39 protein-coding genes and 1 tRNA gene are annotated in these 45,904 nt (G+C 46.2%); 17 read left to right on the plus strand and 23 right to left on the minus strand.

All coding sequences use genetic code 11. The features are described from left to right. Positions 1–44 precede the first annotated feature (44 nt). Both QUB64_RS13430 and QUB64_RS13435 read right to left on the minus strand, forming a co-directional pair. Positions 45–680 (minus strand): DUF2834 domain-containing protein, encoded by a 636-nt coding sequence (locus QUB64_RS13430; protein ID WP_333272727.1) that lies wholly within the window; start codon positions 678–680, stop codon positions 45–47. Positions 681–813: 133 nt separating this feature from the next. Beyond that, positions 814–2,076 (minus strand): FAD-dependent oxidoreductase, encoded by a 1,263-nt coding sequence (locus QUB64_RS13435; protein ID WP_333272536.1) that lies wholly within the window; start codon positions 2,074–2,076, stop codon positions 814–816. Between the two features lie 276 nt (positions 2,077–2,352). Here QUB64_RS13435 and QUB64_RS13440 point away from each other — a divergent pair, with 276 nt between their 5' ends. From QUB64_RS13440 to QUB64_RS13455, 4 genes are all read left to right on the plus strand, one after another. After that, on the plus strand, positions 2,353–3,669 hold the full coding sequence (locus tag QUB64_RS13440; RefSeq protein ID WP_333272539.1) for a glycoside hydrolase family 10 protein: 1,317 nt from the start codon (positions 2,353–2,355) through the stop codon (positions 3,667–3,669). 267 nt (positions 3,670–3,936) lie between these two features. Next, positions 3,937–4,917, plus strand: coding sequence for an aldo/keto reductase (locus tag QUB64_RS13445; RefSeq protein WP_333272542.1), 981 nt, complete (start codon positions 3,937–3,939; stop codon positions 4,915–4,917). 420 nt (positions 4,918–5,337) lie between these two features. Beyond that, a complete protein-coding gene (locus tag QUB64_RS13450) occupies positions 5,338–6,237 on the plus strand; it encodes a leucine-rich repeat domain-containing protein (protein WP_333272545.1) in 900 nt (299 codons plus the stop codon). A 443-nt stretch (positions 6,238–6,680) separates the two neighbouring features. Then, the gene (locus QUB64_RS13455; RefSeq protein WP_333272547.1) at positions 6,681–8,225 is read left to right on the plus strand and encodes a leucine-rich repeat domain-containing protein; all 1,545 of its coding nucleotides are present in this window, start codon (positions 6,681–6,683) and stop codon (positions 8,223–8,225) included. 386 nt (positions 8,226–8,611) lie between these two features. Here QUB64_RS13455 and QUB64_RS13460 read toward each other — a convergent pair whose 3' ends face one another. From QUB64_RS13460 to QUB64_RS13480, 5 genes are all read right to left on the minus strand, one after another. Further along, on the minus strand, positions 8,612–9,826 hold the full coding sequence (locus tag QUB64_RS13460) for a M20 family metallopeptidase (RefSeq protein WP_333272551.1): 1,215 nt from the start codon (positions 9,824–9,826) through the stop codon (positions 8,612–8,614). A 62-nt stretch (positions 9,827–9,888) separates the two neighbouring features. Further along, positions 9,889–10,059 carry a hypothetical protein gene (locus QUB64_RS13465; RefSeq protein WP_333272554.1) on the minus strand — a complete coding sequence of 57 codons (171 nt, stop codon included), beginning with the start codon at positions 10,057–10,059 and terminating at the stop codon, positions 9,889–9,891. 68 nt (positions 10,060–10,127) lie between these two features. Beyond that, on the minus strand, positions 10,128–10,835 hold the full coding sequence (bioD, locus tag QUB64_RS13470; protein ID WP_333272730.1) for a dethiobiotin synthase: 708 nt from the start codon (positions 10,833–10,835) through the stop codon (positions 10,128–10,130). Between the two features lie 151 nt (positions 10,836–10,986). Next, a complete protein-coding gene (locus QUB64_RS13475; protein WP_333394084.1) occupies positions 10,987–12,744 on the minus strand; it encodes a serine/threonine-protein kinase in 1,758 nt (585 codons plus the stop codon). A 389-nt stretch (positions 12,745–13,133) separates the two neighbouring features. Further along, the gene (locus QUB64_RS13480; RefSeq protein WP_333272561.1) at positions 13,134–13,592 is read right to left on the minus strand and encodes a GatB/YqeY domain-containing protein; all 459 of its coding nucleotides are present in this window, start codon (positions 13,590–13,592) and stop codon (positions 13,134–13,136) included. Positions 13,593–13,922: 330 nt separating this feature from the next. Between QUB64_RS13480 and QUB64_RS13485 the strand changes: the two genes are divergently transcribed. The 3 genes from QUB64_RS13485 (at position 13,923) to QUB64_RS13495 (ending at position 16,529) form a co-directional block, all read left to right on the plus strand. After that, positions 13,923–14,915: a ribose-phosphate pyrophosphokinase gene (locus QUB64_RS13485; RefSeq protein WP_333272563.1), complete on the plus strand. Its 993-nt coding sequence runs from the start codon at positions 13,923–13,925 to the stop codon at positions 14,913–14,915. A gap of 405 nt (positions 14,916–15,320) precedes the next feature. After that, positions 15,321–16,061 carry a DUF3747 domain-containing protein gene (locus QUB64_RS13490; RefSeq protein WP_333272565.1) on the plus strand — a complete coding sequence of 247 codons (741 nt, stop codon included), beginning with the start codon at positions 15,321–15,323 and terminating at the stop codon, positions 16,059–16,061. 21 nt (positions 16,062–16,082) lie between these two features. After that, entirely contained in the window at positions 16,083–16,529 is a 447-nt protein-coding gene (locus QUB64_RS13495) for an S-layer homology domain-containing protein (protein WP_333272568.1), read from the plus strand. A gap of 104 nt (positions 16,530–16,633) precedes the next feature. On the opposite strand, the gene QUB64_RS13500 is transcribed toward QUB64_RS13495, so the two are convergent. From QUB64_RS13500 to QUB64_RS13510, 3 genes are all read right to left on the minus strand, one after another. Continuing rightward, on the minus strand, positions 16,634–17,518 hold the full coding sequence (locus tag QUB64_RS13500; protein ID WP_333272571.1) for a hypothetical protein: 885 nt from the start codon (positions 17,516–17,518) through the stop codon (positions 16,634–16,636). After that, complete coding sequence (locus tag QUB64_RS13505; RefSeq protein ID WP_333272573.1) at positions 17,496–21,800, minus strand: AAA domain-containing protein; 4,305 nt, start codon at positions 21,798–21,800, stop codon at positions 17,496–17,498. Before QUB64_RS13505 ends, QUB64_RS13500 begins: the two co-directional genes overlap by 23 nt. A 268-nt stretch (positions 21,801–22,068) precedes the next feature. Then, positions 22,069–22,141 (minus strand) — tRNA-His (locus QUB64_RS13510). 591 nt (positions 22,142–22,732) lie between these two features. Here QUB64_RS13510 and QUB64_RS13515 point away from each other — a divergent pair. From QUB64_RS13515 to cobA, 4 genes are all read left to right on the plus strand, one after another. Then, positions 22,733–24,259 (plus strand): serine/threonine-protein kinase, encoded by a 1,527-nt coding sequence (locus QUB64_RS13515; protein WP_333272577.1) that lies wholly within the window; start codon positions 22,733–22,735, stop codon positions 24,257–24,259. Between the two features lie 196 nt (positions 24,260–24,455). After that, positions 24,456–25,139 carry a manganese catalase family protein gene (locus tag QUB64_RS13520; RefSeq protein ID WP_333272579.1) on the plus strand — a complete coding sequence of 228 codons (684 nt, stop codon included), beginning with the start codon at positions 24,456–24,458 and terminating at the stop codon, positions 25,137–25,139. A gap of 134 nt (positions 25,140–25,273) precedes the next feature. After that, positions 25,274–26,014 (plus strand): sirohydrochlorin chelatase, encoded by a 741-nt coding sequence (locus QUB64_RS13525; protein WP_442921661.1) that lies wholly within the window; start codon positions 25,274–25,276, stop codon positions 26,012–26,014. Continuing rightward, the gene (cobA, locus tag QUB64_RS13530; RefSeq protein ID WP_333272582.1) at positions 26,011–26,814 is read left to right on the plus strand and encodes a uroporphyrinogen-III C-methyltransferase; all 804 of its coding nucleotides are present in this window, start codon (positions 26,011–26,013) and stop codon (positions 26,812–26,814) included. The genes QUB64_RS13525 and cobA overlap by 4 nt, the downstream gene beginning before the upstream one ends. A gap of 493 nt (positions 26,815–27,307) precedes the next feature. On the opposite strand, the gene QUB64_RS13535 is transcribed toward cobA, so the two are convergent. The 7 genes from QUB64_RS13535 to QUB64_RS13565 all read right to left on the minus strand — a co-directional run bounded on the left by QUB64_RS13535 (position 27,308) and on the right by QUB64_RS13565 (position 32,123). After that, positions 27,308–29,560, minus strand: a complete 2,253-nt coding sequence (locus tag QUB64_RS13535; RefSeq protein ID WP_333272584.1) for a transglycosylase domain-containing protein — start codon at positions 29,558–29,560, stop codon at positions 27,308–27,310. Positions 29,561–30,000: 440 nt separating this feature from the next. Beyond that, the gene (locus QUB64_RS13540; protein WP_293175784.1) at positions 30,001–30,123 is read right to left on the minus strand and encodes a photosystem II reaction center protein J; all 123 of its coding nucleotides are present in this window, start codon (positions 30,121–30,123) and stop codon (positions 30,001–30,003) included. A gap of 69 nt (positions 30,124–30,192) precedes the next feature. Beyond that, the gene (locus tag QUB64_RS13545; RefSeq protein WP_172190234.1) at positions 30,193–30,315 is read right to left on the minus strand and encodes a photosystem II reaction center protein L; all 123 of its coding nucleotides are present in this window, start codon (positions 30,313–30,315) and stop codon (positions 30,193–30,195) included. 9 nt (positions 30,316–30,324) lie between these two features. Further along, a complete protein-coding gene (psbF, locus tag QUB64_RS13550; protein WP_006635504.1) occupies positions 30,325–30,462 on the minus strand; it encodes a cytochrome b559 subunit beta in 138 nt (45 codons plus the stop codon). Positions 30,463–30,482: 20 nt separating this feature from the next. After that, positions 30,483–30,731 (minus strand): cytochrome b559 subunit alpha, encoded by a 249-nt coding sequence (gene psbE / locus QUB64_RS13555; RefSeq protein WP_293144446.1) that lies wholly within the window; start codon positions 30,729–30,731, stop codon positions 30,483–30,485. 56 nt (positions 30,732–30,787) lie between these two features. Continuing rightward, positions 30,788–31,801: a photosynthesis system II assembly factor Ycf48 gene (locus QUB64_RS13560; RefSeq protein ID WP_333272587.1), complete on the minus strand. Its 1,014-nt coding sequence runs from the start codon at positions 31,799–31,801 to the stop codon at positions 30,788–30,790. Further along, positions 31,788–32,123, minus strand: coding sequence for a rubredoxin (locus QUB64_RS13565; RefSeq protein WP_333272589.1), 336 nt, complete (start codon positions 32,121–32,123; stop codon positions 31,788–31,790). Before QUB64_RS13565 ends, QUB64_RS13560 begins: the two co-directional genes overlap by 14 nt. Positions 32,124–32,515: 392 nt before the next feature. On the opposite strand from QUB64_RS13565, the gene ndhC reads away from it, so the two are divergent. Genes ndhC through QUB64_RS13580 form a run of 3 tightly spaced genes read left to right on the plus strand, consistent with a single transcriptional unit; the run spans position 32,516 to position 34,090 of the window. Then, the gene (gene ndhC, locus QUB64_RS13570; protein ID WP_006635500.1) at positions 32,516–32,878 is read left to right on the plus strand and encodes a photosynthetic/respiratory NAD(P)H-quinone oxidoreductase subunit C; all 363 of its coding nucleotides are present in this window, start codon (positions 32,516–32,518) and stop codon (positions 32,876–32,878) included. Beyond that, entirely contained in the window at positions 32,869–33,594 is a 726-nt protein-coding gene (ndhK, locus tag QUB64_RS13575; RefSeq protein WP_333272592.1) for a photosynthetic/respiratory NAD(P)H-quinone oxidoreductase subunit K, read from the plus strand. The genes ndhC and ndhK overlap by 10 nt, the downstream gene beginning before the upstream one ends. Beyond that, on the plus strand, positions 33,587–34,090 hold the full coding sequence (locus tag QUB64_RS13580) for an NAD(P)H-quinone oxidoreductase subunit J (protein WP_333272594.1): 504 nt from the start codon (positions 33,587–33,589) through the stop codon (positions 34,088–34,090). The genes ndhK and QUB64_RS13580 overlap by 8 nt, the downstream gene beginning before the upstream one ends. Positions 34,091–34,470: 380 nt before the next feature. On the opposite strand, the gene QUB64_RS13585 is transcribed toward QUB64_RS13580, so the two are convergent. Together QUB64_RS13585 and QUB64_RS13590 are read right to left on the minus strand one after the other, a co-directional pair. Further along, positions 34,471–35,628 carry a hypothetical protein gene (locus QUB64_RS13585; RefSeq protein ID WP_333272597.1) on the minus strand — a complete coding sequence of 386 codons (1,158 nt, stop codon included), beginning with the start codon at positions 35,626–35,628 and terminating at the stop codon, positions 34,471–34,473. A gap of 50 nt (positions 35,629–35,678) precedes the next feature. Beyond that, positions 35,679–36,476 (minus strand): TauD/TfdA family dioxygenase, encoded by a 798-nt coding sequence (locus QUB64_RS13590; RefSeq protein ID WP_333272600.1) that lies wholly within the window; start codon positions 36,474–36,476, stop codon positions 35,679–35,681. A 169-nt stretch (positions 36,477–36,645) separates the two neighbouring features. Between QUB64_RS13590 and QUB64_RS13595 the strand changes: the two genes are divergently transcribed. After that, positions 36,646–37,167, plus strand: a complete 522-nt coding sequence (locus QUB64_RS13595; protein ID WP_333272603.1) for a hypothetical protein — start codon at positions 36,646–36,648, stop codon at positions 37,165–37,167. Positions 37,168–37,323: 156 nt separating this feature from the next. Then, the gene (locus QUB64_RS13600; protein WP_333272606.1) at positions 37,324–38,790 is read left to right on the plus strand and encodes a class I SAM-dependent methyltransferase; all 1,467 of its coding nucleotides are present in this window, start codon (positions 37,324–37,326) and stop codon (positions 38,788–38,790) included. A 54-nt stretch (positions 38,791–38,844) separates the two neighbouring features. Here QUB64_RS13600 and QUB64_RS13605 read toward each other — a convergent pair whose 3' ends face one another. The 4 genes from QUB64_RS13605 to QUB64_RS13620 form a co-directional block, all read right to left on the minus strand. After that, complete coding sequence (locus QUB64_RS13605; protein WP_333272609.1) at positions 38,845–39,672, minus strand: class I SAM-dependent methyltransferase; 828 nt, start codon at positions 39,670–39,672, stop codon at positions 38,845–38,847. A 289-nt stretch (positions 39,673–39,961) separates the two neighbouring features. Further along, the gene (locus QUB64_RS13610) at positions 39,962–40,807 is read right to left on the minus strand and encodes a GNAT family N-acetyltransferase (protein WP_333272612.1); all 846 of its coding nucleotides are present in this window, start codon (positions 40,805–40,807) and stop codon (positions 39,962–39,964) included. An 870-nt stretch (positions 40,808–41,677) separates the two neighbouring features. Further along, on the minus strand, positions 41,678–42,949 hold the full coding sequence (locus tag QUB64_RS13615; RefSeq protein WP_333272735.1) for a M16 family metallopeptidase: 1,272 nt from the start codon (positions 42,947–42,949) through the stop codon (positions 41,678–41,680). A gap of 109 nt (positions 42,950–43,058) precedes the next feature. Then, positions 43,059–44,324: a M16 family metallopeptidase gene (locus QUB64_RS13620; RefSeq protein ID WP_333272614.1), complete on the minus strand. Its 1,266-nt coding sequence runs from the start codon at positions 44,322–44,324 to the stop codon at positions 43,059–43,061. 305 nt (positions 44,325–44,629) lie between these two features. On the opposite strand from QUB64_RS13620, the gene QUB64_RS13625 reads away from it, so the two are divergent. Then, on the plus strand, positions 44,630–45,658 hold the full coding sequence (locus QUB64_RS13625) for a hemerythrin domain-containing protein (RefSeq protein WP_333272617.1): 1,029 nt from the start codon (positions 44,630–44,632) through the stop codon (positions 45,656–45,658). Positions 45,659–45,904 lie beyond the last annotated feature (246 nt).

Here is a 45,904-nt window from a genome sequence, read left to right on the forward strand (position 1 = left end):
TATTTTAATTCCTAGATTAAACCCAATATTCTCTGCACTGCTGTCTAATTGGTAACAATTTTAGGATTAGTTTCCGGCAGGGGTGGGCGCGCGCACAGATAAGCCAATGGCCCGAACAGCGGTACTAATGTTACCGCCCAAAATGCTGTAGAATTCTGCATTCCTCGGCGCGCCATATCGTCTGCTAACAACGCAGGAAATACGAGACAAAGCATACAAAAATCTAAACTCATGACGTGAATAAAGCGGCTGGTTTGCCACTGCTGAGCAAAATCCGACCAATCGCCTTTTGTCAAGCCAAAGGCAACTAAAGCAGCAGCGCCCAAAGTTAAGACAATGCCCGTAAAACGGGAATCTAATATTTTTAAGAATACATTCTTACTGCCAGAAAATTCTGGATTCGGTTCGCGCAGGGCTAAATAAGGTAGCAAGGCAAATGCGCCGACGCCAAAGGATAAAGTTGCAAAAATCCATGCTCGTATTTTCTGTCCTCTGCCGTCAGCAAATAAGACACAACTGTAGATCGACGGCCACACTCCCATGATGTTGAACAACGCTACAATTAAAGGGTTGATGCCTGCTATTTTGCCTGTGGAAAGGTTGGTAATTAGTTCGATAGTTTCTGGGCTGTCTGGCGGTGCAAATACAAAGGCGTAGGTGCTGAATGCAATCCAAAGCAGCCAAAATCAAATTTTTCTGAACATACTTATTTTTTTTTACTTCTGATATTACTATACCAATGTTAAGGGATTATTGATGTTTTTTAACCGCAGAGGGCGCAGAGTACACGGAGGAAGAGAAGGGGAGAGAGGATTAGATGTTAATTTGCTTTTTGGTATTGTTGGTTTTGGGCAGATTGGTAAAGTTTTTCATGAATTGGCGATCGATCCAATCTTTCCAGTACCACAATAGCGCTGATTCCCACATCCACGATCCGCGAGATGCGATCGCCCTTTTATTCCCAGTACCGATTAAGGCTAAATATTTTTCCTGCGGTGCAAAGGGTTTGAGGGGTTTGTCCAGTAAAAACTGCTGCAAATTTTCCCACAGCGGTTTGCCCTGACGCACCGCAAATACGCCTGCTTTAGGACGGGGATAATTAACCATCGTGGCGATGTCTCCAGCCCCAAATACGTTGGGGTGAGAGACTGATTGCAGGCAGTCGTTGACTTGCATAAAGCCGTTTGAGTCGATCGCTAAACCGGATTCCCCGATCCAATGGGCGGCGGATGCTTGTGTTACCCAAAAAATGCGATCGCACTCAACGCTCAAACCAGATTCACAGTATATTTGGTAATCGGTAATTGCTAATTGGGAATTGAGATCTCTCTCAATCTTTTTGACAGCACAGACTTTTTCATTTAAATGCAATTTAACGCCGCGATTCATGATAATTTCTTGTAGCCGTCGCCGCACCCGCTGATTGTGTCCAGACATCAATTGTGCCCCGCTATGAAACAAGTTAATTTCTAATCCCTCTTCCCCCTTAAACTTTCCAGTTTCCTTTAATATCCATCCGTTAAATCCGCTAAATCCCGTACATTGCTCGCTGCCGAACTTCGTCAAACGAGATTGCATATTCAATGCTAATTCTACGCCGCCCGCACCGCCGCCGACAATGGCAATCCGCAGCGGTTTTTCGGGATGATTTTGCCGAGCGGAAATTAACTGATTCCAGCTAGCTAAAAACTCCGGTACCGGTTTAGCTGGAATTGCATATTCTACCGCACCCGGCACAGAGAGAGTCGCGGGAGTGCTGCCGATATCCACAGAAAGCACGTCAAAGTTAACTGGAGCGAGAGTTTGACAAATAACTAAATTTTTGTTAAAGTCGATCGCGATCGCCCGATCGACCAATATTTGACACCCGGCAAATTCCGCGAGCGATCGCAAATCGATGTGACATTCATCATAATCGTAAAACCCAGCAACGTGCCCCGGCAACATCCCCGAATAAGGCGCGTACAGGACATCGCTAATTAGAGTCAAACGCACGGACGGCAGAGGTTTCATGCCGAACATTTTTAATACAATAGCATGACTGTGACCGCCGCCAATTAAGACTAAATCTTTCACAATTACAGATGTTAGATCGAAATGTTCTTTCCCCGATATTGTACAGCACTCGCATGGATTGGGCAGCACTGTTCGGTCAGGAGAGTTGGCAGCGCGTAATTAATGATTGCTCAGCACTTTGATAGAATGCTCTCACTTACGCCTGGTATCGCAGATTATATTTGGCTCAGTTGCGATCGCACATTCAGTACAAATGGCTGTAGACTGTAGAGCAACCAAATTTTATCACCAAATTATGCCGGGGTGTGTTTGATAGCTAACTCACCATTCAAAATTATGACATTACGCATCATTCCTCGCAGTTGGCAGCGATCGATTAAACGCCTGTTACCACTGCTGTTTGCGCTCTCATTCATTGTAGTATTGCTGGTCAATAACACGATCGGGGCGATCGCCCAGCAACCCCGCCAGGAAATTCGCGGAGTTTGGATGACGACAAACGACAAAGACATCCTCAGAGATCGCCGCAAACTCGGAGATGCGATCGGTCAATTAAAGCGATTAAATTTTAACACAATTTATCCCGTAGTCTGGAACTCTGGCTATGCAATGTATCCCAGCCCCGTCGCCCAACAAAGAGACATTCAACCCTTTGTTTACAGAGGGTTAGACGGACAAGATATGATTGCAGATTTAGTCAGTCAAGCTCACCGCCAAGGCTTGCTAGTAATTCCTTGGTTCGAGTTTGGTTTCATGACTCCTCCCACCTCAGAATTAGCCTTAAACAATCCCGATTGGCTAACCCAAAAACAAGACGGCAGCCAAACATCAAACGGCGCGGGCGGCGAAGTAGTTTGGCTCAATCCATTTCATCCAGAAGTGCAGAAATTCATTACCGAACTCGTACTAGAAATCACCACACAATACAACGCCGACGGCATTCAATTTGACGATCACATGAGTTTGCCATCGGAATTTGGCTATGACAAATATACAGTTGATTTGTATACCAAAGAAACAAAAAAAGCACCTCCAACAGATTCTCAAGATGCAGCATGGGTGAAGTGGCGAGCCAATAAAATCACGGCATTTATGTCGCAACTAAATCAAGCAGTCAAAGCAGAAAAACCCAATGCAATTTTCTCGATTTCTCCCAATTACTACGAGTTTGCTTACAAACATCACCTGCAAGATTGGCTGGCTTGGGTGCGTTTGGATATTGCAGACGAACTCATCGTGCAAGTGTACCGTCCCAATTTAGAATCATTTGTGGACAAAATTAGCCGTCCAGAAATGCGAGAAGCACAGCAAAAAATTCCCACCGGAGTAGGGATTATGACAGGTTTGAGAAATAGCCCAGTAGCGATGCAGCAAATTAAATCTCAGGTGCAAGCAGTCCAAGAATACGGCTTAGGCGCTGCTTTCTTTTACTATGAAAGCTTGTGGGAAAATGCACCAGAACCAATTGGCGATCGACTTTCTCAATTTAGTGCCTTCTTCCCATCTTCTGCATTCCGAACAGCCCTACAACTACCCAGACGCGCGGCAACTTTTCCTCCGCCGCCTCCACCCAAACCAGACCCCAAAGCCAAGCCCGATCGACCTACAAAAAACAGCCCGCCTTCGCCTTCACCAACCACATCGAAAAAGTAAAAATTGATGAGTCATCAGTTATTAGTGATTAGTCAAAAACCAATTGTCTCTCTGATTTGTATTCTAAGTCTAGAGCCCCCTAAATCCCCCGATCGAAGGGGGACTTTGAACAAAGTTACCCCCTTAACAATGGGGACTTTGAACAGAGTTACCCCTTAACAAGGAGGAATTTAACGGTCTAGTTCCCCCCTTCTTAAGGGGGGTTAGGGGGGATCGAGTTTTGTCCCTACAGAATATCTGTGTTACTAACAACTATCGCCACCAAAAATGCAAACCTACCAAAAAATTGTACTGCCAAAAATGGGCTGCGGCACATGGGCCTGGGGCAACCGACTGCTTTGGGGTTACGATGAAAGCATGGACGACGAATTGCAAGCCGCGTTCAATCTTTGCGTTAACAATGGTGTCACTTTATTTGATACAGGTGATTCCTACGGAACCGGGAAATTAAACGGACGCAGCGAGCAACTTTTAGGGCTGTTTTCCCAACAATATCAAGGTGCAAATCAAGACAATATTTGTATTGCGACAAAACTAGCTGCTTATCCTTGGCGACTGACTAGACAATCGATGATATCGGCTGGTAAATCCTCTGCGGCGCGCCTCGGAAAGAATGTGGATTTGGTGCAAATGCACTGGTCTACAGCTAATTACGCTCCTTGGCAAGAGGGGGCTCTTTTAGACGGTTTGACCGACCTTTACGAGCAAGGATTGGTCAAGGGAGTGGGTTTGTCTAATTACGGGCCGAAACGGCTGAAATGGGTGCATCAAAGATTTAGCTCGCGCCAAGTTCCAATTGTTACTTTACAAGTGCAATATTCGCTACTTTCCACCTATCCGGTGACAGAACTCGGGTTGAAAGATGTTTGCGATGAATTGGGGATAAAATTGATTGCTTACAGTCCTCTAGCCTTGGGTTTGCTGACGGGTAAATACTCGGAAAATGGCTATCTTCCTAAAGGTATCCGAGGTTTGGCGTGCAAGCAGATACTTCCGGGAATGCGATCGCTTTTGGAATGTTTGCGAGAAATAGCTGCATTCAGAAACAAGACTGTTTCGCAGGTAGCAATTAACTGGTGCATTTGCAAAGAAACTATTCCTATTCCGGGGGCGAAATCTGCGGCACAGGCGAGGGATAATATCGGTGCTTTGGGCTGGGAGTTAGACTCGGGCGAGATTGCAGAATTGGATAAGGCGGCGGCGAGTGTAGATAAGAAAATGGTGCAGAATATCTTTCAAACTCGGTAATATCTGAGATGTTGTACCATTCTTATGAACAGGCAAGATGCCTGTTCCACAAGACATGAATTTCTTGTGGGGTGGGCATCCTGCCTGCCCGTGAAAGGTTTATTGACAATGGTGCAAGATGTGAAGTTAAACTGATATATCCCACATTCCGCACCCCCAACTGGCACACTACGAATTTTGGTTATTCGATCGCTTGAGACTGCCGATCGTTGCCAGGAGATATCGGTACCTTTGTATAAAAAGAAACTTAATTTTCGCTCTAACTTCCGAAAAAACCGATTGTGACAGTCTCGGGTGCGGAATGTGGGTTCATCGACTCAAACGGCCAGCGCTGGTGGAAGTATCGCAATGAATGACCGCTCTCTTCTCCTGAGTGGTCGGGGCAACACAAGCAAAAGATGGCTTTATAACTCAAATCCAATGCCAGAAGAAGAACCTCAACCTCAACCTCAACCTACTGATGCTGTACTCGGTGGCATGGACGCACAACCGCGACCTTATGATGCGGTGCTGGGCGGAAAGATAAAGGACATGACGCCACAGGAAGCGGTGCGAAAAATTGAGCGAGTTATCAGCGAAAAATTGATGGGGCTGAATTTGTCGCGGCTGAATCTGAAAGAATTGCCACCGGAAATTGTCAAGTGTACGCATCTGACACGGCTTGACCTCAGCAGGAATCAGATTACCTCCATCCCAGATGCGCTCGGGCAACTGTCGAGTCTGACAGAACTTAACCTCAGTAGCAACCAGATTACCTCTATCCCAGATGCGCTCGGGCAACTGTCGAGTCTGAAAAAGCTTTACCTTGGTAACAATAAGATTACCTCCATCCCAGAAGCGCTTGGGCAACTGTCGAGTCTGACAGTGCTTTCCCTCAGTAACAATAAGATTACCTCCATCCCAGAGCCGCTTGGCCAACTGTCGAGTCTGACAAAGCTTTACCTCAATTACAATGAAATTATTTCCATACCAGAGACGTTCGGGCAACTGTCGAACCTGAAAGCCATTAACCTTAGCTGTAATCAGATTACCTCTATCCCAGAGACGCTCGGGCAACTGTCGAATCTGACACTGCTTAACCTCAGTAGCAACCAGATTACCTCCATCCCAGAAGCGCTTGGGCAAATGTCGAGTCTGAAAATGCTTAACCTCAACGGGAATCAGATTACCTCCATCCCAGAGACGTTCGCGCAACTGTTAAATCTGAAATGGCTTTCTCTCTATAAAAATCAAATTACCGAAATCCCAGAGGTAATTAGTGATATGGAAAACCTGGAAGAACTCAACTTATGGGGAAATCCGATCCCGACTCCTCCCTAAATCCTCCAAAACGAAAAATCCTACGAGCCAGGGGATTTGCGTACCATTCTTGACTTCTACTTCAAAACCCGCGCTCCCAACGATACCGAAGAACTTAACTAAGCTAAACTTTTGATTGTCAGCGAAGGCGAATCGGGAAATTTCAGTATCCTGATGAAGTTGTAGTGGTTTCCAGCCGTAGGCTGGGAAATAGAATTATCCCCGTCTAGCCGTAACACTTTTAAGCCCTGGGTCAAGATAGGGAGATATCATGATGAATCTGTGGCGCTTTTAAACCTTGGGCCGGGATATGCTCCTTCCTAGAACATATTTATTGCCAGATTAATTTTCGGGAAATGGCATTAGTGTGTTCTCTTTCTGCCGCATCCTGATTCCTATCGTTTTTTCAAATAGACTAAATTTAATTGTCACACTAAAATAAGTGCTACGGAGAGACAAAGGACATGACGCCAAAGGAAGCAAGGCGGCGAATTGACCAAGCAGCCGAGGAAAATTTGACGGAACTGGATTTGGCAGGGTTGGGATTAAAAAGAGTGCCGGAGCAGATTGGCAAGTGTACACAGCTTAAGACCCTGGTATTGGGGAAGTGGAATGAGGAAAAAATAAAATGCGTGGGAAATAAGCTAACTAAGTTTCCTGATGGTGTTCTTCAATTACCCAACTTGCAAAAGCTTGACCTTGCTTGCAATCAGATTACCTTCATCCCAAAAGCGATCGGGCAACTGTCGAATCTGACAGAGCTTGACATCAGGAGAAATAAGATTACGTCTATTTCAAAATATTTCGGGCAATTGTCCAATCTGAGAATACTTCACCTCAGTGACAATGAGCTTACCTCCATCCCAGAGTCGCTCGGCCAACTGTCTAATCTGACATGGCTTGCCCTCGATAACAATAAAATTGCCTCGATTCCAGAGGTGATCGGGCAATTGTCGAATCTGGAAATCCTTTCAATCAATAACAATGAGATTGACTCCATTCCAGAAGCGATCGGGCAACTGTCGAATCTGACATGGCTTTTTCTCAAGAACAATGAGATTGACTCCATTCCAGAAGCGATCGGGCAACTGTCCAATCTGAGATGGCTTGACCTCGATAACAATGAGATTGACTCCATTCCAGAGGATCTCGGGCAACTGTCCAATCTGAGATGGCTTTTACTCGATAACAATGAGATTGACTCCATTCCAGAGGATCTCGGGCAACTGTCCAGTCTGACATGGCTTTACCTCAATAACAATGAGATTACCTCCATTCCAGAGACGATCGGGCAACTTTCCAATCTGACAAATCTTGACCTCAGTGACAATCAAATTACCTCCATTCCAGAGTCTCTCGGGCAACTGTCGAATCTGACATGGCTTTTACTCGATAACAATAAGATTACCTCCATCCCAGAGGTGATCGGGCAACTGTCCAATTTGACAAGGCTTGACCTCAATGACAATCAAATTACCTCCATTCCAGAGGTGATCGGGCAACTGTCTAATCTGGGACAGCTTGGCCTCAGTGACAATCAAATTACCTCCATCCCAGAGGATCTCGGGCAACTGTCCAATCTGATAGAGCTTTACCTCAATGACAATCAAATTACCGAAATTCCCGAAGCGATTGGTGGCATAAGGAATCTGGAAGAACTAGAGTTGTGGGGTAATCCGATACCAATTCTGCTAGAAATACTAGACGACATCCAAGCCTTTGGATATCCTGACGATTTGCGTACCATTCTCAACGTCTACTTTCAAACCCGCAATCCCAACTATATCCAACCACGTAAAATTATAGAGATACCTTTTAACCTGGCTAACCTTCTCGCTACCCGTCCTTTAACGGCTGATAAATCTCAGTGGACTGAGGATGAGGATAGTGTGGTTTCATCCCTGCATATTTGCTGGATGCACGTAAAACACTGGGACTGGGGAACGGATGAGGACTGGGCGCTGTTAGAGCCACTATTTGACAATAACGGCGAATATCTCGGTGTCTAACCAAGCGTAACCATTACGACGCAAAATAAGACCCCTCACATTGTGTTTCGGTTTTTTACTTTTAGGTATCCAGAACGCGCTCATGAACCTCTTAAACCCACATTTCGCACCCGAGACTGTAACAATCGGTTTTTTCGGAAGTTAGAGCGAAAATTAAGTTTCTTTTTATACAAAGGTACCGATATCTCGTGGCAACGATCGGCAGTCTCAAGCGATCGAATAACCAAAATTCGTAGTGTGCCAGTTGGGGGTGCGGAATGTGGGATATATTGCACCATTTTCATGAACAGGCAAGATGCCTGTTCCACAAGACATGAATTTGCTTGTTCTAGATAAACTAAATTTTCTTGTGGGGTGGGCTTCTAGCCCGCCCCTGAAAGCCTGATTTACACCGCACAAAAATTTTCGACACACCGCACAAACATTTCTACACCCATCCCCAGCGCTGTTTCATCAAAATCAAAACGCGGGTGGTGGTGCGGGTAAGCCAAGTTTTTCTCAGGATTTGCCGCACCTAAAAAGAAATAGCAACCGGGGACTTCTTGCAAAAAGAACGACATATCCTCGCCGCCCATTGTTTGACATTCCGGCACTATTCCCGCAGGAGTTTCTACAACCGATTCTGCTACGCTGCGTACTAAGTCAGCCATGCTGGAATCGTTGATGACTGGTGGATAAATCGAAGAATAATCTAGTTGGTAATTGGCGCCGTGACTCTGACAAATTCCGGCAATTACTTGCTCGATTCGCTTAGAGAAATAACCTTGATATGTGGGATTGAAATAGCGCACTGTACCGCCGATTTGGGCGGTGTTGGCGATGACGTTGTGGGTGTGCCCTGCATGGAATTTGCCGACTGTGACTACCGCTGAGTCGATCGGGTCAATGTTCCGCGCGACAATTGCTTGTAGGGCGCTGACAATTTGGGCTGTAACGACGATCGCATCCACAGTCTGGTGCGGCATTCCACCGTGCCCGCCTTTGCCAAAAATCGTGCAGTCAAAAACTTCTACAGCCGCCATCAGCGCACCGCTGCGGACGCCTACAGTGCCTAAAGGTAGATTGTTCCACAAATGCAAGCCGACGATCGCCTCAACATCCGGATTCTGCAAAACTCCCGCTTCAATCATCGGTTTTGCGCCGCCCGGGCCTTCTTCGGCGGGCTGAAAGATGAATTTTACCTTACCCGAAAAGCTGTGTTTGTGCTTCGCCAGATAGCAGACAGTACCGAGGGCGATCGCAGTATGACCGTCGTGACCGCAAGCGTGCATAATACCATCATGCTGCGATCGATAATCCACCTCATTTTCCTCTTGAATCGGCAAAGCATCCATATCAGCCCGAATTGCCAAAACCCGCCCGGGTTTCCCGCTGTCGATAGTTGCGACAACACCCGTTTTAGCAATATTAGTTTGATGCTCAATTCCCCATTCCTGCAACTTTTGTGAGATAAACTGGGCTGTTAAATTCTCATCAAAACTCAACTCTGGCTTTTGGTGCAAGCGGCGCCGCCATTCCACTAGCTGAGGCTGCAAATTTCTAATTTCCAGCCGCAATTGAGATAAATCGACATCGGTTAAATTCGGTACAGTAGAAACCATGTTTTTTTTCCTTTTTAAAATTAGGTTTTACATCTAATCGGTTAATAAATGGTAATTATTAATTATAGCAATCCTTGCATGATTTGACGGGCGAGACGCCCATCCCACATTTTGATTGACGACGGGCGAGATGCCCATCCCACATTTTGATTGACGGGCGAGACGCCCATCCCACAACAAGAACCAAGCCAAAATTTAACGTTATTAATCAATGGCAATGCCCCATGCCCCATGCCCACCCTTCGACTTCGCGAGCGGGCAAGATGCCCCATGCCCCATGCCCAATTCCCAATTTAGATGATTATTTAGCAGTTTGGGCAACTAAGTTAACTCCCGGTAATAAGCGTTCTAAATCTAATTCTGAAGCTGATGCCGCTAACTTAGCAAGGTCATTTGGGTCGTCTAAATATGGCAAAGTACCCAACACAGGCATTTGAGTCAGAGACTGGATTAAATCGATCGGCGCCAAATCGGCAATTTCTTGTTCCGAACAAGCTTGAACGCAATTGAGGACAATGCCTCTAAGCTGAAAACCCGTGTGTCTGGCGAGGGCAACATTAGCTACAGCTTGCCCGATCGCACCCAACCTCACAGGTACCACCAAAACTCCCCTCAGCCGCCAATCCCGGGCAATATCCGCCACCGTCAGTTCCCGCGTTACAGGAGATCCCAGCCCTCCCAAAGCCTCGACCAGCACAAAATTCTTGCGCTCAGTAAGGCTTTGCAGCGCCGTCCAGACCTTTTCGAGTTCGATCTGTCTCCCTTCCCGTTCCGCTGCAACCGGCGGTGCTAAAGGCGCGCTAAAGTGCAGCGGATTGAGCTCTTCGGGGGATTGGTCGAGGCTAAATAAACGGGTGTAGAGTTCGCGATCGCCCGTTCCGGTTTGCAACAGCTTCATAATTCCTAAACTGCGATCGGGAAAATACATTTGCCAATAAGCAGCCAGAGCGCTGGTCAAAACAGTTTTGCCAGCGTCGGTATCAGTTCCAGCAATCAGCAGCGAGTTCATTGGGAAATAGCTAGTAAGTAATTGGCCAGTCGATTTGAGATTTGAGATTTGAGATTTACTCTCGCATTCAATGTGGGAGCTTGAACTTTTGTCTAAAATTTTGGGCTGGCTCATTGGCCTCCTACTTTAGTCTAGGGGAATTTGACTAGAACTAGGGTTCCGGCGAGGGTGCGGGAGTTGGTGCAGGTTCCGGCGAGGGTGCGGGAGTTGGTGCAGGTTCCGGCGAGGGTGCGGGAGTTGGTGCAGGTTCCGGCGAGGGTGCGGGAGTTGGTGCAGGTTCCGGCGAGGGCGAGGGTGCGGGCGTCGGTGACGGCGAGGGCGAGGGTGCGGGCGTCGGTTTGGGCGTCGGTTTGGGTGCGGGAGTCGGTGCGGGAGTCGGTTTGGGAGTCGGTTTGGGTGCGGGAGTCGGTTTGGGCGCGGGAGTCGGTTTGGGAGTCGGTTTGGGTGCGGGAGTCGGCGCGGGAGTCGGTTCTGGCGCTGGCGTCGGTTCTGGCGCTGGCGTTGGTTCCGGTGGTAGCGCTGGTTCCGGTGGTAGCGCTGGAGTTATTTCCGGCAAAGGTTCTGGGGATGGGCTTGGTGAAGGTTCTGGGGATGGGCTTGGTGAAGGTTCTGGGGATGGGCTTGGTGAAGGTTCTGGGGATGGGGTTGGTGAAGGTTCTGGGGATGGGGTTGGTGAAGGTTCTGGGGATGGGCTTGGTGAAGGTTCTGGGCTTGGTATCGGAGTCAGTCTCGGCGTCGGATTTATGACTGGTGGTGGCGCTGTCGGAGTGGGTTTGGGCGTCGGTTTGTTGAGAAATGAGCCTACTAAGGCCCAGGAACCGAAGCCTGTCAAGATTACTAAGCCTGTTAGCAGTCCGATCGCAGCAACGGGATTGTCCCAAAAAGAGCCGCCAGCAGGCTCAATTAGCGGGTCTGGCTGGTTTTGGTTTGGCGGCCCGGCACTTTGGGCGATCGGCTCGGGATCGGGCGGCAAAACCACGGCGACTGTTGCTACTAGCGAATTGTTTGACTGCACTACTGCTGGCGCGGGCGGTGCAGTTTGCCCCTTAGGGCTAGGGTTAGATGGAGGATTGGTTTTGCCGTCGAGTGCTTGGGCGACTTCGCTGACAGATTGATATCGATCGCCCGGAGAGCGATTTAACATCCGGTTGAGCACCAAAGCCAAACCCGCGCTTACCTCCACTTGCTGCTGCCAATTCCACAGCAGCGTTCTTTGATCGAGCAATTCCTGCGGTTCTTTGCCCGTCAGCAGCACGATCGCCGTTACAGCTAAAGCATACAGGTCGCTGCTGGCCGTGGCGCGCCCGCTTTGCAACTGTTCCATCGGCGCGTAGCCAATTTTACCTACAGTTGTCGCGTGGGCTGTGCCTTCGGGAGACTGGACTTTGGTGGCGAGTTCTTTCACCACTCCAAAGTCAATCAGTACCGGCAGTTGGTCGTTTTCCCTGCGGATGATATTTTCAGGCGAGATGTCGCGGTGGATGATGCTGCGGGCGTGGATGTGAGCCAGTACCGGCAGCATTTGCCGGATAAATACTAAGACTTCGGCTTCGCTGAAGGTGCCGCCTGTAGAAGTTCGATCGAGCAACAGTTCGCGGTAAGTCATCCCTTCCACGTAATCTTGCACTAAAAACAAACGTTGATTCTCTTCAAATATTGCTCGAAACTGAGGAATTTGCGGGTGGGCAATTTGGTAAAGTATAGCCGCCTCTCTTTGAAACAATTCCTTCGATTTTTCCAAAACGTAAGGCCCGCTTTGCATCGGAATCAATTCCTTCAAGGCGCAACGTTCTTTAAACCGCCCCAAATCTTCTACTAAATAAGTCCGGCCAAATCCCCCTTGACCTAAAATATTCACCAAGCGGTAGCGGTTTTGTAGGAGAGTTCCAATAGCAATAGGTGGCTGCATAAGTTTAAGTAGAAACTGTTAAATAATAGGCGAGCGCTCACTGACATAGACTGCTACGTCTTTAAGGCTTCAGAGCATACTTCACTGTCTCTCGTTCCCAGTCCCGACCAAAGTTAGCATTTTACATTTTTTTGAGCAACTTTCAGAAATCGGGTTTTTTTGCAGGTCAAGCAGGGACAACCTGGAACTCAATGTAGGGGCAAACCCCCCGTGGTTGCTCTGCGGACGGTGTTTTGGGGTCGATCGCAAAGGGGAAACCCCAGGAGATTTGCTGCTAGATTCTTCCTGATGACTGCTGTCACAGGCCAACTGTCACAGGTCACAGGTCAACTACCAACTCCCAACTCCCAACTGTCACAGGTCACAGGTCACAGGTCACAGGTCACAGGTCAACTGTTAAGCTTTGCTTTCACCATGTCTTGAATTCTGTTACCATCTGCTTTGCCCTTAAGCTGCTGCATTGCCTTGCCCATCACCTTGCCCATATCTTTGGCAGAAGTAGCGCCTACCGAGGCAATCACTTCGTCAACGACTTGACTCACCTCTTCGTCTGACATCTGCGGCGGCAAATATTCTTCAACAATTGCCAACTCCGCCTCCTCTTGTGCCACTAAGTCCTCGCGGCCACCTTTGCGGTATTGGTCGATCGAATCCCGGCGCTGTTTGGCTATTTGCATCAAAATTTCCAATTCTTGAGCTTCTGTCAGCGTCTCTTGCCCCGAAGGACGGAGGCTGACCTCTTTTTCGAGAATAAATTTCTTGATGCCGCGAACTGTTTCCAAGCGAACTTTGTCCTTGGACTTCATGGCTGCTTTGATTTCTGCGTCAATGCGTTCTCTTAAGCTCATCGATTTGTACCTTGGTTTGCTATATCAAAAATCAGGAGTATGCTTCAGATTCTTAACTTTTTTTTCATTTTTTTGCAAGTTTATTGCCTCTTGGTGGCATTTTTCTTGCCTTGAACCCGGACTCCGGCCTGCGATCGAATTTTGGGCGGCTGCACTTCCAGTCCCTGCTCCAACCAGTTTCTCCGACATACTTCTGCCAGTCCTATTCAGTTCGCCTAACGTCACACTTGCAACCGCCCCGAAAGTTAAATCTATCAGAAAATTGGCTGAATATTTCTAGTTTCCGATGGTAAGATGGCGGTAAAATAAACGTCTTGCAAGAGGCCTGCTGTGATCCGTTCTGCTACTTTACCGCTTCCGCTTCCCGAGCCGCCGATTTCTGCTCACGACCGTCTGCGGCTGTTCTCCGGTTCTGCTAATGTTCCCCTCGCCCAAGAGGTGGCTCGCTATCTGGGGATCGATTTGGGGCCGATGGTTCGCAAGCGGTTCGCTGATGGGGAACTCTACGTTCAAATTCAAGAATCGATTCGGGGTTGCGATGTTTACTTAATTCAGCCAACTTGCTGTCCGGTGAACGATCGCCTCATGGAATTGTTAATTATGATCGATGCTTGTCGCCGCGCTTCTGCCAGACAAGTTACTGCCGTGATTCCCTACTACGGATATGCTAGAGCAGACCGCAAAACGGCCGGCAGAGAGTCGATTACTGCAAAGTTGGTGGCCAATTTGATTACTGAAGCTGGCGCCGGTCGCATTTTGGGGATGGATTTGCACTCTGCTCAGATTCAAGGTTATTTTGACATTCCTTTCGACCATGTTTACGGTTCGCCGGTGCTTTTGGATTATCTGGCGAGCAAGCAGTTGACGGATATTGTTGTGGTTTCGCCAGATGTTGGCGGAGTCGCTAGGGCCAGAGCTTTTGCTAAAAAGCTTGGCGATGCTCCCCTGGCGATTATTGACAAGCGCCGCCAAGCTCACAACGTCGCTGAAGTGATGAACGTCATCGGGGATGTCAGAGGCAAAACTGCCGTGTTGGTGGACGACATGATCGATACTGCGGGGACGATTACCGAAGGCGCGAGATTGTTGCGCCGCGAAGGTGCGAGACAGGTTTATGCTTGTGCTACTCATGCGGTTTTTTCGCCGCCGGCGATCGAGCGTTTGTCTAGCGGAGTCTTGGAAGAGGTAATTGTTACGAATACAATTCCTGTCCCTGAAGAGAACCGTTTTGAGCAGTTAACGGTGCTTTCGGTAGCTAATTTGCTGGGCGAAACTATTTGGCGGATTCACGAAGATAGTTCCGTTAGCAGTATGTTCCGCTAAACAGGAAAGACTCTTTTTGAATGTTTGTTTTAGGGTGCGTTAACAAGCGTGTAACGCACTTTTTTTTAGATCGGATCTCCCCTAAATCTCCCTTAAAAAGGGGAGTAGGGGTTGACTTTGATAGCATTTTTATATTTGAGTTCCCCCTAAATTCCCGCTCGCGCAGGGGAGTAGGGGTTGACACAAGAAAATACTCTTGTCCCCCCCTCCCACCAGGGGGAGTAGGGGGCAAGTTAGGGGGGGATCAGACTTAACTGCACCCTATGGAATTTTATAATATTTGTCCGATCGCACTTGGCATCACCGGAACAAGAGATGGTAAAATTCTATCTTGTTGTCTGGACATCGCGACCTTTTTATATTATAGATAGGTCTCGTTAACACAAGGGTAAAGAGGGAAAAACTATGAAACATTCACTGGTACGAGCAGCAGCCGCACTCGCAGGTTCAGCAATCTTAACACTCGGGGCGATCGCTCCGGCGAAAGCATATACTTTTGACGAAACCGAAATTAACCAAGACCGAGTAATTGCGATCGCCCAACCCCGCGCTTTTGGCGGCTACCAATTGCTCATTGTAGAACAGGTAACAGACAGACGGAAGTGCTGGAGCGAAAGCGGCTCTAATCCCGTCACAGTAGATCCGTTATTAGTTAGTTTTGATTTCACCGGCATTTGCGGCCGCGCCACAGACAGCAACGGCTTTTCTATTCGCATGGCCGGCGCCGATTTAGCATTAAAATACAGCCTAATTTTGCAAATTGTGGACGGCAATGTGGTATTAATGGGAATCCCCACCGATGCTAACGCTCAAGCGATAATTATCGGTCGCACAAACGGCGATGTTAACGGCTTCATGAAAATCAGTCTCGACCCCGCTTGGCGCTTCACGAAAAGAACTTATCAAGGCAAAGTATTAGGTCACTTTTATTTAACTAGCAGTCAACCCGCACCGGGCGCAACTAGCAATAACGGCCGCAATACTGGGGGTAATACTGGCGGTAATACTGGCCCTTCTACATTCGGAGCTATTGCTACGGATATCTACGCTTCCGAAATTAAAAAAGCTGTGGGCCTTGGGTTTGTAGCCGGCTTTGCTCAAGATAATACCTTTCGGTCACAACTTCCTGTTACCAGAGAGCAATAGGTATCTTTAGTATTGGAATCATTGAAAGGAATACAAGGTGCTAACATCACATTTCCTGGTCAGGTTTCTACCCGTCCCTATAGTGACGTTGATAGCACCAGATGGAGTGCCGGAAAAGTTCAATTTGCGCGGGACAATAAAATAGTTAGTGGCTATACAGATGGGACATTTAAACCGATGCAATCAGTGACTCGCGCTGAATTAATGGCAGTCTTGCGAAGAGCGTCGGAATTTGGTTTGTCGGCGCGGGGAAAGCAGCCGAATTTAGTGGCTAAAGAACCTGCTAAAACTTTTTCTGATACTCAGAATCATTGGGCTGCTGCTATTATTAATCAAATGTCTGCTTATTGTGGTGTAGCTTCGTCTCTCAACGAAGTTGGAACTCGTTTTGCTCCCGATGATTCTGCTAAGCGGAATTACGCGGCGGCTGCTACTTTGCGGATGCTGAAATGCGTTAAAGCTCAGTAATTTTGTAGTGAGGAGTTTATTCCTATGATTGGTGCGGACTAAAGTCCTCACTACAAGCCTGGTTCGTAGTGAGGACTTTAGTCCGCATATTACTTGTTTCCCAACTAGATTTCTTTGCGTTTCTTTTTTGATGTCTGTTTGCGAGTTTTTGGAACCGGGATTGTTTCTGACTCAGGTTGTGGGATTTCTGCGGTGGATTTGCACAATTCATTCAACACTTTCTGCTGAGATTCTAGCTCATTCAGCCGATTTGATGCGGTTTCTAATATTTGTTTTCCCTGTCTGGCTTGGATGGTAGTTTTATTTTCGATCGCATCCTGCAACACAAAAACTGATACAATTTGCCAAATATCCACATCATCGCCGACGACATCGCACTTAGAGACGATTTTGCCGTTTTCGGGGACGTGAATCCCTAAGCCGGAAGCTTGGATCAGCGGCTGGATTTCTGCTATGCTTAAGTCGGCAAGGTCGGTAATTTTATGTTCGAGGGATACGAAGTCTGTTAAATCTGGTAAGTTGATTGATTCTGCTGCTACAGCCTCGAATTTGAAGGTGAGAGTTTGGTTTAATGGATCGGAGATGGCGTAAATTGATTGGATTTGCGATCGACTAACTGCACCTTTTTCCACAAAATCTTTACCTTGCGGGGCGATCGCAATTTTACCACGATCCGCGACCTCCAAAATATCCAAATTAACCAAAGTCGTCGCCGCAGTCTTCACAAAAATCTCATCCAACCCCAGCAAATCCGCCAATTCCTGCAAAGTCGGCGCGGGATCGAACTCAACACTCGCCCGCAAAATGAACTCTTCCAACACATTAAACTCGCGAGGTTCGCTAACCGCCACTTCCAGCGGAGTTTGGCGGATAGCAAAGCGGAATTGACGCGCCGCCAACACCGACAAACCAGGGTTTTGTTCCTCAATTTGTGCGGCTAGCGAAGTTAAATTCGCGTCAATTAATTTAGCCGATGACGTTAGAGACATCTACAAAACCTCCGCAGTGACGCACCGTTTTTGAAACTTCCTGATACATTTTTCCCACAGTACCTGTTTGTTGGGTAAATAAATCGTGACAGCCGACAACTATTAACAATTCTTGGGCGCGGGAAAAAGCCACATTCACCCGTTCCGGTTCCTTAGCAAATCCAATATCCCCTCTAACATTATTGCATACTGTGCTGACGATAATCACAGGTCTTTCCATGCCTTGAAATATGTCAACCGTACCAGTACGAATGCTCAAAGATGGGAATCTTTCGGCTTCAATCCTGTCTTTAATTGCGTTCAATTGAGCACCGTAAAAAGTTATAATTCCGATTTCCTTCGGTGGTTCACCCTCTACCATTTTAGGCCGCCAAGCGATTTCCATCTGTTCGCACAAAAGCTCGATCGCATCTATCTCTTTCACATTCAACCTGGAAGTACCCTGTTTCTCCTCCTCAAACCCTTGTCCCACGGGCGTTTTCACCCACAGGATGTGATTGTGTTCCTGAATTATGTCACCTGCGAGATGGTGCGCGCGCCTCGTGTCTGCTTCCAGAATCCCGCAATTGAGCTTTTGTTGGTAAAACTGATTGATTGCGCCCATGATTTGCGGGTGCATTCGGTATTGAGTTGTCAGCATTTTTTTGATACCGTCGCCTGCACTTTCAAACAAGATTTTGAACAGCGATTCTTTGATAAAGCTAAGTTCATCTCCGGTACAGCCGATGTCTTCGGCGATATCGTCTATCGTACTGCGATCGAACATCGGCGGTAATTGCCTGTGATCGCCGACTAATACTAATTTTCTGCCCTTCAAAGCCGGAATTAATAACTCTGGTGGAGTGCATTTGCTAACTTCGTCAATGATGACTGCATCAAAGCTGGGAAAGTTTTTGCTAAAATCAAAGCTGGCGGCTTGCACGCAGGTAATCCCGATGACGTTGGCATTGTCAATATAAATTTGCTTTAGATCGTTGCGGTCTTTTTCAGATGGATTGCGGAGTTTTTGAATCCAATCTGTCATAAAGTCTTGAGAGCGATTTAAGGCTATTTCTTCTCGTTCTAATTCCCGCTGCCAATGTTTGAACAATCGCTTGATTTTGCTTAAAAAATCTACGCTGAACAATCCCGTACTGGGAACTTCTGGCTGGTATTTACTCGGGATATTTTGCCATGCTGATTCCCACCAACTTCTCTCTATGATTAATTCTGCCGCTGGTTGTTGCTGTTGCAGTTGAGCTGTAATTTCGCTCAATTCCGTTTGAAGTTGTGCGAGTTGCTGCTGCGCAGTTGTCGCGGCAATTTCCAGCGGGGATAATTGCTCGTCAAGAGTAGTTTTGATGACTTCCAAAATGGCGAACGGATCTAAGTCAGCAATGGATTTCTCAAGTTGAATGATGCTACTTTTCCAAATGTCAACTTGCTTGACAAACTGCTGCGGTTGTTCCCAAATATTCGACTTTTGGGCGAGATATTGTTGGGCGAGAATCCGCAATTTTTCCGGTACGTCGGGCAGTTCGACAATTGCTTGCAATTGATTCGTAACTTCGCTAATTTTTAAGTTCGCTTCTTGCTGCGCTGTTTCTACCTGAAGTTGGGCGGCGGATATTTGCTGCTGGCTGACGGTTTGACCGATTTTATCTAATAATTGTTGCTGTTTAATTAGTTGTTGTTCGGTTTCGGTTTTTAGGGGAACTATGCACTGGCGGGCGTTTCCGAGGATGGTGTGCAGCAATTCTTTGACTAGGCGATCGCAAGTTGCCTGAATTTGATTTGGCTGCAATGCTTCACTGTAAAATTGTTGGATGTTACTCAAGAAAGTGTCAGCTTTTTCGATAATAAATTTGCGCTGGGTGGCACTGATTTGGGCATAGCTGGCGAAGTCTTTGGCTAGTTGTTGCCATTGCGCCCGATCGCCCGCAGCGAGCACGATCGGCATTTGACTCAAATTTAGGTGCAAAAACTCGCTAAACCGGAACTGCTGCCCTTGAATGTCCTGATAACCGCCGTTAGCTTCGTGGGATACCGCCTTTTGCAGTCTTTCTAAATCGGGCAAATTGATTTTACACTTCGGCGGGACGATCGGCAATTTGAGCGATCGCGCAATTTTCAACAGTCCCGGAGGCAATGCTACCATTTCATCGGTCAATATCGCGCCGGTTTCCCAGCAAGATTGCACAACTGTATAAAGTTGCGTATCCGCCGTCTCGATCCACTCTGCAACGGCGACAACAACGGCGGCAATTTCGGCTTTTCGCAGTTCCAAATTACTGATTTTATGTTCGAGATTGTGGCGGTGTGTCTGATTTTGCCGATCGCCCAATTGTAGCTGATTCACTGCATCCGACAACGGTTGCGACACCCGCAAAGACTCCGCAACCGTTGACATAGCGTGACAAACTTCCTCGGCGCGATCGCCCGCCATCTTAAGATCAGATATTTGCGGTGCTACAGTTTCCCGCAACCAAACCGCAATCCCAAACGCACCGCACATCGGGCGATCCAATCCAATTTGAGTAGCATGGTTGACGCAAATCCGCACATTTGCCATAAAGTTTTCGACTAAAACATTGCCTTCAGAATAGGGTTTTAGTTTCGGCATAAACTCGGCAACTTCCGAAGATTCCCAGTTAATCTCCGGCGCTGATAGCAGATTAGCCAGTCCGTCAACCAAAGATGCAATCTCGCTTTTGGCGGTTAAACTTAATTGATACGCTGCTGTTTGCGCGGTCAACTTTTCCTCAATATCTGCCTTCCCGTCGTGCAGGTGTTTTTGTTCCTTGAAAAAAGCTCTCTCAGCAGCAGAGTAGGCGTTAAATCTGTCGAAATATGCCACCAACTGCCGCAAAGATGTCACATTAATTTGGCGCTGCGATAGCTTTTGTTCGCAATCAATCGCCGTATTTTGCAGCCAAGTGCCGATCGCATTTTCTTCTAAAAACGGCTGCCCTTCCTCCTGTACCTTATGAGCTTTTCCCTTCCGCAAAGCCCGAATCGCCGGATTGTGAACCAACCGACTTAAAGCATTATCAACGGCTAAATTTGCTTGGGAAGCAATCAGAGTTTTCCCGCCCTGACGCGCAATTTGATAGCAAATTTCCGCAATCACCGTGGTTTTCCCGGTTCCCGGAGGGCCCTGGATCAGAATTAAATCCCGCGCCGACAACACCATTTCAACCGCCGCAAGTTGGTCATCGTTAGCATTGCGATTTAATAAATTTTCCCGCTCCAATTTTACCAGCTTGTCGGGAATTCTCGCCTGGGAAGAGTCGAATAAAAATTCGCTTAAATACGGATTTTGAGCGCGGCCATCCGCCAGCATTTTTAAAGCTTTCTTTTTGCGATCGATCTGACTGATGTCGCCAGCCGCCTCAAAATACAAAAATCCTTGTTTGGGAAGTTGATATCGGCCGCCCGCCATGCGATCGCCTAAATCAACATCTAACTTAATCCGTAACTTACCACGATCGAACTCAATTTCGGCAATGCTACCCAAAGTCTCGCCGTCACGCCCACTTCTGCTTCCGGGCGGCGAATCAAACAAAATAATGTCTTCATTTCTGGCTTGTTTCAGCCTTTCCCGAAAGTCGCCAACTTGTAAGGGATTCTCATCGTAGCCGTCAAGAGTTGCAGAATTAGGATCGATTTCAAAAGTAACGATTTTGAAGCCGGAACCGTAGTTGTGCGCGCGGAAAGGTACGCAAAATTGACGCGCTTCGGCGATGCGTTTTTCCACATTTAAGAAAGTATGCCAAACTTTTAATTGTTCGGTAGTTGGTATGTGTCTGTCGTTCCAGAAAGGCATTTGTTGAATGCGGGCGATCGACTTTGCGGGAATTGGCGATCTAGTTTTCGGCAAAAGTCGCAACTGTACCGGCAAAGCATAGCCATCTTTTCTACCTCTAGGAGTCGCTACCAATCCAGCATCCAGCAGTTTTAAGCCGCCGATTCCATCTTCTGTGCGTACAGTTGCTAACAAGCGCAAAGTGCGATCGGCTTTTTGCAGCAATTCGGGAAATTCAAAATCATCTCGATCCGTAGCAATCAGCAATTCCCAGATTTCCTCTTCAGAAAATCTCTCATTTACCTTTTGACGCCGCACGTAGAAAAGACTGTGGGATGCGCCGGCTATTTCCGACATTACAACTTCCGCACGCTCTTTGCATTCCCAATCGCAATATTTCGCTAAAGCTGCTTCTCCTTCAACTTGACCAATAAATTTACTAATTGTGCGATCGCCACTAAATTTATATCCCCAATCTTCTGTTACTAAAGATGGCATACTTTGATTTTAGATTTTGGATTTTAGATTTTAGATTGGATTTAAGGTTAGCATATCGGAACTTGTACTGAGATAATCACTCGTTACCAGGCTCTGCCTAGTAACGCAGATCCAGAGGCTCTGGCTCTAATTTTCCCAAACAAGCGAGGCAGAGCCTCTAGACATTGGTTCCCAGGCAGAGCCTAGGAACCAGTTACTAACTCGTTACTAGGCTCTGCCTAGTAACGCAGATCTAGAGGCTCTGCCTCTAATTTTTGAGAATCAAAAGGGCGAATGATGGGAATTGAACCCACGAATGGTGGTACCACAAACCACTGCCTTAACCACTTGGCTACACTCGCCATAACGTTTTTAACTATAGCATCACATCTCAGCACAAGTCTAGGGGGTAAAGCCAAAAAATTTCAAAATTTTTTTCAGCGTCCCTGAACCGAGCGAGCGATCGCGCCTCAAATTCCCGGCGCAGTAAGAGTTTAGCACAATTTTCCGTTTGGGCGATCGCACGAGCGGTCAGAAACTGGTTTGTTCGCGCCTCTCCTGCGCCATAGTCCACCGAGTCAGTCCTCGACGCAAGTGTCACAATAGTTAAACGATTTTTTAGGTACATTGTGGCGTCAAGAGTAAAGACAGCGCAACAACGTACCTTTTTTTAATGTGCCAGTTGCATCTCGAAATGTCAGTAAAACGACCGCGCAGCAAGCATTTGGGCGCCAAAATCTGTGTCAGCTTGGGGCAGTGCACACCGTACAACATCATGATTGGGCCCAGCCGATTAGAATAGCCTTATATCCATGTGTGCGTCAATTGTCAACTAATTTTCTCCTTTGATCTCTCTTCCTCCGCGGCGCGCAGGAAGGAGGCTAGTGAGCGCGGTGCATTTAAAAAAAACTTCTTCACAATCCAAAATCTCAAATCCAAAATCTCAAATCGATATGAGTTACTGTATCAACCCACAATGTCAAAATCCCGAAAATTCCGCAACCGAAAAACTTTGCTTAAACTGCGGCTTTAACCTATTGCTGAGACAGCGGTATCGCCCGATTAAACTCTTAGGTAGAGGTGGATTTGGCAAAACGTTCCTAGCCATCGATGAAGACATCCCATCGAAACCGCGCTGTGCAGTCAAGCAATTTTATTTTCACGATCGCGATCCAGACATATTCAACAAAGCCCTGGAATTATTCTACCAAGAAGCCGTCCGTTTAGACGAACTGGGAAAACACCCGCAAATTCCCACATTATTAGCCGGCTTTGAACAAGAAGGGCATATCTATGTAGTTCAAGAGTTTATAGACGGGCCGACTCTCAAAGAAGAATTAGAGCAGAGTGTCTGGGATGAAAATCAAATTTGGCAACTGCTGCAAGATTTATTGCCAGTGCTACAATTTATCCATGACAAGCGTGTCATTCACCGCGATATCAAACCCGAAAATATTATCCGCCGCCTGTCCGACAACAAACTCGTATTGATCGATTTTGGCATTGCCAAATTGCTGACTGATTCAGCTTTACTCCGTTCAGCAACGCTCATCGGAAGTCAAGATTATGTCGCCCCCGAACAAATGCGCGGTAAAGTATTTCCTGCTAGCGACCTTTACAGTTTAGGTGTTACTTGCATTCGCCTGATGACGCAGGTTCCGCCTTTAGATATGTACGAGTGTAAAACCGAGCGCTGGTGGTGGCGAGAGTTTCTCCCCAAAGGTACGACTATTAGCGCCGAGTTAGGTGAGATTTTAGATAAATTGCTGCACATCCATCTTGGTCAGCGCTACAGTTTTGCGAGGGAAGTTTTGCAAGATATCGATGCAGTTTTACATATTCGCGATCGAGATTTGGTTTGGTCGAAACAGCCGATCGCTCCTAATCTCAATCATACCGACAACTCGCCTTATTTCAAAGCGCTGCTAACTCCCGATTCTCCGATTTTGTCAACAAAATCCGCCGCCAATTCCGCAGAAACCGTTTCCTTATCTGCGATTTCTAATTTTGATTCCACCCTGGTTTCAGAAACTGGAGTTGATTATACCAAACTGCGGGATTTTTTGTCAACTAAAAATTGGAAAGAAGCCGATCGCGAAACTTGGGCTGTAATGTGTCAGTGTCTGTCGCTGACACCGGGAACTCAGCTAGAAATCAGCCAAATTTATAAGTTACCCTGTCCAGATTTGCAAACAGTCGATCGCCTGTGGCTGCACTACAGTCAAGGTCGGTTTGGCTTCAGCATCCAAAAGCAAATCTACGAAAGCGTCAAGGGAGATTATGTCAGATTTTGCGATCGGGTAAATTGGCAAACCTACAATTCAACTACCAGTCCAGGACAACTTAAATTTACTCAGCAAGCACCAATCGGACACCTGCCATCTCGCAGTTGGGTAGGCGGCATTCAGTGGCTGCGGCACCTCGATGCCCTGTCAGCAAAATTAACCGAATGCGACAATAACGAGGCTGCTAAATCGTAATCTTGTGTACCCAATAACTCAGCAAAATTTTATATTTTAAATCTACCTGAAAGCAGAGAAATAGCTCACGCTAGATGTATCCACCGAGCGAGGTTCGACTATCTCGCTTGTCGCACAATGGATGCTGAAGGTAAACACAGATACAAGTCGGCAATCTGACGACTGTAACAACAGAACTAAAAAGAGGTATCGATCGATGTTTTTTCACAAAAAGCAACTAATGTCTCCGGTAACAGTAGATGAAGCCAACCCCCGTTTTGCTCAATTGCTGCTAGAACAGTTTGGCGGAGCCACCGGAGAACTGACAGCAGCTCTGCAATACTGGGTGCAGTCCTTTCACTGTGAAAATGCAGAGATTAAGGATATGCTCCAAGATATTGCGATCGAAGAATTCGGCCACTTAGAAATGGTTGGTAAACTGATCGAAGCTCACACCAAAAATGTCGATCAAACAGATGCTTACAAAAGCACTTTGTTTGCTGTACGCGGCGTAGGCCCGCATTTGTTGGACAGCCAAGGTCAAGCTTGGACGGGGGCTTATGTCAACGAAGGTGGCGATGTCGTGCGGGATTTGCGCGCTAATATCGGTGCGGAAGCAGGAGCTCGCCAAACCTACGAAGAATTGATTAAACTAGCGCCGGATGCCGGAACCAAAAAGACGCTGCACTTCTTGCTGACTCGGGAAATTTCCCACACTCAAATGTTCATGAATGCTCTGCAAGCAATGGGCAAACTCACCGATCCGCTGTTCGGAAATATCGCGCCAGATTCAACAGTAGATTTGTTCTTTAACTTGTCTAGTGATGGCAAGGACGAACCCAATGCTTTGAACTCTGAACCTACTTTCAAGTACGTCGCCGATCCTGCTCCCAAAGGTTAATTAGAGAGTTGTTTAGTTGTGTAGGGTGCGTGAGTTGAGAGATGTCGGCGAAATGTCGAGCAATTTTTAACTCACGCACCCTCTGGTGTTATAATTATTTGAAATCATCATCGACCATTAACATCAAATCCCTATTGAAATTGCGATCGACCTATTTATTAGTTTCTCACGGCAGCCGCGACCCCAGACCCCAAGTAGCTTTGGAAAACCTCAGCCAACTGGTGTCTCAAAATTTGGCTGACTCTTTCCCCGCAGTAGCCACCGCTACCCTAGAACTCGGCCCCGCGCCACTCCACGAACAAATTTGCAGTTTTGGCGAGCATACCCTGTCGCTAGGATTTACACAATTGCAAATTCTCCCCGTATTTTTGTTACCGGGAGTTCATGTCGCCGACGACATCCCGACAGAGGTGGAAATTGCCCAAAAAACTTTTGGTTCCAAACTAAAAATAGAAGTGCGCCCGCATTTAGGTTCCCAAGCAGCAGGCTTAACAAACTTGCTAAAAAATCAGATGCAAGAGGTAGCTTTTCTCCCCAATTTGTTATCGCCAAAATGGATTTTACTATCCCACGGTAGCCGCCGCCCTGGAGGTAACTCAACAGTTGAAGAAATCGCCAGCCAACTCGGCGCACAGCCAGCTTATTGGTCAGTACAACCGAGTTTGGAATCACAAATTGATAATTTGGTTCGCGGTGGACAGCAGCAAATAGGAATTGTGCCATACTTCTTATTTAATGGAGGAATTACAGATGCGATCGCCAAAAATGTCGAGCAGCTACAGCAGCAATTTCCCACGGCAGAACTTCATCTCGCAAATCCTCTAGGCGCAAGTGTGGAATTAGCAGATTTAATTCGGGATTTAATTCAAAAATGAACCGCAGAGACACAGAAGACGTAAAGGAATCCAGAAAAATGTCTTTAGGTAAAGTGTATTTAGTAGGTGCAGGCCCCGGAGATCCGGGCTTGATGACTTTAAAGGGAAAAGCTCTGTTAGAGTGTGCAGATGTGGTGATTTACGACGCCTTAGTCAGCCCTCAAATTTTGGCAGTCATCAACCCCCAAGCAGAACGAATTGATGCCGGCAAACGCAAAGGGCGTCACTCGTTAATGCAGGACGAAACTACTCAGCTAATGATAGACAAAGCTCAAGATAATGCGATCGTAGTTCGTCTCAAAGGCGGCGATCCATTTATTTTCGGGCGCGGTGGCGAAGAAATGGAAGATTTGGTAAAAGCTGGAGTTTCTGTAGAAGTTGTACCCGGTGTCACTTCGGGAATTGCGGCCCCGGCTTATGCGGGAATTCCTCTGACACATCGATCGTACAGTTCGTCAGTCACCTTTGTCACCGGCCACGAATCAGCGGGAAAATATCGGCCAGAGGTAAATTGGCAGGCGATCGCCCGTGGCTCCGAAACCATTGTAGTATACATGGGAATCCACAATTTGCCTTACATTATCGGCCAGTTAACAGCAGCCGAATTGAGCGCAGAAACGCCCATAGCCTTAGTGCGCTGGGGAACGCGCCCGGAACAAGAAGAATTGATCGGTACTTTGAGTACAATTGTAGAGCAAGTTGAGACAACTGAATTTGCCGCACCTGCGATCGCCGTAATCGGAAATGTCGTCAATCTGCACTCAATATTGTCAGGCTGTCGGCCTGTTTCCCACATTTAAGTCAACTCTAAAATTGGTTCGTAGTGAGGACTTTAGTCCGCAGTTGTAGGGTGTGTCGCCCTAGACAAATCCCCAAAAAACACAGACAATCTCATAGCGACGCACCTAACAAACAGAATTGAACGTTCGTAGTGAGGACGCCAGGACGCAGTTGTAGGGTGTGTCGCCCTGGACAAATCCCCAAAAAAACACAGACAATCTCATAGCGACGCGCCTAACAAACAGAATTGACCGTTCGTAGTGTGGACGCCAGGACGCAACATACTGCGTCCTGGCGTCCACACTACAAACTGTTTTTGTTATGGTAATCGACCGGACGTGATATTATACGATTTGTCTAAAAATTGCTACACAACAATTGTTGGGTTTTTTCCTCAACTATTGTTTAAGGTGCGGATCCATGAGATTGTCGATTTAATTTACGGATTTTTGATGGCGACACACCCTACACAAGTGGAAAAGAAGGACTAAAGTCCTCACTACGAACCTATCTTCAACGGGCCACCTGCCGCATATATTCCCCCCACAACTGAGCCGCATTTGCACTACCTCCGCCCGTCGGAGAATTATCGTCATTTCCCAACCAAACTCCTGTCACCAGTTGCTGGCTGGGAATATAACCGACAAACCACAAATCTTTATTATCATTAGTCGTGCCTGTTTTTCCAGCTTCTCCCAACCCCAAAGCCGCACTGCTACCCGTACCTCCCCGCACCACTCCTTGCAGCATATCAGTCATCGTATCTGCTACGGCTTCAGAAACTAACTGCCTGTTGGCAATCCCATCTTGTTGATAGTCATAAATCACCCGACAACTTTTAAAATCATTGCGATCTTTGCAATCGCTGCTGTCAATAATTCGCTTGATTACGTGGGGGCGATTCCCCAAACCCCGGTTTGCCAAAACCCCGAACGCACCCGTTAATTGCAATACATTAACTTCACTTTCACCTAATACCAAACCGGGGGAAGAACGCAGGGGAGAGGTAATTCCCAAACGTCGGGCCATTTCCACTACATTGTCTAAGCCGACATCTTGGGCGACTCTTAAAGCAATGGGATTTTCCGACTGTGCTAAACCCCGATACATATCAGCACTGCCGCTGGTTCTGGCGCAGCCGTTGTAATTTTGTCCGCCCCAGGAAAGCGGCTCGCAAGAATAGGTTTTGCTGGCTGGTATGCCACGTTCTAGGGCGGCTGTATAGGTAAAAATCTTAAATGTAGAACCGGGCTGTCTCAATGCTTGGGTAGCTCGATTAAACTGACTTTGCAAATAATCTACACCCCCAACTAAAGCTAAGACTTCTCCTGTTTTAGTATTGAGAGTTACGACTGCTCCTTGAGAAAAACCAGCACTGGCTCCGGCATTTTCTACGGCATTTTTGAGGGAAGATTCAGCTACTTTTTGCAGGCTGGGATTCAAGCCTGTTTCTACAATAAAATTCCCTTCTCTGGCTAACTGCTCCCCCAACAAAAACTCCAATTCGTCAAAGACATAATTGTAGAAATAAGGCGCGATCGTACTTTGGAGGTATTGGCGGGCTTTGGGATTGATGTCAATTCGCGATCGCCTCGCGCGATCGGCTTCTTCCTGAGAAACTGTCCCCATCGCACGCATTCGTTCGATTACCCGATCGCGATACTGCACCGCCAACTGATAATTTTGAATCGGATTGAAACTGTTTGGCCCGGGCAAAATACCCGCCAAAGTCGCCGCCTCAGACAAACTCAAATCCTTCGCCGACTTGGCAAAATAAAATCGAGACGCATCCTCAAAACCGTAGAGGTCAATTCCCAAAAACACTCGATTTAAATAAGTCAGCAACAGCTCATCTTTGCTGTAATAAGTCTCCAGTTTCAACGCGACTACGGCTTCCCGGAACTTGCGTCCCCCCGAATCTTGAGTACCTACATAATCTCGAAACAAACTCCGGGCTAACTGCTGCGTCAGAGTGCTGCCGCCTTCGCGAATTCCTCCCCCGCGCACATTCGTCAACAGTGCCCGCAAAACGCCGATCGGATCTACCCCTACGTGCCAGTTGTAGCGGCTGTCTTCCGAAGCCAGTACCGCCTTGGATAAATAAGGCGAAAAATCCTGCAATTTCTTTAATTCTAAGTGAGCGTTATTCTGAGGGGGACGCAGCGGAGTTTGACCGTCGCGGGCGTAAACAATCACCGGGCCGTTGATGCTTCTTGGGAGAGGCCGCACGTGAAACTTGGTCGATTCAGCACCTACCAAGAGCGCAATCAAAGCGGTGATTCCGCTGACGCCGTAAAAGCTGTAACGCACAAGTTCCACATACCAAGGTGGCGGATCTACGTACTGAATTCTGACGGCGGCGGCGAGTTCCGGCGGCCCTAATGTGAACACGTCTCCGTGACGCAGGGACATACTTTTAACTCGCCTTTTGCCGCTGTAAATGCCGTTGGTAGAGTCTTCGTCTTTAATTACAAAAGGTGTTCGCCGCCGAGTATCCCGCGCTAGGGATAGGTGGACGTGACTGACAACGGGGTTACGAACTACAATATCTGAAGCTTTGGACGATCGACCTAACAAATATCGATCGCCCAATAGCGGATAAACCTCAGCTTTAGCTGCACCCGCATCCTGCACCCACAGTTCGGGTACTTTGGCATTCGGTTTCAGGGCTAGCTGGTTAAAATTAACCTTGGCAATTGTCTGGACTGCTTGGGTAATCGCACCCAAGACGGTTTGAGGTTTGCGGGGCGGCTGCGGTGGGGTCATATTTCGCTATGGACTACGATCGAGCGATCGGCTCTTGCACCATTCTACTCGCAACTTTTGGCTATTTTCAGGATTTGCCCCACAGTTTAGGTGATTTGAGATTTGAGATTTGAGATTTGAGATTTGAGATTTGAGATTGTGATTCATGATTGTAGATTTTAGATACTTTTTTATTTGGGAATCATCTGCGTTTTTATGTGTTTATCTGCTTTTTATATGCGGTTTACCTATTGAAACCCTTTATAAAAAATATTGTTAAAAAACCTTGGGCTTGTGTACTCGAATATTTTGCCAGGTGCGTCGCTGCGAAATTTTCTATTTTTATTTAGGGATTGTCGATGGCGACGCACCCTACAGTTACTCAAATCTCAAATCTAAAATCATATTAAAACCCCCCTTTTTCAAGGGGGGTTTTAGGCGTAAAATACGCCAGATAGTCCTTACATCGAAGAACCCAAACCGGCATAAGCACCGTAGAAGAAAAGGCTCAAAATGCTCAGAGCACCGAGGCCTGCGACAGTAGCTACCAGCCACAAAGGAATTCTGCCACTTTCACTAAACATAGCGATCACCTCACTAATTCACAGCTAAACAAATTGAATTGAACCACAGAGATCGAACTCAGAAACCAGTTAATTAAAGAAATAACTGGAGAACAAAATCCCGAGAGTAAAAATCAGCAACAAACCCAAATAAAGGGAAGTCCGGTTTAACTCGACCGGCTGCTCATTGGGATTAGGAACGCGCTCAGGCATTGTAAACTCCTATCGTTGAATAAATTGCATTGCTGCGATCGCGCCCAAAAAGAAAATCGTTGGGACACCTAAAGTATGAACTGCCAACCAGCGCACCGTAAAAATCGGATACGAAATTGGCTCATTGTTTGGCGTTCTGCTCGTCATTTTTCCAAATCCTTGTAAAATTACTTGCCAATGAACTGATCTACTTGTTTCTTAGCTTCAAAGCGATCCGAAATAATCGGCACTTCTTCGCGCTGCTCTGTGAAATACTGGTTAGGGCGAGGAGTTCCGAAAGCATCGTAAGCCAAACCCGTTTGCACAAACAGCCATCCAGCAATAAACAAAGCTGGAATGGTGAGACTGTGAATTACCCAATAACGGATGCTTGTAATAATGTCCCCAAACGGACGTTCTCCAGTTGTACCGGCCATTTAGAATCCTCCTTTCAACAACAAATCGACAGACAATCTCTATTACTATTCTACTATCAAGCAGCTTGCGCTGAACCTTGATATTTAAGTAGAGTACCGCTTGCGCCAATCACGAATCCGCGATCGGGGCCCATAAAGACAATCCTGTAAAAATTAGCAGGAACGTCCTCAACTTCACGGTCTTTTTGCCAAGTTTTCCCGCCATCCAAACTGCACAGCAAATTGCCGCCGCCGCCGGCTACCCAAACTTCATTATCAGTTCGGTAAGCCATGTCTAGCAAACCCCAACTCGCTTTGCGATCGGGAAAAAACGGTTTTCCCCAACCTTCAGAACTTTCGGGATCGCTAAACTGAATCTGGCCGCCACGAGCGAGCATCCACAAACGCCCGTCCTTGGTAAAGCCCATATTTTGCAGGCGACGAGAACTGTTACGGTTGTGAGGTTCCCAAGCATTCTGTCCGGGTTTCCACACCGAGTAGAAATTGCCTTTCGAGGAAACTGCAACATACTGGCCGTCTTCTGAACGGTTGATATTGCGAACTACCCCAAAGGAATCTTGCACGACAGCTTTCCAATTTTTGCCACCGTCAGAAGTCCGGTAAATTGCTCCGACATCCGTCGTCATATCAGCCGTATTTGGGCCGATAGCTGCGATCGTACTCGGAGAACCGGGTAACTGAGAGCTCAAAGCAATTCGCTTCCAAGATTTACCTTCATCTTCTGTGCGGAGCAGAACCGAAGGCTGACCGACAATCCAGCCTTCGGAACCGGAAAAACTCACCGATGAAAAACGCGATCTCGGCTCGTTGATATCCAGGGCGATCGGCTTCCAATTAGTCCCGCCGTCGATCGTTTCAAACAGAGTCGCCTCAGAACCGACAACCCAACCGTGTTGAGAATTACCTGTAAAGGCAATATCCTGCAAGTTAGCTTCCGTCGGCAAGGAAATCACCTGCCAAGGGTTGTAACTCACAGAACCGATCGTGCTGCAACTCGTACAGATGAGTGCAGCCGCCAATAACATTACAATTCGTTGCCAAAATCTCACAATCGTCTTACTGCAAACCATACATACTAAGTAACAACAAGAAACCAACGACCAAGCCGCCAAAAATCAGCAAACTTTTTTGACCTTCGGTCATGCCGTTGACGCCGACACCGTAGCGCTGATTTGCCTTAAATCCCGATACTCCTTCCTGCTGACCCAGATTTTGAAAGACCGACTTGCGGCCGGCGCAAACGGGACAAACCCAAGTAGCGGGCAAATCTTCAAAAGCTGTGCCAGGGGCAATGTCATTTTTAGGATTCCCTTTTTTCGGATCGTAGACGTAGCCGCAGGCGCGGCACTCGTGCCGATCGAGGGTCTTAGTCTCAGTGGCTCGATCGCTCATAGTTCCAAAAAGAGTAGGTCAGGTGAAGTACCTCAACTAAGCTTAGTTATAGTTGGGGCTTCCAACTAACACTCAGATTAGGACGGTCTTATTCGTCTTCGAGGTTTCCCGTCTCAACCGCCGATACCACGTTAGGGACACCACAAGGATGTTCGACACAAAGCGTCGATGATGGTCTTACTCAGCGTCCACAGGCAGCCGCCCGTCTTCCACAGGCAGTTAGAATATCGTTTACCCAATCCTGAGATTGCGGTTTTATTAAAATATACATTAAAAATTATTGCAGAAGATGGACAATTAATCTCGATCGACTCGTAATTTTAGCTACCCAAAATCTATATAATGTAAAGACAAGTTACAGAACCCTTTCACAGAGGCAGTAATCATTCACCGTGTTTGCACTTAGCGGCTACGAGTATTTCTTAGGCTTCCTGTTAATTTCGAGCCTAGTGCCTATCCTCGCCCTCACGGCGTCTAAGGTACTGCGGCCCAAAAGTCGTCCCTACGACCGACGCACTACCTACGAATCTGGCGTCGAGCCGATCGGCGGAGCCTGGATTCAGTTCAACATCCGATATTATATGTTCGCCCTGGTCTTCGTCATCTTCGACGTAGAGACTGTATTCCTTTACCCTTGGGCGGTTGCTTTCAACCAGCTAGGACTCTTGGCTTTCATCGAAGCCTTGTTTTTCATCACGATCCTCGTTATTGCTCTTGTCTATGCATGGCGCAAAGGAGCCTTAGAATGGTCTTAAGTTCTGACAAATCACAAAAATCGCTAATTGTCAATCCGGCAGAGCGGCCGCAAGTCACATCCGAATTATCAGAGAACGTCATCCTAACCACGGTTGATGACATCTATAACTGGGCGAGACTTTCCAGCCTGTGGCCGTTGCTTTATGGCACGGCTTGCTGCTTCATCGAATTTGCAGCTTTAATTGGATCGCGCTTCGACTTCGACAGATTTGGTCTAGTACCGCGATCGAGTCCCCGGCAAGCCGACTTGTTGATCACCGCCGGTACAATTACCATGAAGTACGCCCCCATCTTGGTGCGGCTGTACGAACAAATGCCCGAACCCAAATACGTGATCGCCATGGGCGCTTGCACCATCACGGGCGGAATGTTCAGCGTAGACTCCCCCACAGCAGTCAGAGGCGTTGACAAACTGATTCCCGTAGATGTGTACATCCCCGGTTGTCCTCCGCGTCCCGAAGCGATTATTGATGCGATCGTCAAACTGCGGAAAAAAATCGCCAACGACTCAATGCAAGAAAGGGCTAACTTGCTACCGACTCACCGCTACTACACCAGACCCCACAAAATGAAAGTAGTAGACGACATTTTGGACGGCAAATATTTGTCAATTCCCGGCCGCATGGAGCCACCGAAGGAATTGACGGAAGCCATGGGAATGCCCGTACCGCCCGCCCTGCTTGCAGGACAAAAACAGGAGGTCAAACGTGGCTGAGACAGAAACTTCAATTGTTGAAGCCGGGAAGGTTTCTCAGTGGTTGACTCAAAATGGCTTTGACCATGAAGCTTTGGCGCCCGATAATTTGGGTGTGGAGATCTTAAAGGTCGATCGCGACTTTTTAATTCCCATGTCAACAGCGCTGTATGCCTACGGGTTCAATTATATGCAGTACCAGTGCGCCTACGACCAAGGCCCTGGAGAAGATTTAGTCAGCGTCTACCACTTGGCCAAGCTGACAGATAATGCTTCCCATCCCGAAGAAGTCCGCGTCAAGGTATTCATTCCCCGCGAAGATCCGAGAGTACCATCAGTCTATTGGATTTGGAAAGCAGCAGATTTCCAAGAGCGGGAATCCTACGATATGTACGGCATAGTCTACGAAGGACATCCGAATCTGAAACGGATTTTGATGAACGAAGATTGGGTCGGCTGGCCGCTTCGGAAAGATTACATTTCCCCCGATTTCTACGAATTGCAAGACGCCTATTAAGGGAATTTTGAGTTTTTAGGTCAAAATTTAGTCGATCGTTTTGCACCCACTTCTTTGAGGAGTGGGTGCATTTTTTTTGTGGGTTTTTTCACTGGTAACTGGTTGGTAACTGGTTAACTGGTTCCCAGGCTGTGCCTGGGAACCCATGTCCAGAGGCTCTGCCTCGCTTGCTTGAGATGGAGGCAGAGCCTCCGGATCTGCGTTACCAGGCTCCAGCCTGGTAACGAGTAGAAAACTCCTCGATAAGACTCGGCGATTGAAATCGCTGAGTTTACTGGCACACAAACGAAACTTTTTTGCTAATTTTGATTTTTTAACCGCAGATGCACGCAAATTAACGCAGATGATTACAGATTTTTACACCAAAATACCAGAACAGATTAAGGAAAGTAAGTAGTTCCTAGAAATTCATAAGTGATGTTAGGAAATTTTTGTAACAATATCTTTCGTTGCTCATGAGATACGTTTTTAAATTTATCAGTCACTACAGTGTAAGCTGCACAAAAACCTGGCATACCAAGCAACTCAGCAGTAAGCCCTTGAAAATATTCAGGTGAGAGATTAGTCAATTTTGAAATATCCTCAAGCCATGCTGTAAAACTTTGTCCATGAAGATGTACTTTTAAATCTAAATCTAATCTTATCTCTCTTTCAAGCAACCCAATTAAAAGTCTAAGAATAATTGATTTCTGAGATGAAGGATACCAGTTAGGAATTTCTATATAAGATTGTTTCATGAGGTTTAATAAGATTATTTCCACAGACATTGCTTGTGCTTCAAGAAACAAAAACTCATTGGGAGCCAATATGTTAGACCACTTTTGAGCGTAAGCTTGCATTTGCCAAATATGCACAGAATCGTGAATGATATGCCATACAAAGAACTGCGATGGTCTAAAAAATCCTGGATCGACTAAGGTGGGACAATCTAGGAAGCGCCAGCACCGCCATACCTCTGAACTCCAGTCAGCAACTCTTAGTTTTGGAGAAGCATATAAAGTTTCGCGACTTGGTAGGTAGTCTTTGAGGTATCTATCAGCGATTTCTGTAAACCATTCATCATACGCCCTTGTGTACAATGAAGAAACTTGTAAACTCCAATCGCTTGGAATAGTATCTGATTCAACTTCCCTCTTCAAATTGTCATTTAGATTATTTTGAGAGCAACCCAAAAATTCACAAATTTCTTCAATCCTAGAGGATATTATATGATGAGAATTCATTGTTTTTTCAACAGTAGTCAAGTCTATACAACTAGCTACCTGTGGATGAAATTGAATGCTTCCTGCAATTTTGATACAACGCTCAGACATCTCTTGCTGCTGACCATGATTTAGCAGGAGATTAGCTGCTTTTTGAAGTTTGCGGGATGCTGCTTCACCTCCAAATTCACCACAAATTAAATAGAAATTTTCCACAAAGCCTTGAATATTATCAAACTGTTGATTTAGTAAAGAAGTGACTACTTCATCATATAAGGCTTTTGCTGTCCACGCGCCCTGACCAACTTTTGAATATTTTTCTATATACTTTTCCATTTTTTTTATTGTAAGTATTTTTGTCGGCAATTAAATTTGTTGGTATTTGACTAGTTCATGCGAATTCTAAGAAGTAATCTGTTACGATCTAAAAATGACGATCGACCGTGTAGCATCCTATGATTATCTACAAAAATTGCTTCACCATTATCAAGTAACAAGCTAGAGGAATATCGACTTCTGTGAATCAAATCATTAAAAGCCTGAAGCTTTTCAGCAAAATCTTTTACGTGGCTGCGCTTAATTAATTCTAATCCTGTCTTCAAAGTGTCATATCTGTATCTAATCAGGGGAATTTTTGAAATCAAACTTGAATAAATATACTCCGTTTTATCTTCTGCATGAAATATAGTTGGCACTGCAATCGCAAAATTTTCTTGGCAAGCAAACTCGATCATTTCTCGTCCAGAAATACTCTGTCTTAATTCATTAAAAACAAGTGAGAAATCCAGTAATAGAGTTTCTCCTCCTGCACACTCAGCTTGACGAAAAACAAGTAATGCCATATATTTTTCTGGCAGATTCCTGTATTGAGAATCTGTGTGTAATGGAGCAGCTTTGTTATGTTCAGAAAAAGTCTGAATTAGATAATTTGATAATTTAGGCTTGATTTCCCATACAAAATCAGATTGACCAAAATTATGAGGCACTAAAGTACCAATATGAGAGGAAAGCTTTGTAAAAAAGAGCTTTGCAGAACTCAAATCATAAAACTCTGATTCTAAGCCCTGCAAAATTATAAAACCGTGCATATCGACATATTCTCTGATCCATCCACCCACAGCCCCAATAGAACCCAGCCTTTTAAGCAAATGGTCATACTCGAATTTATGCTTTTCAGCAGACATATTACAGTATTCTAGATTGAATTTATTCAATTTTTATTTTTCCCCATGCTGTACCAATTGAAAAGCGGAAAAAGACGGATTTTATTAAACTTTTGTAAAAGGCGGAAAAAGAATGAAAAAGACGGATAAAATCGGCTATAATAACTAATGTCCTCCCACATCCCGAATAATGCAGGTTCACGAAGTATTGCAATTTGTGGACAAAGTTGTCTACGCCAAGACAGGCCAACATCTAAATGACTTGCAGCGCGGAATTATCGAAGGCACACTGAAGCGCCAAAAGTATCCTGATATTGCCGAAAATTGGGGTTGTTCAGCGGGCCACGCTAAGGATGTCGGTTACGAGCTTTTGCAAATGTTATCTGATGTCTTTGATGAACCAGTAGATAAAAAAAATCTTAAATCTGTCCTTGAACGTCAAGGTAATCTGACTATTTCTTTTGGCGATAGAAGTAAAAGTATTAAAAGTATTAATAGTAATATAATTGGCTGCCTAAACGTTAGTTCAGAGCAACCAGTTGCTACCCGAAACGAAAGTCAGGCTCTAACTTCTGATTTTCAGCGCGTTAAGAATAAAGCTAGGATTGAAGCTGTTGGTAAATTACGGCTGTTTGGATTGAGCGACGAACAAATTGCAGAGGTGTTGGAACTACCTTTGGAAGTGGTTGAGCAGGTGAATTTGCCGGAGTAAATCTGGTACAATAATCAAGCTATATGCAAACTTGAAGTATCATTACTTTATGGCGACTTCGGAATACAAAATTAAGTTTACTGAAACCGCTCTAGAGGATTTAAAGGCTTTGGGTGTTGCCGATCGCTCTAAGATTTGAGTACAGTTAGATGTTGAATGATGATTTCCAACGATCGCAAAACACAAATAGAATACGGAGATTTTCAGACACCCCCAGAATTAGCTGAGATGGTGTGTCGGAAATTGAGAGAACTTGAGATCAACCCCAAAGTCATCATTGAGCCAACTTGCGGGATAGGTAATTTCATTGAAGCTGCTGCAAATTCTTTTCCATCCGCCAGCAAAATTATCGGGGTTGAAATAAATCAAAGTTACTTAAAAGAATTCACAGCAAAGCATGAATTATTACAGGATGAAAGATGTGAAGTTAAGCACGGAGATTTTTTTGATTTTGACTGGACATCATTAATCAACCAATTTAATCATCAGGTGCTGGTACTTGGCAACTTTCCTTGGGTGACAAACTCACAACAAGGAACTATTGGTAGTGAAAATTTGCCTAAAAAAAGTAACTTTCAAAAGCACGCCGGCTTAGACGCACTAACGGGTAAAAGTAACTTCGATATTTCAGAATGGATGTTGATTTGCGCAATCCACTGGTTGCAGAATCGTGAGGCAACTCTGGCAATGCTTTGCAAGACTTCCGTTGCACGAAAGTTATTGAACTACATTCATTCAAACAAACTTAATCTTGGTAGCTGTGCAACTTACAAAATAGATGCTAAAAAGTATTTTGATGCAAATGTTGATGCCTGTCTGTTAGTCTGCAAGTTTGACTCAAGCTCGCAGAACTACTTCTGCGATGTATTTAGCAGTTTGGAAAGTTCGGAATCTCACCGCATAGGCTATCAAAATAATCTCCTAATCAAAGATATCGATTGTTTCAATAAACTGACTCATTTATATGTTGTAAAGTCAAAAACGAAATGGCGATCTGGCGTCAAGCATGACTGCTCGAATGTGATGGAGTTTCGGAAAATTGATGATTTGTTTGTCAATGGATTTGGGGAAGCTGTCGAGCTTGAGGAAACTTATCTATTTCCGTTACTTAAAGGCTCAGATGTCGCTCAAAATCGCATTCATGCCACCAACCGCTATATTTTAGTAACTCAAAGATTTATTGGCGAGTCAACCGAATCTATCAACCAGATAGCTCCTAAAACTGGGTGTTATCTGGAGGAACACGCACGCTATCTAGACAATCGCAAAAGCAAGATTTATCAACAGAATCCTCGCTTTTCTATTTTTGGAGTTGGCGATTATAGTTTTAAATTGTGGAAAATTGCAATTTGCGGACTTTATAAAAAATTGGATTTCAGATTGATCGGTGCAATCGCTAATAAATCTGTAATTTTTGATGATACTGTTTATTTTCTCAGCTTTGAAAACGAACAAGTTGCACGTGAGACTTTTGAGCTTTTGAATTCACCGACAGCAATTAAATTTTATTCATCGATGGTATTTTGGGATGAAAAGCGCCCGATTAAATCTAGTATCTTAAATTGTCTGAATCTAACTATGCTGGCAGATTTGGAATATTTAACCGCAGATGCACGCAGATAAACGCGGATGAATACAGACTGATATTAAGTCAGTTATGCAGTTCGCAGCCTCCTACTATTTCCGACCTAAAACATAAAAAGTAGTAATATCGTTCCAAATTCCTTGCTCGGTTTGCAATACTTCTATTTCACTTTCAAACTCAGCCTTAGCTTGCGCTAATTGCTCGGTTGAAAATGTTGATAAAGGAGGCGGATACTGCCCGGGAGCCGGATGAGAACTTCCCGCCCACATTGCTTTTGCTTTTTCTAAAGTGATATAGCTACCATCTTGCTCAATTTTAATCTCTACATCCTCAAATCCTGCTTTTTCGAGCAAGCTGCGGCACTTTTCTACAGTACCTGTGGGTTTGCTCATGTTGAAGGAAATGCCGTATTTTTCAGCTACTTTCTGGGTGACAACTCCGCCAACAAAAGCGGTATCAGCAAAGGCATGAATGCCCAGGATTCCCCCTGGTTTGAGGAATTTGTGCCAGTGGGTGAGGGCTGCGTGCAGATCCGACATCCAAATAAAGGCAGAGGAACAAAAAATACGATCGCAACTATTGACACGAAAGTCTAGCGCTTCGGCATCTGCAAGCAGAAATTCTGTGTTTTTGAGACTTAATTCTTGAGCCTTGCTTCTGGCTCGATCGAGCATTCCCGATGAAATATCTACGCCCACAACTCGACCTTCAGAGCCAACAATCTCAGCGGCTGCGATCGCGACATGACCTGTTCCCGTTGCCATGTCTAAAACCTGCTGACCAGAACTAACTCGCCCGTATTGTACCAGACGGCGAGCAATCTGTAAATGCCAATCGCTATTGTCATAGGTTTGACTTCGGCGGGTGTACAAATCTGCTATTTCTTGCTTGTATTTGTTTAGTTCAGGTTGGTTGCTCACCTAGGTTTTCTCGGTAGTAGAAACTTGTCGGGTGCGCCAGAGTGGGTGATGCAAGTCGATCGACTTGCATCATATCACGTCCGGTCGATTAACATCACAAAAACCAGTTCGTAGTGCGGACTTCAGTCCGCAAAAAGCTGCGGACTGAAGTCCGCACTACGAACCTTGCTTGTTGCGGTCAATCGATCGCCTTGCATCACCCAATCTAACGCACCAGAATCAACTTACCCTTCAACACAAAGTCTCAAAACCCTTGCTACACCTTGACAGTGGGTAAGTCCTGCTAGTTTTAGCCTAATTCCAAAGTTGTCAACCCAAAAATGTGATTTATGTCAATATTTGTTATGTCGTGGGTGTACATCCTCACACACTCAGATATGGGTTGCATTTCTCGACTTTCAAATAAGGCGATCGCCTGAGTGTTAATATTGGGTACATCTATAAATACTGGCTGATTTTCAGCACGAGCAATCAAAGCCATAAATAACCTTTCAGCTATCTCTGTCGAATTAGCAAACAAAGGCCCTATTCTAAAACCTGTGTAACTGGGTCTAATGACTCCATAACCACACAATTTGCCATCTTGAACCATCCCATAAGCTTGATGTTCTGAATGATTAATCCAGGCATTTATAAAAGCCCGACGAGATGCAGGAAAATATAGAGCGTCGTAATTCACTACATCAACAAAAGGGATATCTGTCAGCAAAACAACGCCTTCAGGAATAACGCCAGCTTGACCTATTCCTTGATAGCGTAAATCGCGATAAACTGGTTTAAAGCCAAATTTACTGTAGTTATTTACTTGCTGTAAAACGGCATCTAAAGCAGTAGGGCGATCGCCTACTAATTTCAAGGCGGCATTCCAAGTCTGTAAACCATAACCCTGTCCCCGCCAAGCAGGTTGCACAATATAAAAACCGATAAATGCAAAGCTGTCACCATATCTTACCGCCGAAATGCTGCTAATCGGAGTTCCGTCAATCTCTCCAATCAAAAAACCACTCGCATCGGCAGCGTAAAAAGGAATTGCATCGTTAATCGCTGGATTCCATCCCTCTGTGGCAGCCCACTGGATAGCTAATTCTAAATCCGCCAGCGTCATCGCTCTAATAATAAATCTTTCGTTGCTCATGGTTGTTACCAGTTATTCCCGAAAGTGTACTTAATTTTATTGTATCCCACCTTCTGCATCGGCAACTGTCAAAGGGATAGAAAAGCAAAAAATAGGGGATGCACGAGTCAGATTGCGAAAGCGGAAACTATTGTACTCGCAATCTAAACTGACGCTGCGGTGAATATTTTCAATTGGATGTTCGTTACCGTTCGTAGTGCGGACTTCAGTCCGCTTTCAAGCTGCGGACTTCAGTCCGCACTACAAACTGTTGGATGTTCGTTACCAGGCAGATCCTGGTAACGAGTAAAATCAACTCGCCTAATTCTTTAACAAACAGCGGTGGCTACATCCAATTCCTGAATTGCCGCTTCCGGCCCAACTAGAGAAACATAGGGTTCGATGAAGTATTTGCGAGCAGCTTCCTGAGCTTCAGCAGAAAATTGTAGAGTGCGTCAGATCGTCAATTTTGGTCGATCGCCCAAATCACTCGATCTGACGCACCCTACTCAACTTGCTTGAGTCCTCCGCATGAAAGCGGACTGAAGTCCGCACTACGAACCGTTGGATGTTCGTTACCAGGCGAGGGCGAAAGTAACGAGTGATTTCCTCAACAAACAGCGGTGGCTACATCCAATTCCTGAATTGCCACTTCCGGCCCAACTAGAGAAACATAGGGTTCGATGAAGTATTTGCGAGCAGCTTCCTGAGCTTCAGCAGAAAATTGTAGAGTGCGTCAGATCGTCAATTTTGGTCGATCGCCCAAATCACTCGATCTGACGCACCCTACTCAACTTGCTTGAGTCCTCCGCATGAAAGCGGACTGAAGTCCGCACTACGAACCGTTGGATGTTCGTTACCAGGCGAGGGCGAAAGTAACGAGTGATTTCCTCAACAAACAGCCGCAGCTACACCTAATTCCTGAATTGCCGCCTCTGGGCCAACGAGAGAAACATAGGGTTCGATGAAGTATTTGTGAGCAGCTTCGCGAGCTTCAGCAGTGGTTACTGCTGCAATTTCTTCTTGAAATTCCTGGTCAAATTTCATTCCCAATTCCAGAATTTCGTACCAGCCTAAAACTTGGGCAATTTGCGAATTAGTTTGTTTTCCTAAAGCATATTGACCGAGCATTTTATTCTTGCAAGCTTGCAATTCTTCCTCGCTAAGTTGGATGTTGGCGAGTCGATCGACTTCTGTACGCAATCCTTCAAAAGCAGTCACCGTATTTTCCGGCGCTGTACCCATGTACGCGACAAACTGAGCCGTGTCCAGGCGCGTCGCGTAGAGCGCGGAAACATCGTAAGCTAAGCCCCGTTTTTCGCGCAATTCCACAAACAACCGGCTCGACAAACCGTTACCCAAATAGGTATTCAGCAACTTAATCGCTGCGTAGTCGGGATTTTTGACCGAGGGTGCGAGGTAGCCCAGCATAATCACTGATTGCTGGGTATCTTGCGCCTTAGCGACGGATTGAGGGGAGGCGGTGAGGGGGGGGACTGTTAAAGTTGGCAGGGGTGTTAAAGGCGCTTTCCAGCCGCCAAACGTCCGATCGACTAAAGCGATCGCATCTTCGGTAGATATTCTGCCGGCTATAGAAATAACTACATTGTCGGGACGGAAATAGGTTTTGTGGAACTGTTCTAGCTCGTTTCTGGTAAGCTTTGACATCGTAGCTTCCGTGCCCAAGGTGGAGAAAGCATAGGGATGTTCCTGATACATGGCGTGTCGCAATTGCTCGAAGGCGATCGCAAATGGTTGTTCTTGTTGCGATCGAATTGCTGATATCGCAATGCGGCGTTCGAGTTCGACTTCAGCTTCCGGGAAAGTGGGCGATCGCAGCAATTCCGCAGCCAACTCCAAAATGTCCTGAAAATCGGCTGTTACCGTCTTCAAACTCACTAAAAAGTAATCGGTAGTCGAGTCGGTACTCAACCTCGCTCCAACCGATTCTACACGTTCGGCAATTTCTAGCGAAGACAGGCGATCGGTTCCCTTAGTCATTACCGCCGACAGCAAGTGACACAATCCTGCTTGTTCCGGCTGTACGCAGCGGCTACCGGCGCGCAGGAATATCCTAGCTGCAATAATATCTGCTGCTGGATTTTCTGATGCTAAGACAACCATACCGTTGTCTAAAACCGTGCGCTGAATTTCATTTTTCATCATTAATTTAGTTGGTAATTGGGAATCGGTAATAGGGCATCGGGCATCGGGCATCGGGCATTAGTAGCAAACAACAAATAACCAATAACCAATAACCACTGACTACTGACTAAATTGGTTCGATCGCCACAGCCGCGTAGCGCCGGGGTGAGAGATATTGTTGAGCTAGGCGCTGGAGATCTGATGGCTTAAATGACTGAATCCTGGTAGGATAGCTGAGCGCTAATTCGGCAGTGGCGATCGTACTGTAATATCCGTAAAGACCCGCTAGCTGTCCCGGCGTTTCCAGCGAGAAAGCAAAGTCGTTGCACAGCAAACGCTTGCAGCGCATCAGTTCCGCCTCGGAAACAGGCTCAGATTGCAATTCCCACAGCCGATCGCAAATTCGGGCTTCCACCTGTTCTAGATCCTTGGCTTCCAAGACAGCGCTAATCGTAAACAAACTCGATTCCCGTTGTAGCGAGAAAGAGCTTTCGATCGCCTGTACCAATTGTAATTCTTCCCGCAGTTCCCGGACTAAACGCGAACTCCGCCCGTCTGCGAGCAAAACAGAGATCAAATCCAAGCCGCAAGCACTTTGCAAGTGTTCAACTCCCGGCCCAGTCCACGCCATCATCAGCCGCGCTTGTTCCAATCGGGGAAGACGGAGTTCCTGACGGCGAATTTCTACTAACGGCGGTTCGGCTTCGGCGACAAATTTAGGACAATCCCACCTGTCTGAAAACTTCTCGAATGCTTTCCCCGTGATATCTCTGGCTTGTTGTTCGTCAATTCCCCCAACTATCACCACTGTCATATTTTCTGGCTGATAGTGCGATCGATGAAAACACCGCATTTCGTGGGGAGTTCGCGACATCAGCAATTCTTCAGTCCCCAGTACCGATCGCCTGTAGGGATGTTGCTGGTAAACTGTTTCCATCATTGCTTGGAAACCCAGCCAATCGGGATCGTCTTGAGATTGGCGGATTTCTTCGAGTACCACATCTCGCTCGCGATCGAATTCCGCATCAGGAATCGCAGCGCGCAGCAGCAATTCTGCCAGCGGCTGCGCCGTTTCTGCTAAATAATCTGCCCCAGCGTTGACATAAAAATGGGCGTAGTCGTGACTTGTAGCTGCGTTGGCGACACCGCCGCGATTTTCGATTACTTGGTCAAATTCTCCAGGGGCGAGATCATCCGTCCCTTTAAATATCATATGTTCTAGAAAATGAGCCATTCCCGACCAAGCATCCGGCTCCTTCGTAGCGCCAGCCCTCACCCACACGTCTAGCGCAACCACAGGGGTGGCCGCAATTTGCTGGTGAATCACCGTTAACCCATTGTGCAGCTTCCAGACATTGGCTGGGAACTCTAAAGCAGCGAGCAGTTGAGACAAGCTAGTTCTTCTTAAACTTTAGTTAACTTCGGCTGCAACTATGGTAGCGCTTTACTGATGCGCGATCGGGATTAATTGATACAGAAATCATCACTGCTATCTGCAATTGAACCTGAGTCATCAGTTATTTTTTGCTTTTGCCTTTATTTGCAAACAGCCTCAAATACATACCATTTTTTTGCTCAAAAGTCAATAGCTTGTGCGAGCGATCGATCAATCAGTCGGGAGAAAGAGGAAGTTATCTGAGTATTTCCATAAATTAAAAGATGTAAGAACACAAAAGACATCCAGAGGAGACACGACAGATGGTAGCTACCCTTGAAGATACCAAGCGCCAAGCGATCGCGATGAAACTAGCAGACATGAAAGCGCTGCAAAACCTGCTGATCGCCAACGAGCAATTGTTCATCAATTCCTGCAACGACTCCGAACTGTGCGATCGATTCCGGGATATGCTGGAGGACGATCGCAAAAACCTCGGTGTATTGGAAACAACCATCATCCAATACGGCATTCAAGCTGAACCGAAAGAAACCACCACAAAAATGGTTGAAGAAATTCAGAAACTGATGGAAGGTTCAGAACTCACCCTGTTTGAAAAAGTCACCCAGCACGAACTGCTCAAACACAAACAAACAATGGCCGGCTTGTTAGTACACAAAGCCGCCCAAGTAGTCGGTGCAGATATCGAAGCAGCCATTGTACCGCTCAACACAGTGAACTTTGAAAACCGCGCTCACCAAGAACAACTCAAAGGAGTTATGGAAATTTTGGGAGTGCGCGAGCTCACCGGAAAAGACCCCGATCAAGGCGTTTGGGCGCGCGTCCAAGATGCGATGGCCGCGATGAGTGGCATTATCGGCGGTGCAGTTACCCGCACCAAAGAAGAGATGAACATCACCGAAATCATCTCCATGGATCACCGCAAAGTCGATACCATCTTTATGGAAATCGAAAAAACCGAAGATCCTCAAAAACTGCAAGAATTCTTCGGTCAACTTTACAAAGACTTGAGCGTGCACGCAGAAGCCGAAGAACAAATTGTGTATCCCGCAGTTCGCAGCTACTTCAGCGATACCCAACAACTGTACGACGAGCAAGCAGAAATGAAGCAAATGCTCGCCCACATTAAGGCTCTCAACCCCAGTTCTTCTGATTTCAAAGGTCAAATCCAACAGCTTAAAGCAGCGGTTCAGGCTCACGTAAAAGAAGAAGAAAACGATATGTTCCCTCAAATTCGCCGCAACCTGAGCGAAGCCCAAATGGAACAAATGGCTACTCAATTTAAAGAAGCCAAAAGCACCATTCAGCAAGAAATGGCTAAGATGAGCTAATTCAGCAGCCCGCTATTTCCAAATCTAGTGTTACTAGAGCATAGCTAAACTGCAACCAATCAATCCCGCTACTAACGTGGCGGGATTACTGTTTTGTCTAAACTCACCAAACTTCAAAAATAAAAGGACTAAAGTCCTCACTACAAACCAAGTTCGTAGTGAGGACTTCAGTCCTTTCTAGAGGTTCGTAGTGAGGACTTCAGTCCTTTCTAGAGGTTCGTAGTGAGGACTTCAGTCCTTTCTAGA

It is taken from the genome of Microcoleus sp. Aus8_D2 (genome assembly GCF_036702665.1).
Classification (GTDB): domain Bacteria; phylum Cyanobacteriota; class Cyanobacteriia; order Cyanobacteriales; family Microcoleaceae; genus Microcoleus.

Coding starts and splice junctions, on each gene's coding strand:
- QUB64_RS13440 (WP_333272539.1), top strand. CDS start 2,353: ATGACATTACGCATCATTCCTCGCAGTTGGCAGCGATCGATTAAACGC.
- QUB64_RS13445 (WP_333272542.1), top strand. CDS start 3,937: ATGCAAACCTACCAAAAAATTGTACTGCCAAAAATGGGCTGCGGCACA.
- QUB64_RS13450 (WP_333272545.1), top strand. CDS start 5,338: ATGCCAGAAGAAGAACCTCAACCTCAACCTCAACCTACTGATGCTGTA.
- QUB64_RS13455 (WP_333272547.1), top strand. CDS start 6,681: ATGACGCCAAAGGAAGCAAGGCGGCGAATTGACCAAGCAGCCGAGGAA.
- QUB64_RS13460 (WP_333272551.1), bottom strand. CDS start 9,826: ATGGTTTCTACTGTACCGAATTTAACCGATGTCGATTTATCTCAATTG.
- QUB64_RS13465 (WP_333272554.1), bottom strand. CDS start 10,059: ATGGGGCATGGGGCATTGCCATTGATTAATAACGTTAAATTTTGGCTT.
- bioD (WP_333272730.1), bottom strand. CDS start 10,835: ATGAACTCGCTGCTGATTGCTGGAACTGATACCGACGCTGGCAAAACT.
- QUB64_RS13475 (WP_333394084.1), bottom strand. CDS start 12,744: ATGCAGCCACCTATTGCTATTGGAACTCTCCTACAAAACCGCTACCGC.
- QUB64_RS13480 (WP_333272561.1), bottom strand. CDS start 13,592: ATGAGCTTAAGAGAACGCATTGACGCAGAAATCAAAGCAGCCATGAAG.
- QUB64_RS13490 (WP_333272565.1), top strand. CDS start 15,321: ATGAAACATTCACTGGTACGAGCAGCAGCCGCACTCGCAGGTTCAGCA.
- QUB64_RS13500 (WP_333272571.1), bottom strand. CDS start 17,518: ATGTCTCTAACGTCATCGGCTAAATTAATTGACGCGAATTTAACTTCG.
- QUB64_RS13505 (WP_333272573.1), bottom strand. CDS start 21,800: ATGCCATCTTTAGTAACAGAAGATTGGGGATATAAATTTAGTGGCGAT.
- QUB64_RS13515 (WP_333272577.1), top strand. CDS start 22,733: ATGAGTTACTGTATCAACCCACAATGTCAAAATCCCGAAAATTCCGCA.
- QUB64_RS13520 (WP_333272579.1), top strand. CDS start 24,456: ATGTTTTTTCACAAAAAGCAACTAATGTCTCCGGTAACAGTAGATGAA.
- cobA (WP_333272582.1), top strand. CDS start 26,011: ATGAACCGCAGAGACACAGAAGACGTAAAGGAATCCAGAAAAATGTCT.
- QUB64_RS13535 (WP_333272584.1), bottom strand. CDS start 29,560: ATGACCCCACCGCAGCCGCCCCGCAAACCTCAAACCGTCTTGGGTGCG.
- QUB64_RS13540 (WP_293175784.1), bottom strand. CDS start 30,123: ATGTTTAGTGAAAGTGGCAGAATTCCTTTGTGGCTGGTAGCTACTGTC.
- QUB64_RS13545 (WP_172190234.1), bottom strand. CDS start 30,315: ATGCCTGAGCGCGTTCCTAATCCCAATGAGCAGCCGGTCGAGTTAAAC.
- psbF (WP_006635504.1), bottom strand. CDS start 30,462: ATGACGAGCAGAACGCCAAACAATGAGCCAATTTCGTATCCGATTTTT.
- psbE (WP_293144446.1), bottom strand. CDS start 30,731: ATGGCCGGTACAACTGGAGAACGTCCGTTTGGGGACATTATTACAAGC.
- QUB64_RS13560 (WP_333272587.1), bottom strand. CDS start 31,801: ATGGTTTGCAGTAAGACGATTGTGAGATTTTGGCAACGAATTGTAATG.
- QUB64_RS13565 (WP_333272589.1), bottom strand. CDS start 32,123: ATGAGCGATCGAGCCACTGAGACTAAGACCCTCGATCGGCACGAGTGC.
- ndhK (WP_333272592.1), top strand. CDS start 32,869: ATGGTCTTAAGTTCTGACAAATCACAAAAATCGCTAATTGTCAATCCG.
- QUB64_RS13585 (WP_333272597.1), bottom strand. CDS start 35,628: ATGGAAAAGTATATAGAAAAATATTCAAAAGTTGGTCAGGGCGCGTGG.
- QUB64_RS13590 (WP_333272600.1), bottom strand. CDS start 36,476: ATGTCTGCTGAAAAGCATAAATTCGAGTATGACCATTTGCTTAAAAGG.
- QUB64_RS13595 (WP_333272603.1), top strand. CDS start 36,646: ATGCAGGTTCACGAAGTATTGCAATTTGTGGACAAAGTTGTCTACGCC.
- QUB64_RS13600 (WP_333272606.1), top strand. CDS start 37,324: ATGATGATTTCCAACGATCGCAAAACACAAATAGAATACGGAGATTTT.
- QUB64_RS13610 (WP_333272612.1), bottom strand. CDS start 40,807: ATGAGCAACGAAAGATTTATTATTAGAGCGATGACGCTGGCGGATTTA.
- QUB64_RS13615 (WP_333272735.1), bottom strand. CDS start 42,949: ATGAAAAATGAAATTCAGCGCACGGTTTTAGACAACGGTATGGTTGTC.
- QUB64_RS13625 (WP_333272617.1), top strand. CDS start 44,630: ATGGTAGCTACCCTTGAAGATACCAAGCGCCAAGCGATCGCGATGAAA.